At 62.8% G+C, this 56,438-nt stretch carries 53 protein-coding genes and 1 pseudogene (1 of these 54 running past the window's edge); 32 read left to right on the plus strand and 22 right to left on the minus strand.

Features of this window, described 5'->3' with window-relative positions; translation table 11 throughout:
- Positions 1 to 715 (minus strand): M81 family metallopeptidase (locus Q3C01_RS33560; RefSeq protein WP_458149553.1); only part of this gene is annotated, 715 nt, incomplete at its 3' end.
- A gap of 51 nt (positions 716 to 766) precedes the next feature.
- Complete coding sequence (locus tag Q3C01_RS33565; RefSeq protein WP_458149554.1) at positions 767 to 2,107, minus strand: MFS transporter; 1,341 nt, start codon at positions 2,105 to 2,107, stop codon at positions 767 to 769.
- A gap of 102 nt (positions 2,108 to 2,209) precedes the next feature.
- Here Q3C01_RS33565 and Q3C01_RS33570 point away from each other — a divergent pair, with 102 nt between their 5' ends.
- The 4 genes from Q3C01_RS33570 (at position 2,210) to Q3C01_RS33585 (ending at position 6,599) form a co-directional block, all read left to right on the plus strand.
- Positions 2,210 to 3,121 (plus strand): LysR family transcriptional regulator, encoded by a 912-nt coding sequence (locus tag Q3C01_RS33570; RefSeq protein ID WP_458149555.1) that lies wholly within the window; start codon positions 2,210 to 2,212, stop codon positions 3,119 to 3,121.
- Positions 3,122 to 3,159: 38 nt separating this feature from the next.
- Positions 3,160 to 4,416, plus strand: coding sequence for an FAD-dependent oxidoreductase (locus tag Q3C01_RS33575; RefSeq protein WP_458149556.1), 1,257 nt, complete (start codon positions 3,160 to 3,162; stop codon positions 4,414 to 4,416).
- A 183-nt stretch (positions 4,417 to 4,599) separates the two neighbouring features.
- On the plus strand, positions 4,600 to 5,370 hold the full coding sequence (locus Q3C01_RS33580) for an outer membrane protein (protein WP_458149557.1): 771 nt from the start codon (positions 4,600 to 4,602) through the stop codon (positions 5,368 to 5,370).
- A gap of 398 nt (positions 5,371 to 5,768) precedes the next feature.
- A complete protein-coding gene (locus Q3C01_RS33585) occupies positions 5,769 to 6,599 on the plus strand; it encodes an outer membrane protein (RefSeq protein WP_458149558.1) in 831 nt (276 codons plus the stop codon).
- Between the two features lie 72 nt (positions 6,600 to 6,671).
- On the opposite strand, the gene Q3C01_RS33590 is transcribed toward Q3C01_RS33585, so the two are convergent.
- From Q3C01_RS33590 to parE, 6 genes are all read right to left on the minus strand, one after another.
- A complete protein-coding gene (locus tag Q3C01_RS33590; RefSeq protein ID WP_458149559.1) occupies positions 6,672 to 7,442 on the minus strand; it encodes an SDR family NAD(P)-dependent oxidoreductase in 771 nt (256 codons plus the stop codon).
- 30 nt (positions 7,443 to 7,472) lie between these two features.
- Entirely contained in the window at positions 7,473 to 7,658 is a 186-nt protein-coding gene (locus Q3C01_RS33595) for a hypothetical protein (protein WP_449380816.1), read from the minus strand.
- Between the two features lie 333 nt (positions 7,659 to 7,991).
- Positions 7,992 to 8,828: an outer membrane protein gene (locus Q3C01_RS33600; protein WP_458149560.1), complete on the minus strand. Its 837-nt coding sequence runs from the start codon at positions 8,826 to 8,828 to the stop codon at positions 7,992 to 7,994.
- A 486-nt stretch (positions 8,829 to 9,314) separates the two neighbouring features.
- Entirely contained in the window at positions 9,315 to 10,091 is a 777-nt protein-coding gene (locus Q3C01_RS33605) for an outer membrane protein (protein WP_458149561.1), read from the minus strand.
- Positions 10,092 to 10,339: 248 nt separating this feature from the next.
- Positions 10,340 to 11,158, minus strand: coding sequence for an outer membrane protein (locus Q3C01_RS33610; protein WP_458149562.1), 819 nt, complete (start codon positions 11,156 to 11,158; stop codon positions 10,340 to 10,342).
- A gap of 505 nt (positions 11,159 to 11,663) precedes the next feature.
- Complete coding sequence (gene parE, locus Q3C01_RS33615; protein ID WP_458149563.1) at positions 11,664 to 13,709, minus strand: DNA topoisomerase IV subunit B; 2,046 nt, start codon at positions 13,707 to 13,709, stop codon at positions 11,664 to 11,666.
- A 273-nt stretch (positions 13,710 to 13,982) separates the two neighbouring features.
- Between parE and Q3C01_RS33620 the strand changes: the two genes are divergently transcribed.
- The 3 genes from Q3C01_RS33620 to argC all read left to right on the plus strand — a co-directional run bounded on the left by Q3C01_RS33620 (position 13,983) and on the right by argC (position 16,401).
- Positions 13,983 to 14,513, plus strand: a complete 531-nt coding sequence (locus Q3C01_RS33620) for a DedA family protein (RefSeq protein WP_458149564.1) — start codon at positions 13,983 to 13,985, stop codon at positions 14,511 to 14,513.
- A 227-nt stretch (positions 14,514 to 14,740) separates the two neighbouring features.
- Positions 14,741 to 15,421 (plus strand): FMN-binding negative transcriptional regulator, encoded by a 681-nt coding sequence (locus Q3C01_RS33625; protein ID WP_458149565.1) that lies wholly within the window; start codon positions 14,741 to 14,743, stop codon positions 15,419 to 15,421.
- Positions 15,418 to 16,401: an N-acetyl-gamma-glutamyl-phosphate reductase gene (argC, locus tag Q3C01_RS33630; RefSeq protein WP_458149566.1), complete on the plus strand. Its 984-nt coding sequence runs from the start codon at positions 15,418 to 15,420 to the stop codon at positions 16,399 to 16,401. The genes Q3C01_RS33625 and argC overlap by 4 nt, the downstream gene beginning before the upstream one ends.
- 118 nt (positions 16,402 to 16,519) lie before the next feature.
- Here argC and Q3C01_RS33635 read toward each other — a convergent pair whose 3' ends face one another.
- Both Q3C01_RS33635 and Q3C01_RS33640 read right to left on the minus strand, forming a co-directional pair.
- Positions 16,520 to 16,918 carry an MAPEG family protein gene (locus tag Q3C01_RS33635; protein WP_458149567.1) on the minus strand — a complete coding sequence of 133 codons (399 nt, stop codon included), beginning with the start codon at positions 16,916 to 16,918 and terminating at the stop codon, positions 16,520 to 16,522.
- Positions 16,919 to 16,978: 60 nt separating this feature from the next.
- A complete protein-coding gene (locus Q3C01_RS33640) occupies positions 16,979 to 18,802 on the minus strand; it encodes a PHA/PHB synthase family protein (RefSeq protein ID WP_458149568.1) in 1,824 nt (607 codons plus the stop codon).
- A 252-nt stretch (positions 18,803 to 19,054) separates the two neighbouring features.
- Here Q3C01_RS33640 and Q3C01_RS33645 point away from each other — a divergent pair, with 252 nt between their 5' ends.
- The 11 genes from Q3C01_RS33645 to Q3C01_RS33695 all read left to right on the plus strand — a co-directional run bounded on the left by Q3C01_RS33645 (position 19,055) and on the right by Q3C01_RS33695 (position 30,028).
- Positions 19,055 to 19,339 carry a hypothetical protein gene (locus Q3C01_RS33645; protein WP_458149569.1) on the plus strand — a complete coding sequence of 95 codons (285 nt, stop codon included), beginning with the start codon at positions 19,055 to 19,057 and terminating at the stop codon, positions 19,337 to 19,339.
- A gap of 245 nt (positions 19,340 to 19,584) precedes the next feature.
- Positions 19,585 to 20,805, plus strand: a complete 1,221-nt coding sequence (locus Q3C01_RS33650; RefSeq protein ID WP_458149570.1) for an LL-diaminopimelate aminotransferase — start codon at positions 19,585 to 19,587, stop codon at positions 20,803 to 20,805.
- 27 nt (positions 20,806 to 20,832) lie between these two features.
- Positions 20,833 to 22,149: a homoserine dehydrogenase gene (locus tag Q3C01_RS33655; protein ID WP_458149571.1), complete on the plus strand. Its 1,317-nt coding sequence runs from the start codon at positions 20,833 to 20,835 to the stop codon at positions 22,147 to 22,149.
- Positions 22,150 to 22,227: 78 nt separating this feature from the next.
- Positions 22,228 to 23,229 (plus strand): class II fructose-bisphosphatase, encoded by a 1,002-nt coding sequence (gene glpX, locus Q3C01_RS33660; RefSeq protein WP_458149572.1) that lies wholly within the window; start codon positions 22,228 to 22,230, stop codon positions 23,227 to 23,229.
- Positions 23,230 to 23,371: 142 nt separating this feature from the next.
- Positions 23,372 to 24,091 carry a haloacid dehalogenase type II gene (locus tag Q3C01_RS33665; RefSeq protein ID WP_458149573.1) on the plus strand — a complete coding sequence of 240 codons (720 nt, stop codon included), beginning with the start codon at positions 23,372 to 23,374 and terminating at the stop codon, positions 24,089 to 24,091.
- 159 nt (positions 24,092 to 24,250) lie between these two features.
- Positions 24,251 to 24,658, plus strand: coding sequence for an ASCH domain-containing protein (locus tag Q3C01_RS33670; protein WP_458149574.1), 408 nt, complete (start codon positions 24,251 to 24,253; stop codon positions 24,656 to 24,658).
- A 13-nt stretch (positions 24,659 to 24,671) separates the two neighbouring features.
- Positions 24,672 to 24,983 carry a hypothetical protein gene (locus tag Q3C01_RS33675; protein ID WP_458149575.1) on the plus strand — a complete coding sequence of 104 codons (312 nt, stop codon included), beginning with the start codon at positions 24,672 to 24,674 and terminating at the stop codon, positions 24,981 to 24,983.
- A 189-nt stretch (positions 24,984 to 25,172) separates the two neighbouring features.
- Positions 25,173 to 25,550, plus strand: coding sequence for a response regulator (locus tag Q3C01_RS33680; RefSeq protein WP_458149576.1), 378 nt, complete (start codon positions 25,173 to 25,175; stop codon positions 25,548 to 25,550).
- A gap of 31 nt (positions 25,551 to 25,581) precedes the next feature.
- The gene (locus Q3C01_RS33685; protein WP_458149577.1) at positions 25,582 to 26,025 is read left to right on the plus strand and encodes a response regulator; all 444 of its coding nucleotides are present in this window, start codon (positions 25,582 to 25,584) and stop codon (positions 26,023 to 26,025) included.
- A gap of 206 nt (positions 26,026 to 26,231) precedes the next feature.
- On the plus strand, positions 26,232 to 27,224 hold the full coding sequence (locus Q3C01_RS33690; protein ID WP_458149578.1) for an ABC transporter substrate-binding protein: 993 nt from the start codon (positions 26,232 to 26,234) through the stop codon (positions 27,222 to 27,224).
- Between the two features lie 1,070 nt (positions 27,225 to 28,294).
- Positions 28,295 to 30,028 carry an MASE1 domain-containing protein gene (locus tag Q3C01_RS33695; RefSeq protein ID WP_458149579.1) on the plus strand — a complete coding sequence of 578 codons (1,734 nt, stop codon included), beginning with the start codon at positions 28,295 to 28,297 and terminating at the stop codon, positions 30,026 to 30,028.
- Positions 30,029 to 30,411: 383 nt separating this feature from the next.
- Here Q3C01_RS33695 and Q3C01_RS33700 read toward each other — a convergent pair whose 3' ends face one another.
- A complete protein-coding gene (locus Q3C01_RS33700; RefSeq protein WP_458149580.1) occupies positions 30,412 to 33,738 on the minus strand; it encodes an adenylate/guanylate cyclase domain-containing protein in 3,327 nt (1,108 codons plus the stop codon).
- Positions 33,739 to 34,215: 477 nt separating this feature from the next.
- Here Q3C01_RS33700 and Q3C01_RS33705 point away from each other — a divergent pair, with 477 nt between their 5' ends.
- Positions 34,216 to 35,187: an ABC transporter substrate-binding protein gene (locus Q3C01_RS33705; protein ID WP_458149581.1), complete on the plus strand. Its 972-nt coding sequence runs from the start codon at positions 34,216 to 34,218 to the stop codon at positions 35,185 to 35,187.
- A 149-nt stretch (positions 35,188 to 35,336) separates the two neighbouring features.
- Here Q3C01_RS33705 and Q3C01_RS33710 read toward each other — a convergent pair whose 3' ends face one another.
- Positions 35,337 to 35,522, minus strand: a complete 186-nt coding sequence (locus Q3C01_RS33710; protein WP_458149582.1) for a hypothetical protein — start codon at positions 35,520 to 35,522, stop codon at positions 35,337 to 35,339.
- 399 nt (positions 35,523 to 35,921) lie between these two features.
- A complete protein-coding gene (locus Q3C01_RS33715) occupies positions 35,922 to 36,854 on the minus strand; it encodes a LysR family transcriptional regulator (protein ID WP_458149583.1) in 933 nt (310 codons plus the stop codon).
- Between the two features lie 102 nt (positions 36,855 to 36,956).
- Here Q3C01_RS33715 and Q3C01_RS33720 point away from each other — a divergent pair, with 102 nt between their 5' ends.
- The 5 genes from Q3C01_RS33720 to Q3C01_RS33740 all read left to right on the plus strand — a co-directional run bounded on the left by Q3C01_RS33720 (position 36,957) and on the right by Q3C01_RS33740 (position 41,438).
- Positions 36,957 to 37,283 (plus strand): hypothetical protein, encoded by a 327-nt coding sequence (locus Q3C01_RS33720; RefSeq protein WP_458149584.1) that lies wholly within the window; start codon positions 36,957 to 36,959, stop codon positions 37,281 to 37,283.
- A gap of 127 nt (positions 37,284 to 37,410) precedes the next feature.
- On the plus strand, positions 37,411 to 37,884 hold the full coding sequence (locus Q3C01_RS33725) for a hypothetical protein (protein WP_458149585.1): 474 nt from the start codon (positions 37,411 to 37,413) through the stop codon (positions 37,882 to 37,884).
- Between the two features lie 427 nt (positions 37,885 to 38,311).
- On the plus strand, positions 38,312 to 40,261 hold the full coding sequence (locus tag Q3C01_RS33730) for an FUSC family protein (RefSeq protein ID WP_458149586.1): 1,950 nt from the start codon (positions 38,312 to 38,314) through the stop codon (positions 40,259 to 40,261).
- A complete protein-coding gene (locus tag Q3C01_RS33735) occupies positions 40,258 to 40,467 on the plus strand; it encodes a DUF1656 domain-containing protein (RefSeq protein WP_458149587.1) in 210 nt (69 codons plus the stop codon). Before Q3C01_RS33730 ends, Q3C01_RS33735 begins: the two co-directional genes overlap by 4 nt.
- Positions 40,464 to 41,438, plus strand: a complete 975-nt coding sequence (locus Q3C01_RS33740) for an efflux RND transporter periplasmic adaptor subunit (protein ID WP_458149588.1) — start codon at positions 40,464 to 40,466, stop codon at positions 41,436 to 41,438. Before Q3C01_RS33735 ends, Q3C01_RS33740 begins: the two co-directional genes overlap by 4 nt.
- A gap of 199 nt (positions 41,439 to 41,637) precedes the next feature.
- Here Q3C01_RS33740 and Q3C01_RS33745 read toward each other — a convergent pair whose 3' ends face one another.
- Both Q3C01_RS33745 and Q3C01_RS33750 read right to left on the minus strand, forming a co-directional pair.
- Positions 41,638 to 41,997 carry a hypothetical protein gene (locus Q3C01_RS33745; RefSeq protein ID WP_458149589.1) on the minus strand — a complete coding sequence of 120 codons (360 nt, stop codon included), beginning with the start codon at positions 41,995 to 41,997 and terminating at the stop codon, positions 41,638 to 41,640.
- Positions 41,998 to 42,238: 241 nt separating this feature from the next.
- Positions 42,239 to 43,327 (minus strand): methyl-accepting chemotaxis protein, encoded by a 1,089-nt coding sequence (locus tag Q3C01_RS33750; protein WP_458149590.1) that lies wholly within the window; start codon positions 43,325 to 43,327, stop codon positions 42,239 to 42,241.
- A gap of 266 nt (positions 43,328 to 43,593) precedes the next feature.
- On the opposite strand from Q3C01_RS33750, the gene recJ reads away from it, so the two are divergent.
- The gene (gene recJ / locus Q3C01_RS33755) at positions 43,594 to 45,435 is read left to right on the plus strand and encodes a single-stranded-DNA-specific exonuclease RecJ (protein ID WP_458149591.1); all 1,842 of its coding nucleotides are present in this window, start codon (positions 43,594 to 43,596) and stop codon (positions 45,433 to 45,435) included.
- Between the two features lie 32 nt (positions 45,436 to 45,467).
- The gene (locus Q3C01_RS33760; protein ID WP_458149592.1) at positions 45,468 to 46,277 is read left to right on the plus strand and encodes an SDR family NAD(P)-dependent oxidoreductase; all 810 of its coding nucleotides are present in this window, start codon (positions 45,468 to 45,470) and stop codon (positions 46,275 to 46,277) included.
- A gap of 159 nt (positions 46,278 to 46,436) precedes the next feature.
- On the opposite strand, the gene Q3C01_RS33765 is transcribed toward Q3C01_RS33760, so the two are convergent.
- Positions 46,437 to 47,663 carry a lytic murein transglycosylase gene (locus tag Q3C01_RS33765; protein WP_458149593.1) on the minus strand — a complete coding sequence of 409 codons (1,227 nt, stop codon included), beginning with the start codon at positions 47,661 to 47,663 and terminating at the stop codon, positions 46,437 to 46,439.
- 91 nt (positions 47,664 to 47,754) lie between these two features.
- Here Q3C01_RS33765 and Q3C01_RS33770 point away from each other — a divergent pair, with 91 nt between their 5' ends.
- The gene (locus Q3C01_RS33770) at positions 47,755 to 47,922 is read left to right on the plus strand and encodes a hypothetical protein (protein ID WP_458149594.1); all 168 of its coding nucleotides are present in this window, start codon (positions 47,755 to 47,757) and stop codon (positions 47,920 to 47,922) included.
- A 12-nt stretch (positions 47,923 to 47,934) separates the two neighbouring features.
- Here the strand turns inward: Q3C01_RS33770 and Q3C01_RS33775 are convergent, their stop codons facing one another.
- A complete protein-coding gene (locus Q3C01_RS33775) occupies positions 47,935 to 48,402 on the minus strand; it encodes a MarR family winged helix-turn-helix transcriptional regulator (RefSeq protein ID WP_458149603.1) in 468 nt (155 codons plus the stop codon).
- Between Q3C01_RS33775 and Q3C01_RS33780 the strand changes: the two are divergent.
- Both Q3C01_RS33780 and Q3C01_RS33785 read left to right on the plus strand, forming a co-directional pair.
- Positions 48,292 to 48,660: pseudogene (locus Q3C01_RS33780) on the plus strand (carboxymuconolactone decarboxylase family protein); the annotation flags it as partial. The gene Q3C01_RS33775 and the pseudogene Q3C01_RS33780 overlap by 111 nt on opposite strands.
- A 56-nt stretch (positions 48,661 to 48,716) precedes the next feature.
- Positions 48,717 to 49,196 (plus strand): cupin domain-containing protein, encoded by a 480-nt coding sequence (locus Q3C01_RS33785; protein ID WP_458149604.1) that lies wholly within the window; start codon positions 48,717 to 48,719, stop codon positions 49,194 to 49,196.
- Between the two features lie 40 nt (positions 49,197 to 49,236).
- Here the strand turns inward: Q3C01_RS33785 and Q3C01_RS33790 are convergent, their stop codons facing one another.
- From Q3C01_RS33790 to efp, 3 genes are all read right to left on the minus strand, one after another.
- Positions 49,237 to 49,449: a hypothetical protein gene (locus tag Q3C01_RS33790; RefSeq protein ID WP_458149595.1), complete on the minus strand. Its 213-nt coding sequence runs from the start codon at positions 49,447 to 49,449 to the stop codon at positions 49,237 to 49,239.
- 444 nt (positions 49,450 to 49,893) lie between these two features.
- A complete protein-coding gene (locus tag Q3C01_RS33795) occupies positions 49,894 to 51,501 on the minus strand; it encodes a M23 family peptidase (RefSeq protein WP_458149596.1) in 1,608 nt (535 codons plus the stop codon).
- A 53-nt stretch (positions 51,502 to 51,554) separates the two neighbouring features.
- Positions 51,555 to 52,121 carry an elongation factor P gene (gene efp, locus Q3C01_RS33800; protein ID WP_458149597.1) on the minus strand — a complete coding sequence of 189 codons (567 nt, stop codon included), beginning with the start codon at positions 52,119 to 52,121 and terminating at the stop codon, positions 51,555 to 51,557.
- A 162-nt stretch (positions 52,122 to 52,283) separates the two neighbouring features.
- Here efp and epmA point away from each other — a divergent pair, with 162 nt between their 5' ends.
- From epmA to Q3C01_RS33815, 3 genes are read left to right on the plus strand one after another with little or no spacing between them, the layout of a single operon-like run.
- The gene (gene epmA, locus Q3C01_RS33805; protein ID WP_458149598.1) at positions 52,284 to 53,336 is read left to right on the plus strand and encodes an EF-P lysine aminoacylase EpmA; all 1,053 of its coding nucleotides are present in this window, start codon (positions 52,284 to 52,286) and stop codon (positions 53,334 to 53,336) included.
- A complete protein-coding gene (locus Q3C01_RS33810; RefSeq protein ID WP_458149599.1) occupies positions 53,333 to 54,427 on the plus strand; it encodes a lysine-2,3-aminomutase-like protein in 1,095 nt (364 codons plus the stop codon). Before epmA ends, Q3C01_RS33810 begins: the two co-directional genes overlap by 4 nt.
- 46 nt (positions 54,428 to 54,473) lie before the next feature.
- Positions 54,474 to 54,728, plus strand: a complete 255-nt coding sequence (locus Q3C01_RS33815) for a hypothetical protein (RefSeq protein ID WP_458149600.1) — start codon at positions 54,474 to 54,476, stop codon at positions 54,726 to 54,728.
- Between the two features lie 53 nt (positions 54,729 to 54,781).
- On the opposite strand, the gene Q3C01_RS33820 is transcribed toward Q3C01_RS33815, so the two are convergent.
- Entirely contained in the window at positions 54,782 to 55,867 is a 1,086-nt protein-coding gene (locus Q3C01_RS33820; RefSeq protein ID WP_458149601.1) for a 3-deoxy-7-phosphoheptulonate synthase, read from the minus strand.
- Positions 55,868 to 56,101: 234 nt separating this feature from the next.
- A protein-coding gene (locus Q3C01_RS33825) for an HdeD family acid-resistance protein (RefSeq protein ID WP_458149602.1) crosses the window boundary here: on the minus strand, positions 56,102 to 56,438 show its 3' portion. The gene runs 242 nt beyond the window's last position; 337 of the gene's 579 nt are visible here — the last part of the coding sequence; the start codon falls outside the window, past its right edge — the gene reads right to left on this strand; it ends in the stop codon at positions 56,102 to 56,104.

Here is a 56,438-nt window from a genome sequence, read left to right on the forward strand (position 1 = left end):
AGCCGGCCATCAGCGAAATGTCGGTGTAGCGCCCGCTGTCACGTTCGATGCGCTGGCCTTCCTCGATGAGATCCGCCAAGGGGCGCAGCGCAGTCGCGCTGAAGATCGACGGGACGAGCACGCCAGGCTTGGCGATCGCCCATGTTGGCGAAATTTCTCCACGCAGTGTGCGGAGCATGCAGATGGCGGCACGGCGTCCCGTGTCGCCCGTATCCGTGTGCGGCGATTTTCGATAGGCGAACGCCGCGGTCGCGTTTTGCAGCGTGTTTGCATCTATATTGCCATGGTAGTCCAACGCGACGATCAAGGGCTTGTCTTGCCCCAGGGCGGCACGCACCGTGTCGATGATGAAGCGCTCGGGGTCCGGATACGAAGCCGTCCAGCACGCCCCGTGGAGGAAAAGCAGCACGCCGTCCAGGTCGGACAAGACGCGGACGCCCGAAGCCATCTCGTCCGCGTAGCGTCTGACGGCCTCATCGGTGGCCGGACCCACGGCGCCGAGGGCCGTGTGGACGAGCGGAGCCAACGCCACGCTCGCCTGTTCGCAGACCTCGATGAAGCCGCCCATCACGGTGTTTGTGCCTCGGAGCTCTTCGACGATGCGATCCCCGCGCAGGGCCACCTGCTCGAAATCGTCCCAGGTCGAGACGGCGGGCAGGAAACTCACGGACTCAATATGGAATCCGGCGATAGCGATCCGAAATGGCTTGTGCATTCCGTGCCTGGAGTCGGAAGGGATTGGAGGCTCGTGGACCATAACGCTTCCCTAGGCCGAGACGACGTGCCGGGCCATCAGGTGCCGCGGAATCGCAAAGATCAGCGCGGCCGCGGCGAACAGCGCGATCGCCAGCAGCGAGACGCCGGCCGTCATGCTGCCCGTCAGTTGGCTCAGGACGCCGAGGACGGCTGGACCGGCGAAGCCCGCGCTGGCCGCGCCGATATTGACCAGTCCGGCCCCACTGGCCGCAGCCGTTCCTGCAAGCACGCGTGAAGGCAGGCTCCAGAACATGGCCAGCGTGCACTGGATGCCGGAGATGCCTATTGTCAGGCACAAGAGGGAGAGCGCCGGCGCGTCTCGCATTGTCACACTCGCCACCAAGGCGGCGCCGCCAACGATCAGGGGCGCTGCGGTATGCCAGAGCCTCTCTCCGGTCTTCACTGAGTGGATCGAATTGAGCTGCATGGCACAGGCGGCGATCAGGTAGGGCAGTGCGGTCACGACGCCGATCTGGAAGTTCGTCAGCCCGCCGATCGACTTGATCATGCTCGGCATCCAGAAAACGAGGCCGTAATTGCCGACGTTATAGAGAAACGACGTCGCGAACAAAATCCACAGCGTCGGCTCACGCAACGCTGGCCACAAGCTCGTTTGCTTGTCCTTGGATTCCTGAGCGAGTTCTCGCTGCACCAGGGCCTTCTCGTCGTGCGACAACCATACGGCATCGTCCGGCCGCTCGACGATCGCCCTGATCGAGACGAGCCCGAGCAGGATCGCCGGGAGTCCTTCGAGCAGGAACATCCATTGCCAGCCTTTCAGGCCGTAGCCGCCGTGGGTGACGTCCATGATCCATCCGGACAACGGACCGCCGAGGATCACGCCGAGGGGCAGGGCGAGGAAGAGCAAGGACATCACCTTGCTGAGCCTGAATGAGGGAAACCAGACACTGAAGAAGGCGATCACGGCGGGGAAGAAGGCTGCCTCCGTGATTCCGAGCAGGAACCGAAGCACGTAGAAGCTGGCTTCGTCCCGCGTCAGCAAGGTGGCCATGGAGACGAACCCCCATGAGATCATCGACGCTGCGATGCACTTCCTCGGGCCATAGAGCTGAACCAGGTAGCCGGCTGGCACCTGGAGCAGGAGATAGCCGATAAAGAACAGGCCTGCACCGAGGCCATAGGCGGCCTCGCTCAGACGCAAATCGTTGACCATGCCGAGCTTGGCGAAGCCGACGTTCACCCGATCCAGGTAGCCAAAGAAGTAGCAGACGAGGATGAGCGGCATGATGCGAAGCACGATCTTCCGGTAGGTCGCATCCGCCTCGGCCACGTAGGCTGATGGAGTGGTGGCGATCAGCACGGGCGACGCTAGTTGCTGCTGGGTGGGCATCGATGCTACCTGTTCCCTTCGGTCTGGCTAAACCCCAGGATCGTAGAAACCGCCGACTGCGAGGTCCAATGCGGGTTCGCTTGCGACTGATGAGACTTCCGCATGAAAGTCGAGAACGCTGAACTCGAAGCCTTCGTGATCGCGGCAGAGCTGCTGAATTTCCAACGTGCAGCCGAGAAGCTTCATCTGACCCAGCCCGGCCTGTCGCGCCGGATCCAGAAGCTGGAGCAGACGCTGGGTGTCGAACTGTTCAGCCGCACCACCAGGTCGGTGGTCCTCACCGGAGCCGGACGCCACTTCCTTCCGATGGCTCGCCAGCAGATCAACAACCTGAACGGGATGCTCGATTCGATCCGCGAGGTCGCCGAAAGGCGCTTCGGCAAGATTCGGGTGGCCAGCATTCCGACTGTGGTCTGCCAGGCCTTTCCGCCCATGCTGAGGACGTTCACCGAACGGCATCCGAACGTCGGCGTTCAGGTCTTCGACGGTAACCAGGACTTTGTCGTTCGCCAGGTCTTGTCCGGGTTGGCCGAATTCGGGGTCGGCGTGGACCCGGGGCCCGACCCCGATCTGACATTCGCACCGTTGCTGGCGGACCGCTTCGTCCTGGCAGTGCATAAGGACGACGCGCTGGTCGCTCGCCAGGAGATAGCTCTAGAAGAGCTACAGGCGATGCCAAAGGTTCGGCTCATGATTGGCGGACGCGACAGCGGCAACAGGCTCCTGCTGGAGGTCTTGCTCGGAAATGCTGCCCTGAAGCTGCGGTGGTTTTACGAAGTCGAACACGTCTCATGCATCCTTGAACTCCTGGAAGCGGGCATCGGCTGCGCCATCTTGCCGGCAATGGCCCTGCCGGCCCATCCCGGCTCCAATATCCGGGCAGTTCCCATCTCTGTCCCCGAGATCAAGCGGATCGTCGGCATCATTCGCCACCGGTCCTCGAGCATCTCGCCGCTGGCCAATGAGTTCCTAGATCTTGTGATGCGGCATCTTGGTGCCGAGCCCGCGCTATAAACATTGTTGCGGATCGAACCAACGACGAGGACCGGATCATGAACGCTAAATCGCCAGAACCGCCAGCCGCATCTCGTTCCCTGAAAGCTCGCTGCTGCATCGTCGGCGGCGGACCCGCGGGCATGATGCTCGGCTACCTCCTGGGGCGTGCCGGCATCGACGTCGTGGTGCTGGAGAAGCACGCGGATTTCTTCCGCGATTTTCGCGGCGACACCGTGCATCCCTCGACGCTCCAGGTGATGGACGAGCTCGGCCTGATCGACGGCTTCTTGAAGCTGCCGCATCAGCGCCTGCAGACGCTCGACGGCATGTTCGGCGGCACGCCGGTGCGCATCGCCGATCTCCGCCGGCTCGACACCAAATACCCGTTCATCGCGTTCATGCCGCAATGGGACTTTCTGAACTTCTTGCGCGAGAGCGGTCAGCGCTTTCCCTCGCTCAAGGTGATGATGAGCACGGAGGCAACCGATCTGATCCGGCGCGGCGAGGCGATCGCCGGCGTGCGCGCGACGACGCCGGAGGGCCCGATCGACATCGAGGCAGATCTGACCATCGCCTGCGACGGTCGGCATTCGACGGTGCGCCAGCGCGCTGGCCTCGCGGTCGAGGAGATCGGCGCGCCGATGGACGTGTTGTGGTTTCGTGCCGGGCGGCAGCCGAACGAAACCGAGAACGTGTTCGCGCGCGTCGAACCCGGCAAGATGATGATCACCTTCGATCGCGGCGAGTACTGGCAATGCGCCTATGTCATCGCCAAGGGGCAGTATGACGCGGTGAAGGCGAGGGGGCTGCAAGCGCTGCTGGACGACGTCGTCCGCATGGCGCCGATCCTTTCAACCGGAATCTCCGACGTAAAGAGCTGGGACGACGTCAAGCTTCTCACCGTCGCGATCAACCGCCTGAGCCGCTGGACGCGACCGGGCCTGCTCTGCATCGGCGATGCCGCGCATGCGATGTCGCCGGTCGGCGGCGTCGGCGTCAATCTCGCGGTCCAGGATGCGGTTGCGACCGCCAACCTCCTCGCCGACAAGATCCGGAACGGCTGCCCATCCGAAGCCGAACTCGACACCGTGCAGCAGCGCCGTTCGTTTCCCGTGAAGATGACGCAGGCGATGCAGGTCGTCGTACAGAACAACATCATCAGCGGTGCGCTCAAGCCCGGCAATCAACCCGTGAAGGTTCCGCTGATCGTGCGTCTCGTTACGGCGTGGCCGTGGCTCCAGAAAATGCCTGCGCGCTTAGTTGCGCTCGGCGTACGGCCCGAGCATGTGCATTCGCCGGTCGCGCGGGCATGATGTCGTGAACGGTCTGGTAGGGATAACGGCGCATTAAGTGCGCCCATCCGCGTTGCGCATGTGCAACAACGCAATCGGATTCGAAGCGCGCGAAAGCCAATCCTGCCGCTTAACGTCGTTGATTCCAATTTTAGTAAGAACTGTCTGTGAGCGTGCGCCCCATCCAAGGACAAGGGGTTGTACATGCGTTCCAAGTTGATTGCCGCCTTCACCTGCACCAGCGCGCTCGTCGCAGCCGGTAGCGTTTCCGCTGCCGATCTCGCCGCGCGGCCCTACATGAAGGCGCCGGCCTATATCGAGCCGCTGTTCAACTGGACGGGTTTCTATGTCGGCGGCCACATCGGCGGCGCCTGGACCAACGAGCAGTTCACCAACAACGGCACCGGCGCGCCTTTCGGCGATCTGATTCCGGGCGAGGGCTATCGTCAGCGCGGCTCGGGCATCATGGGCGGCGCCCAGATCGGCTATAACTGGCAGGCCAGCAACTGGGTCTTCGGCGCCGAAGGCACGATCTCCGGGCTCGACAACAAGGGCACCGTCGTGAACACCGCATTCGGTGCGGCCGACGACGTCTTCACCTGGCGCGCGAATGTTCTCGCGACGGTCGTCGGCCGCGCCGGCTACGCCGTGCAGAACAACCTCTTCTACATCAAGGGTGGCTACGCCGGCGTGAACAATCGTCTCTCGGTCACCGACACGGTCGGAGTTGCCACGGGTTCGGGCGGCCAGACCCATTGGGCCAATGGCTGGACGGTCGGCGCTGGTTGGGAATACGGCATCACGCGCAACTGGATCGTCGGCCTCGAATACAACTACGCGGCCTTCGTCAGCCAGACCTATCAGCTTGGCGGCATCTCGGGCAATTACACCTTCGACGCCAAGCCGCGTGACCTTCAGTGGGCGGTGGTGCGCGCGAGCTACAAGTTCGACTCGCCGGTCATCGCGCGCTACTGAGACTCAGTCCCTGCAACGAAGCGAAGAGCCCCGGCATCGGCCTGGGCTTTTTTGCTTTTGGCGCAACAGTTAGGGGCGAACTGTTGACCGATCGGAGCTCAACCGGAGGCTGCACCGGTATCGACGCAAGTGAAGCGGACGGCCGGTACCCGCCCTGTCCTGAAAGCTTCAGAGCTCGGCCCTGGTCGGGCTCTTTTGTGGTGCAGCAATATCTTTCCGATCAAACGTCAATCTTACTGACCTACGCGTGGTCAAAAATGTCACTTTTACCCGAATACCGCGCAGAAGCGGCGATGGAACAGTAATTTCGGATCGCTGACTCCGTGTGACGATTGGTAAATAAATCTCACCAAATTGCTTCGATTTATTTCCAGCTATTTCTTTCGGGGGGATTCGGAATGAAAAGGTCTTTGGCTTTCGCGAGCATGTTGGTGCTCGTGCTTGGGGCGAGCGGCAGCGCATCGGCAGCCGATATGGCGGTCAAGGCAGTTCCGCCGCCCGTACCGACGTGCGGTTGGTGCGGTTTTTACATCGGTGGAAACGCCGGCGGAATCTGGACCGACGATCGCGCTTTCTTTGGTGGAGACGCGGTTGCCACGCTGGCTGCCATCGCGCGCGGGCAGCTCCCCGGAGTGCTTTCAACGTCGCAGTCCGGCTTCATCGGTGGTGTGCAGGTTGGCTACAATCAGCAGTCGGGCAATTTTGTTTGGGGTATCGAGGCGGACTGGCAAGGGACCTCTCTCAACCGGACCGTGAGCTTCGCGACGGATCTTTCTCCGGCTTTCTTTCCGACGACCACGACCGCGCAGGAAAAACTGGATTTCTTGGGAACAGTTCGTGGGCGGGTCGGCTTTACAGTGTCGCCGACTGTCTTACTGTACGCAACGGGTGGCTTGGCTTACGGGGATCCGAGCTTGACGACCACCGTCACAACATTTCCTGTCGGCGGTGGCGCGGCCTGTGCGGGATTTTGCGGCGGAGCGACGACGAGCGCTTGGCGAGCCGGATGGACGGCTGGCGTGGGCGGCGAGTGGAAGTTTCTCGGACCCTGGTCGGCGAAGCTGGAATATCTTTACTATGATCTCGGGCGGCTATCTCAACAATATGGCGATAGCGCCGGGCGCTTCCCAACGACGTTCGTGACGGTGAGCGAAAGGTTCACCGGCAACATTGTCCGAGTCGGTATTAACTACGCATTCAGCGCTACGCCGGTCGTCGCCAAGTACTGAGCGCCCGACCGAAATAACAAAGTCGACAAAAAGCGCCAGCCTTGGCTGGGGTTGAGCGCACCGCCTTGCCTCTCACCCCATCACCGAGAAACCGCCATCGACGGGAATCGCGGTGCCTGTGACGAAGTCGGAAGCAGGTGATGCCAGGAACACCGCGATGCCGGCGAAGTCGTCGATGTGGCCCCAGCGGCCCGCGGGCGTGCGCGCGAGCACGCGATCGTGGAGTCCGGTGACCTGCTGTCGCGCGCCGCGCGTGAGGTCGGTGTCGATCCAGCCCGGCAGGATCGCGTTGACCTGGATGTTGTCCGCCGCCCAGGCGTTGGCGCAGGCGCGCGTGAACTGCACGATGCCGCCCTTGCTCGCCGCATAGGCCGGCGCGAAGCTCGCGCCGAAGATCGACATCATCGAGCCGATATTGATCACCTTGCCTCGGCCCGATGCCTTCAGCGCGGGATAGGCCGCCTTCGAGCACACGAAGGCGCTGGTGAGGTTGGTATCGATCACCTTGCTCCATTCCTCGAGCTCGAGCTCGTGCGGCGGCTTGCGGATGCTCATGCCGGCATTGTTGATGAGGATGTCGATGCGGCCGAGTTCTTTTGCGACACGTGCGACCATTGCCTCGACCGCGGCCTTGTCGGTGACATCGGTTGCAACCGCGATCGCCTTGATGCCGCGCTGGCGGAGATCCTCGATCGCCGCTGTCGACTTCGCCTCGTTGCGGCCGACGACGGCGATGTCGGCGCCGGCATCGGCAAGCCCGCGGGCCATGCCGAGCCCGATGCCGCCATTGCCGCCCGTGACGATCGCGACCTTGCCGCGTAGATCAAACCGGCTGGATGTCATGCTGTGATGTCCTTTTCTTGTTTGGTTTTTTTACTGGCTGCTTTCCCAGATCAGGACCAGCCCGAAGCCGGCCATGGCCGCGCCATAGCCGGCCCATTGCAGCTGGTTGACCATGAAGCTCGATCGCGGCCAGGGAAACGTGCCCGTACCCTGTCCGATCCAGATCAGGCCGAGGGCGGTCGCAAACAGGCCTGCGGTCAGCAGAAATCTGCGCATGCTTCCTCCCAATGGTTCTGGTCTGTTGCGGCTTCGACCGGCGCGATGTCTCATGCCGGTCCGCAGCGCGCGGAAACCTGCGAAGACTAGCCGTTGCCCCGGTTCGGATACAATGGCCGAGCAGGCTGGGAGGTCCATCGCGGAGGGCGGCATCGGTCGGATGCAGTGGCCTATCGTGGTGCGCGCGGGCAGGCGATGACCAACGCCGACCGGGCTGTCATCGAGGCCTGGCTGCGGCAGGCCCATCAGTCGTCGAAGGGCAGCGCGCAGCGGCTCCTCAACGAAAAAGCCCCGGACGATGCCGGGGCTTTGACGTCTCAGATCGAGATCGGATCAGTACTTGGCGACGGCCGGGCCAGCCCAGTTGAAGCGGTAGACCAGCTCGGTCGTGGCCTTCTGTTCGTAGACGCGGCTCGTCTGGGTAAAGACCGGTCCGAGGCCGCAACCCGTTGCAACTGTACAGACCGCATTGTTGGTCTTGTTGCCAAAGGACGAGAAACGAACTTCGTTCTTCCAGAACAGGCCCGGAAGCTGGCTCACAGCGTATTCCGTGCCGCCACCGAGGAAATATCCACCCCGGGTCTGGCTTCCCAACGAAATTCCCGTCCCCGCCGGCGTGAGCGAGGAGGTCGTATCAGCATAGTTCGTCGTAGCGAAATGCGCCTGGGTGTAGCCACCGTTGAAGTACGTCAAAAGACCCGGAAGCGCGACGTAACCTATGCGAGCGCCAACAGCCCATGACCAATCGTTCTTGAACGAGCCGGTAAGGTTCGAAGCATCAAGAAGAGCAATCGGTAGAGAGCTGGTGTTGACGTTGTATTGGCCGCTGATGTTCGACCAATCCGTATCCGCAAACGCGCCGATCACCCAGTTCCCCATCGGGCCAGCGAATTGATAGTCGTACCCAAGGCCGACTTTCCCAAGCCACCCCTTGAGGCCTGCGTCTTGACCCGTGCTGATGAGAGCAAAGGGCGCGGCAGTATCGTTTTCCGAGTGCTGATATTGGGCCAAGCCATAACCAAAACCGCCGGAGATCCATAGGCCGGTCCAGTTGGCGACCGGAGACACGGCAACCGGAGCCTTGGTGTAGGGCCTTGCGCCGAGGTCGGCGGCCGAAGCTGAGCCGGTCATTGCGGCCACGGCCGCGAGTGCAATCAGGTATTTCTTCATTCCAATCTCCAAGCCCTTCACGAGCGGCGTCTCGTCCCAAAGGTGCGGCCGGCGTGTTCGGCGCAGGATTAGAAGTAATTTCCGTGCGTCTTACCGTCTTGTTCTCAGGCGAAATTCGATTGGTCTGGAGCGAACTGATGGGGTCATTGCGCGACATGTGTTACCGATAGAGCACTGTTCAGTACCGCTAACGCCAATAACATCAGGCTTTTAACGACACTACGGCGCGCAAAACCGCACGTCTCGCCGTACCCAAAGTACGATGCGTCAGGTTGAATCGATTGGGTTACGAGCTCGCTCAACATCTCCCACAAGCAAGCGGGAGAGGGAGCGCTCCGAGTTCACGGACACGACTTAATTTCACTATGCCCCAGGCATTGGCGACTCGCGATCGATGCGCGCCGGCTCTTGGTCGGTGGAGAAGTGCCCCACAACGAAAAAGCCCCGGACGATGCCGGGGCTTTAACGTCTCAGATTGAGATCAGATCAGTACTTCGCGACGACCGGGCCACCCCAGTTGAAGCGGTAGACCAGCTCGCTGCGCACGCTGTGCTCGCGGAGCTTCTGCGTCTGGCTGAAACCAAGCGAAGCGCCAGTAGTATCGACGAGATCGACATTGGCGCGATCGAATTCCGAATAGCGGTATTCGGTCTTCCAGAACAGGCCGGGCAGGAAGCTCGTCAGAGCGTATTCGTCACCCGTGCCGATGAACCAGCCACTCTTGGTGAAGCCGGGCGTCGTGCCAATGGCGGAGACAGCGCCGAACGGGGTGTAGCTCGTGCCTTTCCAGTGGGCCTGCGTGTAGCCGCCGGAGACATAAGTCAGCAATTGCGGAAGAACGAGGTAGCCAACGCGAGCGCCCACCGCCCACTGCTGATCCTGCTTCTGCTGGCCGGTGAGGGCGTTGGTAAGAAAATTGTGGTCGCCGTGCACGTCCATGAAGTCATAGTCAGCGAAGGCGCCGACCACCCAGTTCGTGCCGGCGAACTGATAGTCACAGCCGCCCTGAACCGTGCCGAACCAGCCTCGCGCACCGCCGGTGACGTTATTGGTAGCCGCAGCTCCCGTGCCAGTGATGTACTCATTGTAATCGTTGTTGGTCATCGCGCCGCCGCCGCCGGCACCGAGGTAGCAGCCGGTCCAGTTGACAGCGGGAGCCACAGCCACCGGAGCCTTGGTGTAGGGCCGCGCGGCCAAATCAGCAGCCGAGGCTGCGCCCGTCATCGCCGCGACCGCCGTGAAGGCCATCACAAACTTCTTCATTTCGAATTCCACCCCTAGCTGCCCGACGCGAGCGCACCGGAAACGATTCAACTGATATGCTGCTTATAGCCGGTTCCATCCAAAATGCTGTTGCCGGGCAGGCACAGTTGCGACAGATATCCTGTCTCATCACGACGAGCCACGGACTGGAGCGTCGCCATGAGGGCGCCAGGGGCGGAGCGATCGCCCCAAAAACGAAAAAGCCCCGGGCGATGCCGGGGCTTTTGAAGTCGATATCGAATTTCAGATCAGTACCTAGGAATGACCTGGCCGCCCCAGTTGAAGCGATAGACCAGCGAGGTCATGACGGTCTGAGTAATGAGCCTGTCACTGCTGAAGAAATTGGTGGACGCGCCAGTCGCGAGAACATTTTCGAAGCGATCGGTCCGGTTATACTCGGAGACGCGATACTCGGTCTTCCAGGTGAGGTTCGGAATCCAACCGCTCTGATACTCGACACCGCCACCAAGGAACCAACCCTGGAGCGTGCGGCCCGGAATCGCGGTACCAAGGAAGGTGTTGTTGATTGGGGTGAAGAAGTTACCAGTGCCAGTCAGATGGGCTTCAGTGTAGCCGCCGGAGAAGTAGGTGAGGGTGTTCGGATTCACGAGCCAGCCGATGCGGCCGCCTACAGCCCACTGACCGTCCACCTTCTCCTGCGCGGAAAAGAAGGGGTTAACGATACTGGGGCGATCACCCCTCATCTCGGACCAATAGTAATCAGCCAAGAAGCCGATCACGAACTGACCCGTGCCGAAGAACCCGCCTCCCCCGCCGAGCCCGAACTGATAGTCGCAGCCGCCGCCACCACCGGCCAGCCAGCCCTTCCCGGACACGTTCACGTTCGCGCCAGCAACAAGGTCCGTACCGGTGACGGGGTCCCTGAAGCGGTTATTCGTTTCGTTGTCGTAGAGGCCGTAACCAACACTGCCGGCGATGTAGCAGCCGGTCCAGTTGGCAACTGGTGCAGGAGGCGGAGGCGGAGGAGCCTTGACGGCCATATCAGCAGCAAATGCCTGTCCCGTGAGCGCCGCTGTCGCGGTCAGAGTCAGCAAAAACTTCTTCATTGTAAAAATCCCCAAGGCTTGGCGGCGCGAACCACAAAATCCATCCGATGCCGCAACTATAGTCGTTTCCAGCCGAAAAGCTGTTGCTGCGCAGACACAATGTCCGAAAAACGATCAGTACTTCTACTGAATAACGGAGCAGATTGTGGCGTGTAGCTTGCTGAATTCTTCTTTTATAATAATGCGTTAACAAGAATTCCGGATTGCACGCGACTAGGCATATCGCGCCGTGCTCGTGGCGTCGGAGATCATGCTCTGGGCGTCGGAGGGTCCTCACTTGCGAACTCGGCCTTGTCCGAAATGAACGCGAAGCGGGCCTCGCCTTGGTGCCCATTAGACCGAATCGGTGGCGGTGTTGCGGTCGTCCGCAAGAGGACCTGCGGGGGCGCAACTCGAGGAATAGTCCTGACCAAGCCTACGCTTCCCCGGGGTGGGTGCATAACGCGAAAAGCCCCGGACAACGCCGGGGCTCTTCTCCTAGATTCAAACTCGAGCTAGCAGCTGGCTAGACGTCCAGCAGGTCCTCGCTGGCGAATTCGGCCTTGTCCGAGATGAAGGCAAACCGTGCCTCGGCCTTGGTGCCCATGAGTCGCTCAACCGAATCGGCTGTGGTGTCGCGATCGTCGGCAAGCAGGACCACCTTGAGCAGCGTCCGCTTGGCCGGATCCATGGTGGTTTCCTTGAGCTGCGCGGGCATCATCTCGCCGAGGCCTTTGAAGCGGTTCACCTCGACCTTGGCGTTGGCGTTGAACTCGCTCTTGAGCAGCACTTCCTTGTGGGCGTCGTCGCGGGCATAGACCGATTTGGAGCCGTGCGTCAGCTTGTAGAGCGGCGGCACCGCCAGGAAGAGGTGGCCCTCGTCGATCAGTCGCGGCATCTGCCGGTAGAAGAAGGTGATCAGCAGCGAGGCGATATGGGCGCCGTCGACGTCGGCGTCGGTCATGATGATGATGCGCTGATAGCGGAGGTCCTCTTCGCGATATTGCGCGAGCGTACCTGAGCCAATCGCCTGCACGAGATCGGCAAGCTGGGCGTTTGCCGTCAGCTTGTCCTTGCCGGCAGAGGCGACGTTGAGGATCTTGCCACGCAGCGGCAGCACGGCCTGGGTCTTGCGATCGCGCGCCTGCTTGGCGCTGCCGCCGGCCGAATCGCCTTCGACGATGAAGAGCTCGGAGCCTTCCGTTCCCGCGTCGGTGCAGTCGGCGAGCTTGCCGGGCAGGCGAAGTTTCTTGCCGGCGGTTTTGCGCGCGGTTTCCTTTTCCTGGCGGCGGCGCAGTCGCTCCTCGGCGCGATCGATCACGAAGTCGAGCAGCCTGTTGGCCTGGTTCGGATTGCCGGAGAGCCAGTGGTCGAACGGATCCTTCATCGCCTGCTCGACGATGCGCTGCGCTTCGGCGGTGGCGAGACGATCCTTGGTCTGGCCCTGGAATTCCGGCTCGCGCACGAACACCGAGAGCATCACGGCCGCGCCCACCATCACGTCTTCCGAGGTGACGGAGGCCGCGCGCTTGCCCTGGCCGACGCGCTCGGCGTGATCCTTCAGGCCGCGCAGCAGCGCGCTGCGCAAGCCGGATTCGTGCGTGCCGCCATCGGGCGTCGGCACGGTGTTGGTGTAGGAGGACAGGAAGCCGTCGGCGTCCGCGGTCCACGCCACAGCCCATTCGCAGGCACCGTGCGCGCCGTTGCGCCCCGACTTGCCGGAGAAGATGTCGGGATGCACCAACGTGTCAGCGTGGATCGCGGCGGCGAGATAATCCTTCAACCCGCCGGGGAAGTGGAACGTCGCTTCCGCCGGCACGTCCTCGACGCCCTTCAAGAGCTCGGGCGCGCAATTCCAGCGAATCTCGACGCCGCCGAACAGATAGGCCTTCGAGCGCGTCATCTTGAACAGGCGCTGCGGCTTGAACACGGCCTTGGCACCGAAGATGTCGGTGTCGGGCTTGAAACGCACGCGCGTGCCGCGCCGGTTGTTGACCTTGCCGAGATCCTCGAGCTTGCCCTTCGGATTGCCACGCTCGAACGTCATGCGATACAGCTTTTGGCTGCGCGCGACCTCGACCTCGAGGCGCGAGGAGAGGGCGTTGACGACGGAGATGCCGACGCCGTGCAGACCGCCCGAGGTCTCGTAGACCTTGGAGTCGAACTTGCCGCCCGAATGCAGCGTGCACATGATGACTTCGAGCGCCGACTTCTTCGGAAACTTCGGATGCGGGTCGATCGGGATGCCGCGGCCGTTGTCGGTGACAGTGAGAAAACCGTCCGCGCTCAGGTCGACCTCGATGAAGGTCGCGTGGCCGGCAAGCGCCTCGTCCATCGAGTTGTCGATGACCTCGGCGAAGAGGTGATGCAGCGCCTTCTCGTCGGTGCCGCCGATATACATGCCGGGACGGCGCCGGACCGGTTCCAGACCTTCCAGCACCTCGATGTCGGCTGCCGTGTAGTCGGCTTCGCCGCCGCTCGCACGCGATGCCGCTTTGGCGGGTGCGCGGGGCTTTGGCTCGTCGCCGCCGAACAGGTCGTCTTTTGCTTTGGTTTTCAATTGCTTGGACATATATCTTGATGCGTTTTGAGGGCCGCTGAGGCGGCGAATCGGTTTGGCCGACTATGCCACGGCTGGCCTGAAAAAGTGACCGTCGGACTGGTCGCAGGTGTCGTTGCGAGCCAATCCCGGCGATTTTACGCCGCCACGGCCCTTTGTTCCCGGCAATTTGACATCGGGGCCTGTGCTGAGCCGGTCTTTGTGACTTGATGTCATGCAACGCGTTGGCTTACCAGTCCTTTTCACGATCCAGGACGCGCGGTGGGGCGGGGAAGGCATTTTGGAATGGAGCAATATGCGCACGCACTGGCCGACTTCGTGCGTGTTCACCAGGTCTGGGCAGCACCGATCGTGTTCCTTCTGGCATTCGGTGAATCGCTCGCCTTTATCTCGCTTCTGATCCCGGCATGGGGCGCGCTGGTTGCGATCGGCGCCCTGATCGGGGTGAGCGGCATCAGCTTCTATCCGGTCTGGATTGCGGGTGCGATCGGCGCAGCCCTCGGCGACTGGGTCTCCTACTGGTTCGGCTTCCGCTACAAGGAGCAGGTCGCGCAGATGTGGCCGTTGTCGCGCTATCCGGAAATCCTGCCGCGCGGTGAAGCGTTCGTGCGGAGCTGGGGCGTGCCGAGCATCTTCATCGGCCGCTTCTTCGGCCCCTTGCGCGCCTCCGTGCCGCTCGCCGCCGGCATTTTCGAAATGCCGTATTGGAGCTTTCAGGCCGCCAATTTCGTCTCGGCGTTGGTCTGGGCGGCGGCGCTGCTGTTGTTCGGTGATGTGATGGCCAAGATCATGGAGTGGATCTGGCGGCTGGTGTGACAGTGTCAAACCTTGACGCCGGAACCACATGGCCTTATAGCCGCGCGCCATGATCAACGCCGCGACCATTCTGTTCGCACGTCGCCGCCGCCGCACCTTAGCGGTTTGGGCGGTCGATCGCGTTTGAGATCATCGTCTTTGCCGCTGGACCCGATCCGCGGCATCCTCTCTCCTGTCAGCGTGATCTGATCCGGCGGCCCCACAAGGAGCCCCAGCAGGAGACCAAGATGTACACACCGCCCTTTTTCAAGCAGGACCGCGCCGCGAGCCTCAAGCTTGCGGACGCGCGCGGCTTCGGCACCTTCTGCGCGTGGGACGGCACCAGGCCGATCGCGTCACAACTGCCCTTCTATGTGAGCTACGCCGCCGACGGCACGCCGCTCGCCGCCTTTCATGTTGCCCGTCACAATCCGCTGGTAAAGCTTGCGGACGGGTCCATGTCGTGGCTGCTCGCGGTCAATGGTCCGGATGCCTATGTATCGCCGGACTGGTACGTCTCGCCGGACCAGGTGCCGACCTGGCTCTACCAGTCGGTGCATCTGACCGGGCCGGTGCGGGTCTTGTCGGACGCGGAGCTCAGCGTTCAGATCGACACGCTCAGCGCCAAGTTCGAGGATTGGCTGCTGCCGAAGAAGCCCTGGACCTCCGTGAAGATGACGGCGGGACGGTTCGAGACGATGAAGAAGGCGATCGTAGGCCTGGTGATGACGGTTGAAGAGGTCGAAGGCAGCTTCAAGCTCAACCAGCACAAATCCGAGGCCGACTTTGCCGCGATTGCAAATGCGCTCGGCGATGGCGATGCCGACGCGAAAGCGATTTCACAGTTGATGCGGCAGACCCGGCCGCAGGCCTTCACTGATCAAGCCTTTGCAGATGACACGAACAAGCTCGAAAGGAGCGCCACATGAGCCTCGCTGAGACCAAACAAGCCCCTGACGTCGCCGCTGCAAACAAAAAGCCGGTCGTCTTCGTCGACGGCGGCTCCGGCACGACCGGCCTCGGCATCAACGAGCGGCTCAAGCTGCAGGGCGACGTCGCGGTGAAGACGATCGCCGACGACAAGCGCAAGGATCCGGCGGCCAAGAAGGCGCTGATGGAGGAGGTCGATCTCGTCATCCTCTGCCTGCCCGATGACGCCGCCAAGGAGACGGTCGCACTGGTCGACAGCATGGGCGCCGCGGCGCCGAAGGTGCTGGACGCCTCGACCGCGTACCGCGTCGCGCCCGACTGGGCCTACGGCTTTCCCGAGCTCACGCCCGATCAGGCCGGCAAGATCAAAGCGGCGAAAAAGGTCTCCAATCCCGGCTGCTATCCGACCGGCGCGATTGCATTGCTGCGGCCCATTGTCGATGCTGGCCTCGTACCGCAGGACTATCCCGTCACCGTCAATGCGGTGAGCGGCTATTCCGGCGGCGGCAAGTCGATGATCGCGAGCTTCGAGGACGGCAGCGCGTCATCCTTCGAGCTCTACGGCCTCGGCTTCGAGCACAAGCATCTGCCGGAGATGCAGCTCTATTCGAACCTGACGCGGCGGCCGATCTTCATCCCATCGGTCAGCAACTACCGGCAGGGCATGCTGGTCTCGGTGCCGCTCCAGCTCGACACGCTGCCGGGCAAGCCCAGTGGCGCCGATCTGCAAGCTGCACTTGCCAAGCGTTACGCCGGCTCGAAATACGTCTCTGCGATGCCGCTTCAGAACGAGGCGGCGAAGAGCGGCAAGCTCGAGCCGGAGGCGCTCAACGAGACCAACATGCTCGAGCTCTACGTCTTCGCCAGCGACAAGTACCACCAGGCAGTGCTGGTCGCCCGGCTCGACAATCTCGGCAAGGGCGCCTCGGGTGCCGCCGTCCAGAACATGCGGCTGATGCTGGGCCTGCCGGAGGAGTAAGCACAGCGCTTCCCAACTCGTCATGGCCGGGCTTGTCCCGGCCATCCACGCGCCGCTGTGATTGAGGATGGACGTGGATGCCCGGGACAAGCCCGGGCATGACGGCGGTTAGCGTGGCTTAGAGCACCTGGAAGATCGCCAGCGCCAGCACGGCCTGCGCGAGGAAGCCGACGGTGAAGGCGAGGGTGCGGAACACCGGCAATCCCAGCGAATAGACGATCAGATGCGCGACGCGGGCCCAGAAATAGACGGCGCAGGCCAGCACGGTCCATTTGCTCGAATAGTCCATCGCATTGAGGATCAGCACCAGCGGCGCGAAGATCACGAGGTTCTCGACCGCATTGTCATGCGCGAACATCAGCCGGTTCGCCCATTCGGCGTGGGGCTTGTCCCCGCGCGAGGGATTGGCCATCGTGCCCGAGAGGCCGCGGACCTGGCAGCGGTTGATGATGTAGGGGATCCAGAGGATGCCGGTCAGGATCACCGTCAAGGTCAGCCAGAACAATTCGCGCGTCATAATCCGATCCCCGCTTTATTCACTGAAGACGGAGCTTATACAAAAGCGCGAGAGATTCCGCTATGCGCGAACGCGGACGTAACTGCCGGGTGCGTCCTCGATCGGCGGCACCGCCGCGCTGCCGACGGCGCGCGCCGGGACCTCCTCGGGGTCGAGCCCGCCCAGCCATTCGCGCCAGTCCGGCCACCACGAGCCCTTGTGCTCCTCTGCGCCCTTCATCCACTGCGCGACGTTGACGTCCTTGATGTTGTCGTTGGTCCAGTACTGGTACTTGTTCGAAGCAGGCGGGTTAACGACGCCGGCGATGTGGCCCGAGCCCGACAGCACATATTTCACCGGACCGCCGAAGAACTGCGAGCCGTAGAGCACGGATTCGGCCGGCGCGATGTGGTCCTCGCGGGTGGCGAGGTTGTAGACGGGCACCTTGACCTTGGAGAGGTCGAGCAGCGTGTTGTCGAGCACCATGCTGCCGGTCGACAGCCGGTTCTCCAGGTAACAATTGCGCAAGTAATAGGAATGATTCGCCGCCGTCATGCGGGTTGCGTCCGAGTTCCAGTGCAAGAGGTCGAACGCGCTCGGCTGCTGGCCCTTCAGATAGTTGCTGACGACATAGGACCAGATCAGGTCGTTGGAACGCAGCATGTTGAAGGCCATCGCCATCTTGGAGCCTTCGAGCACGCCGGCGGTCTTCATGTCGTGCTCGAGCGCCGCGATCTGGTCCTCGTCGACGAAAACGAGCAGATCGCCGGCATGGGTGAAGTCGACCTGCGCAGCGAAGAACGTCGCCGAAGCGACGCGCTGGCGGCGCTTCTCGGCAAGCCAGGCCAGCGTGGTCGCGAGCATCGTGCCGCCGACGCAATAGCCGGCGGTGTGCACCTTCATCTCGCCGGTCGCCCGCTCGATCACGTCCATCGCCGTGAGCGGGCCTTCCTTCATGTAATCTTCCCAGCTCTTGTCGCCGAGCCGCTTGTCCGGATTGACCCAGGAGATCACGAACACCGTGATGCCCTGATCGACGCACCATTTGACGTAGGATTTTTCGGGCTTGAGATCGAGAATGTAGAATTTGTTGATCCAGGGCGGCACGATCAGGAGCGGCGTGCGCAGCACCTTCTCGGTGGTCGGCTCATACTGGATGAGCTGCATCATCTCGTTCTGGTAGATCACCTTGCCGGGCGTCGTCGCCATGTTGACGCCGAGCTCGAGATTGTCCGGATTGGACTGGCGGATCTTCAGCATGCCCTTGCCGGCTGCGATGTCCTCGGCCAGCATCTGCAGGCCCTTCGCCAGATTGTCGCCGGAGCTTGCGACCGTCTGGCGCAGCACCTCCGGATTGGTCAGCACGAAATTCGACGGCGATAGCGCGTTGGTTACCTGCTGCATGTAAAACTCCGCCTTGCGGCGGGTGTGAGGATCGAGCCCTTGCGCGTCGTTCACCAGCTCATGCGCGTGCTTGGTGGTGAGCAGATAGAGCTGCATCACGAAATCGAAGAACTGGTTCGATTTCCATTCCGGGTCGGCGAAGCGCTTGTCGCGCGGCGCGGGCGCGATCGCGGGCAGCGTGTCCTCGCCGGCCATGCGGCGGGCCGCCGAGCCCCAGAGGTCGAGATAGTCCTTGGCGAGCCGCGTCTGGAGCTCCGAGGAGCGAGTATTGTCCGACAGCCAGTATTCGGCGACCGCGGTGAAGGTCTTGACCATCTCGGTCAGTTCGGGCGGTGGCCGGTCCTGGACCTCACCAGTTTCGCGCGGCTTCAGGTAGGCGGCGAGCGCTTTGCCTCCGCTTTCCATGGCCCGCGCGACGTTCATCGCGAAGGCCTCCGCATCGAACGTCTTGTCGGAGGTGTTCGTCCCGGATTTGGGCGTGTCGGTCGTGACGGTACTCATGACGAGAACAGTAACGATTCATTGCGCGTTCGTCACCGCGAAGCTCGCACCATCTGGGGTTAATCACGCCGCGAACATGTGCTGCACTGCGACATAGTTCTTGGTTCTGTCACAATCAGGGTTCATCACGGCGCCAGGGGCCTTGGATGTGGTCGGCTCAATACCATTGAGGGCAGCAATGGTTTGAGCTGAGGCAGGCTGTTGGGGTAAGCTCCATCGGCCGTGCTGTTGGGACGAGTAGGGGATTCCCAAGTGTTGGCGTTGTGGGACCGACAAACGAGACGGCTTGCGCCGTGTGCGCTGCTCATCATTGCATTCACGCTCGGCGGCTGCTCAAGCCAGATCGCTGATTTGACACCGGCTGACACGCAGCCGCATCCGAAAGAAGCGGGCGGCTATCTGCCCGTGCATGATCTGCCGCCGGCGCGCGACGAGGCGGTGATCCCGCCGGATCAGCGCGCCAAGATCGAAGCCGAACTGGCCGCGGCGCGCGACCGGCAGGTGACGGCGGCGGCCAAGGATGCGAACGGGAAGTAATTCCGAGCCGGCTAAACCTGAGCTGGGTAACCTCGCGCCAACGTAATCGCTGGCGCGCCCGTCTCTCCGTGCTAAAAGACCTCATTCAGCCGAAAGTCAGGGTGAGGGAGTTCAGTCCCTGCCTTAGGGATCTTGCTCTAAGCATTTGATTTGGAGCGATTTTCAGGCGGGGTCCGGCATCCTCTCGATTGTCGTGTCGAGGCCGCCCGATTCTGCCCTGGCCGGTTGCTCGGAGCCTGGAACCCATGGAAGAATTTTACCGTATCCGCCGTCTGCCGCCTTACGTGTTCGAGCAGGTCAACCGGGCCAAGGCGGCCGCGCGGAACGCCGGCGCCGACATCATCGACCTCGGCATGGGCAATCCTGACCTGCCGGCCCCGCCGCACGTGCTGGAGAAGCTCAAGGAGACACTCGGCAAGCCGCGCACCGACCGCTACTCGGCCTCGCGCGGCATCCCCGGCCTGCGCAAGGCGCAGGCGGGCTATTACGCCCGTCGCTTCGGTGTGAAACTCAATCCAGACACGCAAGTCGTCGCGACGCTCGGCTCGAAGGAGGGCTTCGCCAACGTAGCGCAGGCGATCACCGCGCCGGGCGACGTCATCCTCTGTCCCAATCCGAGCTATCCGATTCACGCCTTCGGCTTTTTGATGGCGGGCGGCGTCATCCGCTCGGTGCCGTCGGAGCCGACGCCGCAGTTCTTCGAAGCGGTCGAGCGGGCGATCGTGCATTCGATCCCGAAGCCACTCGCGCTCGTCGTCTGCTATCCCTCGAACCCGACGGCCTACGTCGCGAGCCTCGACTTCTACAAGGACCTCGTCGCCTTCGCGAAGAAGCATGAGATCCTGATCCTGTCCGATCTCGCTTATGCCGAGGTCTATTTCGACGAGAGCAATCCGCCGCCCTCTGTGCTCGAGGTACCCGGCGCGATGGATGTCACCGTCGAGTTCACCTCGATGTCGAAGACCTATTCGATGGCCGGCTGGCGCATGGGCTTTGCGGTCGGCAATGAGCGCGTCATCGCAGCTCTCGCCCGCGTGAAGTCCTATCTCGATTATGGTGCGTTCACGCCGGTCCAGGTCGCCGCGACCGCGGCGCTGAACGGCCCGGACGATTGCATCAAGGAGATGCGCGACACCTATCGCAAGCGCCGCGACGCGCTGGTGGAGTCGTTCGGCCGCGCCGGCTGGGAGATCCCGCCGCCGGACGCGTCGATGTTCGCATGGGCGCCGCTGCCGGAAGCCTTCCGCAGCGTCGGCAGCATGGAGTTCGCGACCCTGATGGTCGAGAAGTCCGGCGTGGTGGTGTCGCCAGGCGTCGGCTTCGGCGAGCATGGTGAAGGATATGTCCGCATCGCCATGGTGGAAAACGAGCAACGGATCAGGCAGGCCGCGCGCGGCGTGCGCCGCTTCCTTGAAAGCGGCATCGAAACGTTGCACAACGTCGTTCCGCTCGCCAATCGGCGTTAGTTCCTTCCGGCAGGTTTTCGAAGCATTATGGTCGCACCCCTGAATGTGGGTATCGCGGGGCTCGGCACTGTGGGCGCCGAAGTTGTCCGCTTGATTGAAACCCAGGCCCGCGTGCTCGCGGGCCGCAGCGGCCGCGGCATTCGCGTCGTCGCCGTTACTGCACGCTCAAAGGCGAAGAAGCGCGATCTCGATCTGCGCGACGTCGAATGGGTCAAGGACCCGATCGCCCTCGCCACCCATTCCGGCATCGACTGCTTCGTCGAACTGATGGGCGGCTCGGGCGATCCGGCCCGTGCTGCGGTCGAGGCCGCGCTGAACGCCGGCAAGTCCGTCGTCACCGCCAACAAGGCGCTGCTCGCCAAGCACGGCATCAAGCTGGCGAAAGCCGCCGAAAAGCACGGCGGTGCGCTGAATTTCGAGGCAGCCGTCGGCGCCGCGATCCCCGTCATCAAAACGTTACGTGAAGGTCTTGCCGGAACCGGCATCAACCGCGTCTACGGGATCCTCAACGGCACCTGCAATTACATCCTGACACGGATGGAGCAGGAAGGCCTGTCGTTCGCCGAATGTCTGAAGGATGCACAGCGGCTCGGCTATGCCGAGGCCAATCCGTCCTTCGACGTCGACGGCCACGACACCGCGCAGAAGCTCGCTATCCTGGCGAGCCTCGCCTTCGGCACGAAAGTTGCTCAAAGCGCGGTGTATGTCGAAGGCATCTCCTCGATCGCTCCCGAAGATCTTCGCGCGGCCGCCGATCTCGGTTACCGCGTCAAGCTGCTCGGCGTTGCCGTGCGCACTGCCAAGGGCATCGAGCAGCGCGTGCATCCGACCATGGTTCCAAAGTCGTCCTCGATCGCACAGGTGATGGGCGTCACCAATGCGGTCACGATCGATGGCGAAGGCATTCCGCCGATCACGCTGGTCGGCCCCGGCGCGGGCGGGGCTGCGACGGCCTCTGCGGTCGTGGCCGATATCGCCGATGTGGCACGCGGGATCCGCGCCAACCCGTTCGGCCGCCCGGTCGCGCAACTGCAGGATACCAGCAAGGCGCCGATGGAGCGGCACGAGGGCGGCTACTACATCCGCCTCTTGGCGCGCGATTTTCCGGGCACTGCGGCCGCGATCGCCACGAGGCTCGCCGAGCAGAAGATTTCGATCGAATCCATCGTGCAGCGTCACCCCAATGGCGGCCCTGCGCAGACCGGAGGCAAGGCCGTCCCCGTGCCCGTCATCCTGATCACCTATGCGACCCACGAGGACGCCGTCCGCCGCGCGCTTGCCGCCGTTCAGCACGACAAGGTGATTAGCGGACGTCCGCAGGTGATCCGGATCGAGAAGAACTGACACGGTTCGAACCGAACCGTGATGTTGCGAATTGACGCGGCGGATATCCGCTGAGAACCGTTCTGAAGGAGTGAGCCAATGTCGACCCATATTGAAGTCCCCCCGCACGCCTTGCTCGAGCGCATTCTCACGCTGGAGATCGTGCGGGTGACGGAGCGGGCGGCGGTATCGTCGGCGCGGTTGCGCGGGCACGGCAACGAAAAGCAGGCCGACCAGGCCGCGGTCGACGCCATGCGGCGCGAGCTCAACAAGCTGCCGATCGAGGGCACCATCGTGATCGGCGAGGGCGAGCGTGACGAGGCGCCGATGCTCTATATCGGCGAGCAAGTCGGGATGAAGGCCGGCCCCCAGGTCGATATCGCGGTCGACCCGCTCGAGGGCACCACGCTGTGTGCCAAGAACATGCCGGGTTCGATTGCCACCATGGCGATGGCCGATGGCGGCACGCTCTTGCACGCGCCCGACGTCTACATGCAGAAGCTCGCGATCGGGCCCGGCTACGACAAGGGCGTGGTCGAACTCGATGCCTCGCCGGCCGATAACGTCCGTCGTCTCGCCAAGGCCAAGGGCGTCAAGCCGGAAGGCATCACCGTCCTCGTGCTCGATCGTCCGCGCCATGCCGACATCATCCAGGGCGTGCGCTCGACGGGCGCTGCCGTGCGCCTCATCACCGACGGCGACGTTGCCGGCGTGATCCACTGCGCCGATCCCGACAACACCGGCGTCGACATGTATCTCGGCACCGGCGGCGCGCCGGAAGGCGTGCTGGCCGCCGTGGCGCTGCGCTGCATCGGCGGGCAGATGCAGTGCCGCCTGATCCTCGACTCCGACGAGAAGCGCGAGCGCGCCGCCAAGATGGGCGTCAACGATCCCAAGATGATCTACGGCATCGAGGACATGGCGCGCGGCGATTGCCTGTTCGCCGCTACCGGCGTTACCACCGGTTCGCTGCTTTCGGGCGTCAAATTCCGCAAGGACGGTGTGATCGAGACCGAGACCGTCGTGATGCGCTCGGTCACCGGCACCGTGCGCTACATCAAGGCCGAGCACCGGCAGCTGGAGAAGTTCTACCTGGGCTGACGCGAGGCGTCATTCCGGGGCGACGGGACCGCGCATAGCGCGGCCCGGAGAACCCGGAATCTTGCGCCACAACTTCTGGATTCCGGGTTCGCGACTTCGTCGCGCCCCGGAATGACAACAAGAACAATCAGAGGAAGCGCACATGTCCGATCTCTCCGCCGTCAAAGCGCTCGTCTTCGACGTATTCGGCACCGTCGTCGATTGGCGCACAAGCCTGATTACCGACTTCATGTGGTGGGGCAAGGGCCGCGGCATCACCGCCGACTGGACCGCGCTGGTCGACGGCTGGCGCGGCCTGTATGTCGGCGCGATGGACGAGGTGCGCAAGCACCCCGAGCGCGGCTACGTCATCCTCGACGATTTGCATCGCCGCTCGCTGGAGAAGCTGGTCGCTCAGTTAGCGATCCAGGGGCTCACGGAAGCCGATCTCGATTACCTCACCAAGGGTTGGCATCGTCTGCATCCCTGGCCCGACAGCGTCGCCGGCCTCACGCGGCTGAAGACCAAATTCGTGATCTCGCCGCTCTCCAACGGCAACGTCGCGCTGCTCACCAACATGGCGAAGTTCGCGGGCCTGCCTTGGGACCTCGTCATGTCGGCCGAGCTGTTCGAGCACTACAAGCCCGATCCCGAGACCTATCTCGGCGCCGCGCGGCTCCTCGGCTTGAAGCCTGGGGAGGTGATGATGGTCGCCGCCCACAATTACGACCTGAAGGCCGCACAGAGCCACGGCTTGAAGACCGCTTTCGTCGCGCGCCCGACCGAATATGGCCCGCATCAGAAGATCGATTTCGAAGCCACCGGCAATTGGGACATCGTCGCGAAGGATTTTGGCGGGATCGCCGATCGGCTGGGGTGTTAATGCACGATCCGGAAAAGTGTGAAGCGGTTTTCCGGAAAGATCATGCGCAAACAACAACCTAAAGCGCGATGACGATTCATCCTCATCTCATCGCGCTTTAGGGCAGGGCGCTTACAGACTCTGGTGGCGCCTTTACCGTGAGCGATAAGCCAGTAGACCATGAGCAAGGCGATCCCAGAACGGTATCGGCACCTCCGGAGGTTCGCCTTCGGCGATAGTCTCGCGCTCGCCGATGAATTGCTCGACCTGGTCATCAAGGGCATCAAGACAGCAACCTGCAGCACGGAAGACGAGCCGAACACCTCGACGCCCGGTGAGCGCTGGATCGTGCTCGACGGACGTGGTGAGCCGCGCTGTGTCATCGAGACCACCGAGGTCACGTATCGGCGTTTCCATGAAGTCGACGCCGCCTTTGCCTACGATGAAGGGGAAGGCGATCGAAGTCTGGCCTATTGGGGTGGTGCCCATCGCAGCTATTTCGGCCGGCTCGGACGGTTCAGCGAGGACATGATGCTGATGTGCGAGCGCTTTCGCCTGGTCGAGGTCTTCGACGATTCCGAACATTAGCTGGCGGTTGCCTGTGACCGAACGCGTCCGCTCAGGGGCCGATTTCGGAGCCGCCGGCAACTTGGACTTCGTCACCGCCGGTTTGGTTGGCCTCACCGACAGGGTGCCGTCACGCCAGCGGAGGAACGTCGGAAGTCGGCTCTGGTTGCCGATCATGTCAGCCGTGACAAACCTTCTTGCTCGAAGGCAACTGCTGCTCAGGCAGCTCGAGAGTGGTTTGTCGGAAGTTTCACGCCAGGATGTCGAGCGTCAGCTTGAGCAAATCGATACGGCGCTGGAGTTGCTGGAGTGGTTGGCCAAAAGCAGAGATCACAACAAATCATGACATCGACGGAGGCCGCCATGCGGTTGATCCACGGCGTGGCAGACGCTGCCCTTAACCCAGTTAAAAGCGACTCGACCATTCTATGGTTATTGCACGAGGGAGTTGCCGATGCGCCTCGGAACCTTCGTCGTCGGATCGATTTAGCTCATGCGAACCCAGTGAGGCAGGTGAGACGTGAACGCAGGCGGGATGCTGGAACCAGCCGCAGACAACTCTATGAATCGCCCGGTGCTTGTGGTGGACGACGATGTCCTGGTCCGCTCAATGATCGCGGATGTCCTGCGGGGCGCGGAGTTGGCCGTCATCGAGTGCGGCGATGCGGACGAGGCCCTGGAAGTCCTGCGATCGGGGATAGTCGTGGCGCTTTTGCTGAGCGACGTCCGGATGCCGGGTTCGATGGACGGCGTTGGTTTGGCGAAAGCCGTTAGAACCACGCATCCTCATCTCAAGATCGTCCTTACGTCTTCGGAACGACCTCCGGAAGATGCTCTCTGCGATGAATTCTTCGCCAAGCCATGGGATGTCGGCCGTGTGATCACAGGGGTCAAGTCGCTGCTGAACGGCTAGGAACACTCCAGCGCGGCGCCGGTTAGCCCGAATGGACGTACGACCGGATACAAAGGCGCGGACCATCCTGCTCGCCGAAGACGACGTGCTGATGCGCATGCCACTCGCCGAGTTCCTGCGTGGATGTGGCTATCGCGTACTGGAAGCCAAATCGGCGGATGAAGCGATTTTGCTCCTCGAGGATGATACGTTCACTCCCGAAGTCGTTGTGAGCAATGTAGAGCTGGCCGGTGATGGCTTCGGTATCGCGAAGTGGATACGAAACAACGCGCCCGACCTTACGCTGATCCTGACCGGTACGCCCAAACGCGCAGCCGATGTGGCAGGGTCGCTCTGCGAGAATGGGCCGCTGCCTCCGCCCTACGATTCGCAGATATTGCATCGCCGACTGTTGCGCTTGATTGCAAGCCGGAAGTCTACCGGAGGGCTAGGAAAGCGCAACGCGCTTCAAGCGGGGATGAAGGCACGAGGCTGAATTTCTGCGCCAATGACGCGCGATGATCGCCTGCTTTCGCCGAGCTGCCCGACGTCGGACGGCTTCTTCCGACTCCAGGGCCGCCATGCAGAAACCGTCGAGAATGACCCGTCTGCGACATCAGTGCGAATATTTGCTGTGATGCACATTACACTTGGAACTTGAAGCATATGCTAGATCGTGTCGCTCGGCCTGAAGGGCTACGAATGAGACGGCGCAAGTTCCTTGCACTTTCAGTAGGCGCGGCCGCTGGCTGGCCGTTGGCTTCGTGCACGCAGCAGGCGACGGGCATGCGTCGTGTTGCATTCCTCCATCCATACTTCGAGAACGATAACGAAGTGAAGACCCGCGTCATTGCGTTTCAGCAGGGGCTCGAGGCGCTCGGATGGATCGAGAATCGAAATATTCGAACCGAGCATCGATATACCGGTGGAGATCTGGGCCGAATCCGAGCCTACGCGACGGAGTTGGTGCATTCGGAGCCGGACCTCATCGTCGGAAGCGGGACGCCAATCACCGCAGCATTGAAAGAGGCGACCAGCACCATTCCGATCGTATTCAACCTCGTCAACGATCCGGTCGGACAGGGTTTCGTGGCCAGCCTGTCGCGGCCGGGCGGCAACATCACCGGCTTCACCTTCATCGATTTCCTATTGATCGGGAAATGGATGGAGATGATCAAGGAAATTGCTCCCGGGGTCAGACATGTAGCGCTCATCTTCAATCCCGACACGACGCCTTTTTATCCGGCATTCCTGCGCGAACTCGAAGCGGCCCGCACCTCGCTCGCGCTCGAGCTCTCCGCATCTCCTGTGCGCGACGAGGCGGAGGTCGAGGCAGCCATCACGGCGCTCGCACGCGAGCCTGGCGGCGCTCTGATCGTGGCGCCGGACGCATTCGTCAACAATCATCGTCGGGCGGTCATTGCGTTGACGGAACAACGGCGACTTCCCGCGATATACGGCTTCCGGCAGTTCGCCGCGGAAGGGGCACTGATCTCCTATGGACCGAATACTGCCGACATAGTCCGACGCTCAGCCGGGTATGTCGATCGTGTCCTCAAAGGTGAAAGACCGGGTGACCTTCCGGTGCAGGCGCCGACGAAATACGAGCTGGTCATCAATCTCAAAACTGCGAAAGCGCTTGGCATTGCACCAGCTCCTGAGCTGCTGGCTCGCGCCGCCGGGGTAATCCAATAGAACGTCCTTGCTGCGGTGCGGGGGTTGTGACCCATATCGGAGTAAGAGGCCGCTAACCCTGCGCGTTGCCGAAGGCCAGCCCGTCCTCACAAGGCCGCGCCGCTCGCGAGCATTCTCGTCGGGAGTTAGTGCTTCCGTAACGGCCGAGCACGACAATAAACCTTTCATTGAAAGGTTCTGCCATGGCCGTAGAGGAGAAGGTAAAAATAAGGTGCCCGGCCTGTACGCGTGTATTCCGGGAGAAGGCCAGCCGAGTTCGGGATGGTCTTCAAATTAACTGCCACAACTGCAACAAGCTCATAACACTATCCAAGGAGACTGAAGATCCTTTCCTTCGGCGAGCATTGAAGACTGCGCGGGAAATGCGAGCCGCAGAACAGGACCAGAGAGCCGCCGAAATCTACAAGGGCACGGCTTCCGCACCGCCGCGCGAAATGCCTTAACGGGCGCGCGGCCCGACGTCGAAGCCGCGGCCTGCTTCTGGCCCTTCGCGACAGTTTGCGCGATGAATTGACATATCCGAAGTTGGAGACACACCGGAATCCACCGGCTCGGGGGGCAAACCGGTGCTTTTCGGCCCCTCGTGCTCGGGATAGCACGCACGGGATCATCTTGGACTACTACCAGTTGAGCCGGGCAATGACCGCGACGGTCGCGTAACCTGCATGGTGCGATGCTAAATGTGTGATCACGTCGACCACCCCGATATTGCCTCCACCTTCGCTCTTTGAGCCGGACTTCATAATTTCGCCACCGATACAGACATCACAATGCCCAAGTTCGCTCGGAGGCCGTGATCCTGGTCTCCGGTTGGGCCAAGCTCCTGCACGGCAGGTTGGGCGACCCAGCTCCGATTTGTTCTTTGAATACAAACTTGGGACCAGACGGCCTGTCAGCGCCGCCGCAGCTGTCTTGCTTCGGGCAGCGCGAGCACGCGAGTTCTGCGCCAAACGGAACCCAGGCGGGGGAAGGAGGACGGGGTGCAGCAGAACCTATCGGGACGGGTTCAGCGCGAACTGTCGGCCGAAATCGACCTGAGCCGGTGGGCCGGCTCGGTCGGGCTCGCAGTCTTGGTCGGTATCGTCTATTTCCTGGCGGCGCGCCTCAGCCTTGCGATGCTCACCAAACCTGAGGGTGTTGCCGTTTTCTGGCCTGCCGCAGGTGTCTCCGCCGGCGTGCTTATCGCACTCGGGCCGCGAACGCGATGGCCTGTCGTGATCGGTACCATGACTGCAACCATCGTCGCGAATCTCCTGGGTGACCGGAATTTCTGGGGCGCGGTTCTCTTCGGCGTGTGCAATGCAGGGGAAGCCGCGCTCGCAGCATGGCTCATCGGGCGCTTCTTCGGTCCGGACTTCAGATTGGACAAGGTGCGCAACGTGGTGGGGCTGCTGGCGGCAGCAATTGCGGGAACCACAGTCTCCGGGATCGGCGGGGCGATCGTCTTCAAGTTGTTTCACAGCACGACGGCGCCGCTGCTGACGACCTGGTATCAGTGGTTCGCATCGGACGCGTTGGGAATCATCACGGTTGCCCCGCTGCTGATAGAGCTTGCTCCAGCCGCGCGCAACCGGCCTCCGCTGAGCGAGCTCGTCGAAGGAATCGCGGCGGTCGCAGCGCTGGCTCTGGCGAGTGCACTTGCCATCTTTCTCCGATCGGAGCTGTTGGCGAATGTTGGGCCGGTCGCGGTGCTATTTACGCCGCTGCTGTGGCTTGCCGCCCGTTGCCGGCCGGTCTTTGCTGCGGCAGCGGCGTTCATCATCAGCCTTTCCATCGTTTGGACGACCACCTTCGGCATTGGCTATTTCGGCAATCGCGACCTCACGATGAATGAGCGCGTTCTGGCGGCACAGATCAGCATCTTACTTGTGACGATCGGCGCATCGGTCGTTGCTGCGCTGTTTGCCGAAATTCGGGACAAGAGGAAGCTGGCCGAGGCTGCTCTGCATGCCAGCGAAGCGCAACGCTATCTCATCGAGACGGAGAGGCTGGCCGCACTCGGCCGTCTCGTAGCGGGGGTTGCACATGAGCTCAACAGCCCAATCGGCATCAGCCTGACGGTGGCCTCGACGCTGGATCGCCGTTGCGCCCACTTCGCCGACCAGATTGTTTCCGGGCCGCTGCGCCGTTCGCGGCTGGCCGAATTCACTGACGGTTGTCGCGACGCCGCAAATCAGCTCGTCGCGAATCTCCAGCGCGCGGGAGAGCTGGTTCAATCATTCAAGCAAGTCGCCGCCGATCGCAGCCAAGCTGATCGGCGTTTGTTCGACCTCAAGCTTGCGACCGAGCAGATCGTTGCGAGTATACGGCCAGGCCTGCCGAAGTACCGGGACTCGCTTTCGGTGGCCATACCCTCCGACATCATCCTGGACAGTTACCCGGGCGCCTACGGGCAAGTGCTGACCAACCTCATCTTCAATGCTGTCACTCACGGCTTCGCCGATGGGCTTGGTGGATGCATGCTGATCGAGGCGCATCACCTCGGCCCGGACCAGATTGAGATCACTTTCTCGGATGACGGAGGCGGCATTCCGGAGGAGGTCCAGCGTCACGTTTTTGATCCATTCTTCACCACCAGACGGGCGCAGGGCTGCACCGGGCTCGGCCTTTACATCGTCCATAACCTTGTGACGGATCAGCTTGGCGGCAAGGTCACGCTCGTCTCTGCGCCAGGAAAAGGTACGACCATTCGTATGACGCTTCCTCTGCTTGCGCCCGGAGCAAGCAGAGCCGTCCAGACTCCGCAAACCATGGTCAATGTCGTTGCCGTCGGGCATGGTGCAGCAGAAGACACAGCGCAGTAAGTCTGCACCTGCCCAAGCCAAGTCTAGCCTTATGAGGGCAATCAGGCCCGTAGGGCAACGCCTGCCAGCACAATTGCGAAAGAGCCGAAAGAGGTAAATTCTTCACGCATGGTCGGCGGGACATTCTTTTCGAGCGAGAATTCGGTGCCGGCCATGCGAACATCTACGCAAAATATGCAGCTGAGCTTGCGGACGCATGTGTCAACGGCCTTTGACGGTACCGTCCGCGTCATGTCGATCGTAATCGCTCAAGCCGACGATGTGATCGAATGATGTCGGCTGTTGGCCCACAGTGGTCATGACGCTTCATGAGATCATAGACCAGAGCCCAGCGTTGGAGTGCCGGCAAGGCACCTATCCCGCGACGAAAGACATGAACGGGCTCAGGCCAGCTGTTCGAGCAGCGCCCTGGCGTTCCTCAAGACCGGCGTGTCGAAGCCTTCGGTGAATGAGCGATACCGCAGCACGAGGAGATCGTGAGCTTCCGTGCATTTGCCTTGGTCACGCCACAGGCAAGCGAGGCTGGTCGCAGCACGCAGCCCCAACGTCTTCGCGCGCTGGCGCTCCGCCACAGCGAGCGCTCGATGATAATTTTGCTCTGCCGCGGCCTGGTCGCCTCGCGCATTCATCATGTCGCCTCGAAGTCGATGCAACTCGGCCTCGCCGGACCGCTCTTGGGTCATCTCGATCAGTTGCGCAGCCTCGACGAGGCATTTCTGTTCCTCCTGAAGATGCCCGACCTTGGCGTGAGCTTCGGCGAGAAAGCAAAGCACGCGCGGCGTGTGCACGACAGCTCCAGCATCACGAAGCACCGAGAGCCCCTTCGCGAGCAAGGCGAGACCGTCCTGCGCCTGTCCAACTGCTGTCAATGAGCGACCATGTTGGAGGAGTCCGAGGCCCAACCAGAGCGGAAAACCGTGTTCGTTCGAGAGAGCCACCAGTTCCTGAGCGTGCCGCCGCGCGTCATGCGACAAGCCGGCGGCCCCTTCCACCGTACATACCTTGCTCAACACAAAGGCCACCGTGAACGGATGGTCGAGCGAACGGGCTTCTGACAACGCCTCGTCCACGCACGCGCGTCCCTGATCCAAGTAACCAAGAAGCGCCAACGTCGAGGCCAAGTGACCTCGGCTCGCGGCGTGCGGATCGGCCACCGCTATGGCGGCGCAAATCGCGCGAGCGGCCGGATCTCTCAAGCCGTTACACAGCTCGAGAAGGCCGCGCGCTGTCATAAACTCGCCGCGAAAGTAGCAACTGGCGCCGTGGATATAGTGACCCAGCAGCAGAGTGGCTTGATCTTTTCTCGTCTCGCCCAATTTCTCCAACTGCTCGGCAAGGGACACCGCCAGCTCGTGCTCGGCCCGAACCATATGGAAACCCCATTGGGAATAGAGCAGCGGAGCGAGACGATCCGGTCGGTCGAGCCGCTCAGCGAGCGCCCGCGCCCTGACGAGGGTATCGGCCACCGCCGGCGCCGAATATCCCCTGGCTGCCATCAGGGCCCGCCCCAAGGCAATCTGCAGGTCGAGCTCGTGCTGCACCGGCCGCGACTCCTCGGGTATGTTCGCAAGCAATTCGAGACCCTTCTGCAACTGCGCCACCGCTTCCGTCATCGCCGATCGCGCGACCGCCTGCTGGCCCGCCTTGAGCCGGTAGCCGACCGCCTTCTCGTTGAAACCGGCCTCGGTACAATGGTGGGCCATGAGTTGGGGCTGAGCAGCTACGATTTCAGGGAACTGACTCTCTAGCGTCGTCGCAACGCGAGCCTGGATCTGCTGGCGTCGACCGCGCAACATGGTGCTATAGGCTGCGTCCTGCACCAGCGCGTGCTTAAACGTGTACTCTGCATCAGGCGGGGTCCCCCGCTGGAACACCAGTTCGGCGCTTACAAGCTGCGCCAAGGCCCCGTCCACCTGTTGCTGCGGCATGGCCGCGACGGCGCTGATCAGCTCATGCGAGAACGACCGCCCAAGGGCAGCTCCGATCTGCGCCATCTCGCGCACGGGCGCCAAGCGATCGAGCCGTGCCAGGAGCGAGGCATGGAGCGAGGTAGGAATGGCAAGCCTCGGCACGGGCCCCGTCGCATCAAAGCGGTCACCGGCGTCGGCCAGCATGCCGCTCTCGATCACCGCCTTGGTCAATTCCTCGATGAACAGCGGTATGCCATCGGTCCGATCGATGATCCCTTCGGCGATCTCCTGGGGCAACGTCTTGCCGCCGGTCACCCGCATGATCATCTCGGCGCGCTGTCGATGCGGCAGCCGACTGAGACTGATCATTGTCACGTGCGAGCGCCCGATCCAGGCTGGAGCGAACTCTGGCCGGAAAGTGATGATCAGCAAGACCCGGAGGGTGGCCACGCGATCGACGATGCGGTCCAACAGGTCGAGCGAGGTAGGGTCGATCCAGTGCACATCCTCGAACACCATCAGCACGGGCCGGCGCATCGCCAGCCCCTCGAGCTGGGCCAGGAGGACCCCAAGCGTCTTCTCCTTGCGCTTCTGAGGGGTGAGGCCGAGAGGTGGATAGCTATTGCCGATCGGCACAGACAGCAGGTCCGCGATCAGCGGGACAGCCTCGCTGAGGTCGACGTTTGCCTCCGCGAGCAACTCTTCGAGCTTGTCCAACCGTTGCCGGTCCGTATCGTCGCGCCGGAATCCCGCCGCCCGCTCGAGTTGTGAGATGGTCGGAAAAAGCGCGCTGTCCTGATGGTGCGGCGAGCAGAAACGGCGCAAACGGATATGTGGATCATCGCTCAGCCGCTCCAGCGCGGTCTCTGCGAGGCGCGATTTGCCGATGCCCGGCTCACCCGATATCAGCACGACCGAGCCATCGCGGCGTTTTATCTGCTGCCAGCGGCGCATCAGTAGCTCGATCTCTTCATCGCGGCCGAGCAGTGGCGTTCTGGCTACCCGCAAGGCCTCGAACCGGCTATCGACCGCATTCGCACCGATGACTCGCCAGACCGGCACCGGGTCGCTGAAGCCTGTGATGGACACGCTTCCAAGAGCGAGATATTCGAAGAGTCCACCGACGAGGCGGCGGGTGCTGCCGTCGATGACCATCGTATCCGGCTCGGCCAACGCCTGCAGCCGCGAGGCCAGATTGGGGGTCTCACCAACCACCCCATGTTCCTGCGATGCGCCATCCCCGATGAGATCACCGACGATCACCAAGCCGGTGGCAATGCCAACTCGCACTCGCAATCTTGCCGACGGGCCGACATCGAGTCCTGCCACGGCCGCAACCAATGCTAGTCCGGCGCATACCGCTCGCTCGGCATCGTCTTCATCGGCCCGCGGATAGCCGAAATATGCGAGCACGCCGTCGCCCATGTATCTGGCAACGAACCCGCCAGATTTCTCTATTTGCTCGGCACAGCAGCGGTGGTACTTGCCAATGATTTCCCGCAAGTCCTCAGCGTCGAGCCTGGTCGAGAGCGCTGTCGAGCCAACAAGATCAGCGAACATCACTGTGAGTTGACGCCTCTCGGCCGCGGTCCAAGGAGTACGCACGAGTCTCGGTCCGGTCTCAGCGAACTCCGCAATCGCGCGCAACATCTTCTTGCGATGGCCGAGCGAGACGCCGATCTTTTCGAGGTCATAGTCGGTCAGATCGCGCAGAACGCTCGGATCAATGTCGTTTTCGGCAAAGCGCTGCGCGTATTGCCCCAGACCAAGGATGTTGAGCCAGTCCGCAATCTGCTGCATTGGCTCCCTCGACTGTCTGATTGACGGCCAGCCGGATTTTGGACTACGGCAAAGTAACGTTATCCCGATCCTTTCCGCAAAGCATACTTTAGTTCGCGGCGTTCGGCGGCCGAAGGCCTCGATCTTTGCCAAAATGGTGCAACAGTACAGGCGCTCGCTACCAAGCCGCGAGTGGCACGATGAGAGCAACTCGATTGCCGTATGCGCCCGATTTCGGCGGCAGGGAGCGTTGCGGCTTCCAATTGAGGCTGGTTCATATGCAGGCGACAACAAACTGTACGGCGTCTGTTGTTGGCCCCAAGCCGAACAGCGCTTAAGCCGTTGCGATGTCGCCGGTCGGCGGTAAACCGGGCGCTGGGGTCGCTTGCCGCGAATGCCGCTTATGACCCGAAGCGATCCTTCGAGGCACCTCACATCCCCACGGTAAAGTGCTAAGCTCTATTTTCCCTCAGGCGTGACCCTTGCAGGGAGGGATGCATGCGACGGCGGGAGTTCATCGCAGGCACTGCGGCACTGCTCGTTTCACCACGGCGTTCACTCGCGCAGGGGACGCCTCGCCGGGTCGGCTATCTTGATAGCGCGCCCCTGTACTTGCCAAATTTCAAGGTGTGGCAGGACAGCATGCGCGATCATGGCTGGATCGAAGGGAAGAACCTGATCATTGATTATCGATCCGCCGAGAATCATGCCGAGCGCCTGGCGCCGCTAGCGAACGAGCTTGTCGCCCTCAAGCCCGATGTGCTCTTTGGCGGGGGCACGCAAGTAGCTTTAGCCCTGAAATCGGCAACGGCTACCATTCCGATTGTAACCACGGCTGCCGATCCCGTGGGGTTCGGCCTCGTTCAAAGCCTATCGCATCCAGGCGGCAACGTAACGGGTCCTGCGTCCTTCGTCCCGGGACAGATCGTTGCCAAAACGATAGAAGAACTGCGGCAAATGGTTCCTACTGCCTCGAAAATTGCGATCTTGGTCAATCCGGACAACCCAATTCACAGGTTGCAGGTAGCCGAGGAGATACCCCAAGTTGCCCAGAAACTAGGCGTCGCTCTGCCGATTGTGGAGGCGACCACGGCCGAGGAACTTGACATCGCCTTTGCCTCGGCCGCAGCCCAGCAGCCCGATGGCATAGTTGTCTTGAGCGATCCTTTGATGATTAACAACGTCACACGAGTTACCGCGCTGGCGGCGAAGCATCGTCTGCCCGCGATTTACCTATCCCGACTATTCGCCACCAATGGCGGATTGGTTTCATACGGCCCCGATTTAGCCGATTTACTCCGCCGTGCAGGCGACTACGTCGATAAGATCCTCAAAGGCACCAAGCCTTCCGATCTGCCGGTCGAGCAGCCGACCAAGTACGAACTGGTGATCAACCTCAAGACTGCAAAGGCGCTTGGCCTCACCGTACCGCCCTCGTTCCTCGCCCTTGCAGACGACGTGATCGAATGAAGATGCAGTTTGCTGCGGCGCATGAGTCCGAAAACGGCCCATCGCGATATTTGCTGCGGTTGCCCGAAGGCGGTCGGTATCGGAGCAGAGCGGACATCGCGGAACGATCTATGGGGACGTGTCCTGGTGGCCGCGTGTACGCAAGCAGCTCAGCGACGATGGCCGATTGCGAGGCCGAGCTTCAATGCCTTTTGGCGTAGCGAGCCTTCCGTTCGCTTCATCTGCTTTGCTATCTTCGCAACAGGTGTCTTTGCCTTTGAGTGGGCGCGAAGTTGCTTGACGTCGGCTGCGGTGTATTCGCGGCGAACCATGCTTTTCTTGGCTTTCTTGGCCATTACGACTTCCTGTTTTTGGGTTGGGTGCTTCCTAGCACGAAGAGCCAAATTGACAATGCGTTTTCGGCCATGTCACGCGCGATGAGCGTAGCGTCATTTTGTACGCGCCATCAGCTAGGTTGGTAGATCGTTTGCCAAGCGGCGATGGAAGCGAACACACGGGCCGCTGCTATGTATCCGACGAGTTTCAGTGGATGTTTGTCGCCGTTCTTCGGCACCCACTGCGACTTTGATACGACCCAAGACGAGTGCGGAAGTCGTCTTTCGACGAATTCAAACTTTAACGGTGTGTACTCTGTCACGGCGCGTATGAGGTCCGCAGCGGAGTCTTCGAAGAGACGGTGAAGACTGCTAAAGAATGGACTCTGTTCGGCGCTGCGCTATCGGCAACACGTTCGCTCACAGTTCGGCCGCGAGCTGGGCCACCAGTTCGCGCAACCACGCGTGAGCCGGATCGTGATCGTAGGACGCATGCCACAGCAATGACACCGTGACGTCTCCCAATTCTACCGGAGGCGGGCTCAGGCTAAGCCCGAGTTCGGCGGCGAACAGGCGAGCCAGTCGCGCGCCCATGGTGACGATGACGGGTGCGCGCGCCACCAGGGTTGGGACCGCGAGGAAACGCGGCGTGGTCAGGGCCACGGAGCGGCGCAAGCCGAGCTTTTCCAGCGCCTCGTCCACGATACCGTGCACGCTGCGCCCTGGCCGGAGACTGGTCAGCACATGTGGAAGCCGCACGTAGTCCTCAAGTGAGATCGGCGGCGTGATGCCTGTCTTCTGGGCATTGAACATGCACAGAAAGGTCTCGGTGTACAGCTTGCGCCGCTTGTGGTGGAATTGCCCCTGCTGGAACGCGTCGTAACCGATGGCGAGGTCCATCTCATCGGCATCGAGGTCATCAAATAGACGGGACGCGTCGAAATTGTAAAGCCGGAGGTGAATGCCGGGTGCGACCTCGCGCATGCGCGCGAGCAGGGCGGGCATGATCAGGATTTCCAGACTGTCCGGCAGGCCGAACCTGAACGTTCGTACCGCTGTCGCCGGATCGAACACCTGGTCGCGCGCCACCAGCGCCTCGACCTGCGCCAGCATAGTCTGCACTGGCTCCAGCAACGTCACCGCGCGGGGCGTGAGGCGCATGCCGTCGGCCCCGCGTGTGAGAAGTTCGTCACCGAATAGTTCCCGCAGGCGCGCGAGGTTGTGACTCATCGCGGACTGGCCGATGCCGACACGGGCCGCAGCCCGCGTGACGCTCCGATCGGTAAGAAGCGCACCGAGATGAACGAGCAAATTCAAGTCGATACGACCAAGATTGATGGTATCGATACCCATTATCGATCCTATCTGTTTGATCGATGATCATAGCCTGACCATCTCCTGCGGCAAGGGAGCTGACGGGCGACCAGCCCGCCTCCCAAACCAACGGAGGGTCCTATGTCGATCCGCAACCTGCTTCTCGCAGCAACCTTCATTCTAGTCTCAGTGGGAGCCGCGCAGGCCAACGGCCTTCGTCCGATCCAGGGGCAGAGCATCAATCTCGGGGACGTCTCTGGCGTCGCCTACTACACCGTCGAGCCTGACGGATTCCGCGTCGTCACGACGCTCGCGCAGGGTGAAGCAGGGACGCCGATCCGCTTCGTCTCTCTGCTGACGCCCGGCCAACGCGTCGTTCTCTCGACGGCGCAGCAGCCAGGCGCGATCGAGATCAGCAGGGACGGCGACAGCCTGTCCGTTCGCAAGGCAAAGGCGATCTCCAACTGAGTCCCGCAGTCGGCGCCTTTGTCTGGGCGCCGACGCGCAGTTGAGACCCGGAAGGTATCGCCGCGCGTGACTTCAGTGAAGCGATCAGTCTGACGACGAACTCCATCAAGCGAATTCAGGTGCTGCCATGTCCACGATCCGCCTCTATCGAAACACCACCTTGACGCCCGAGCAATATGTCGCCGCGCTCACCGACTTCGGACCAGGTCGTTCCAAGTTGTTTGGCAATAGCACCGACGAATATCTGAAGGTGCGCCGTTTCAGTCCACCGGAGGCCGACGTGACGGAAGGCTCGCGCGGCATCTGGGAGCACCTGCATTATGACTGGTCCGACCCTGATCACGTCATCCTGACGACGATCGACTCGAACGTGTGGGGAGGCGCCTCGGGCCACACGTACACCTTCACGCGCCGGCCAAACGGTACGACGGATATCGACGTGGTCATCGTCCGCGAGGGCAAGAACTTCAAAGGCTGGATACTCGGCCTTGTGCTCGGGACCATCGGCCGAAGCGTTCTCGAAACGGCGTTCGAAAACTCTGTCAAAGCAATCGAGGCCCGGAATGCAGCCGCGCCTCGTCGCGGGCGGATTGCCGCCTAACGCGAGGGCCGCCCCCGGGGCCCGGTTCAAAACTCCGAGGTATATTGCACCGAGATCAATGTCCTCATTGTACCGATCCAATAATCGGAGCATATTGCGCGCGCAGAGCAAAGTGCACCGGACGTGTTCAACGACAACGGAGCGACCAAAATGAACCTGAGTTATCTCGATGTGTTTCTGGCATTCCTCGGACTGACCTTTGGATTGCCCTCAGCACTGCCCCACTTGTTTTTCCAAAGCAAAAACGCGCCACGCAGAAAGATCTCATAGAGAAAATTAGCGGTGTGCAGTTGCGCGCCCCGCCACGTCGGCCCAACTTAGCCATGCACCAATCTTCATCATTCCTGGCCCGGCATTCTGCCCTCGTCTTTGCAATGAGGACGTTCGCAGCGGCGATGCTGGCGTTCTCGATCGCGCTGTATCTGGGATGCCGCGTCCTTATTGGGCGATGGCCTCCGCCTTCATCACGTCCAATCAGCTGACCGGAGCGGCGTGGTCAAAGGCGGTCTACCGCATGCTGGGGACGCTGATTGGCGCGGCCGGCACGATCGTGCTGGTCCCCAACCTCGTGAACGCACCCGAGCTCCTCAGCCTCGCCATCTCGTTATGGGTCGGTGTTTTTCTATATCTCGCGCTGCTCGACGGCACGCCGCGCAGCTACGTTTTCATGCTCTCGGGCTACACCGTGGCGCTTCTCGGTTTTCCCGTGCTGTCGTCGCCCGAGCTCACCTTCGACATCGTATCCGCCCGCGTTCAGGAAATCATGCTCGGCATTTTCTGTGCGAGCGTTGTTGCTATGCTTGTGCTGCCGCGGAGCGTCGCCGCTGCGATCGTCGCACAGGCGGACGCCTGGCTCGCCGGGGTACGTCAGCTCGGCGTGGACGCCCTGACCGGCAGTGGCAGCGACCAGTCGCGCAATGACGATCGCGTACGGCTTGCCGCTGCGGCTTCCGAGATCGATCAGCTTTGCCGACATCTCGGCTATGAGACCGTCACATCCGCGAACACCGCGCACGGTCTCCAGCGCCTGCGGCAGCACATGCTGGCACTGGTTCCGCTGCTTGCATCGATCGAGGACCAGAGGATCGCGCTCGGCGCTCACCCGTTGTCCGCGGAGCACGTTGCCGAGATCAGTACAAGAACCGCGCGCTGGCTCGCCGATGGCGGCAAGAATGGTCAGGAAGCCGACGGCTTGCGTGTCGCCCTCGGCGAAATGCAGCCGCAACTCGGCATGGATGTCGCATGGAGCGAGATCGTCATCGCCGGCTTTGTCACCCGGATTCGTCATCTCGTCGACATCGTGCAGGATTGCAACGCCTTGCGCGAGGCGATCGCCGATGGCCGCGACACGGAGACGCTTCGGCTTGCCTTCACGCCCGACGCGGTCGGCCCCGGCGAGCTCCATCGCGACCATGGGCTTGCGCTCTGGACTGCAGCGGGAACGGCGCTGTCGATTCTGGCTTGCTGCGCGTTCTGGATCGCAACCGGCTGGACTGACGGCGCATCCGCGCCGGTGTTTGCTGCCGTCGTCGGCTCCTTGTTCGCAGGTGTGGATGATCCGCTTCCGGCATTTCGGAAGCTCTATCCGGTGTTCCTCGCCGTCATTGCGGTGAACGGAATCTACACCTTTGGCGTGTTGCCGCGGATCACGACGCTCGAGATGGTGATCGTGGCACTGATGCCGACATTCGTATTGTTCGCCTGGATATCCGCGCGACCCGCAACCGCTCGCATAGGCACCCTGTTCATCGTCTTCACATCGGTTCAATTGGCGCTGGAGTCGTCCTACGCCGGCGATTTCGCCAGCTACGCCAACTCCAGCGTGGCGCTGATGGTCGGCGTTGCGCTGACCGGCGTCGTCTCCAGCATCGTTCGTATGTTCGGCTCCGAGTGGATTGCCAACCGCCTGCTCCGGAGCAACTGGACGACGCTGGCCGCGGTGGCCGAGGGCAGGGGACATCAGGATCGCACCGCCATTGCCAGCCTGATGCAGCATCGACTGGCTCTGCTTGCCTTGCGCATGGCCACGGTCTCTGCTGAGGCCAGGAGCGACGCTGCCAATCTCCGCCAGCTGCGAACCGCCCTGAATGTGCTTCATCTGCGCAAGATGAGCCTTGGCCTTGCACGGCCGGCAATGGCCGTGATCCACGAGCTGCTCGCCCTTCTCGGTTCAGCTTGCCGGGCCCACACCGAGGGACGCCTTCCGGTCGAGCTTCTCGGGCGGCTCGACAACACCATCGCATTGACTGTCCAGGAGCCGGCGAGCGAGAGCCGCAATGAGGCGCTTTATAGCCTCGCCGGAATGCGCGCCGGCCTGTTCCCCGGAGCCGTGCCTTACCTACCGCATGACCCGCATCAAGGGAGAGTTGCCGCATGAGATACGAACTTGATTTGTTCGGCGTGATCGTCCCAAGCCTGCTGCTGTGGTGCGTCGTCGGCTACGTGCTCGCGCGCATCGTGAGCAAGGTCATGACGCGGGCCGGACTCTATCGCTTCGTCTGGCACGGCGCACTATTCGAGTTTTCGCTCTACGTCTGTCTGGTTGCTGGTCTCGTCTTCATTTCCAAGGATGTTGTGTCATGAAAGCCGCTCTGAATCTGTTGCGTCGCTTCTCGCTTACCGCGATCATGGCTCTGGTCGCCCTTTGGGCCGGCTACAAGCTGTGGGACTACTATCTGCAAGAGCCCTGGACGCGCGATGGTCACGTCCGCGCCGATGTGGTCCCGGTTGCTCCTGATGTCTCGGGCTTCGTCACCGACGTGCTCGTCAGGGACAATCAGCAGGTCCAGCGGGGGGCGGTGCTGTTCCGGATTGACCGCGCGCGGTACGACATCGCGCTGAAGCAGGCCGAGGCGGTGCTGCTCGGCAAGCGCGCCACGCTCGAGGAGGCTAACGCCGACCTCAAGCGCTACAGCGCGCTGACGCTCGACGAGACGGTCTCCAAGCAGAGGATCGATCAGGTCGTCGCGACCCAGGGCTCAGCCCAGGCCGCCTATGACGAGGCGGTCGCGGATCTCAGTCTCGCCAAGCTCAACCTCGAGCGCAGCGAGGTGCGCGCCTCCGTCAATGGCGTCGTCACCAACGTGGAGCTGCGGCCAGGGACCTATGTCACCTCCGGCAAGGGCGTGATGGCGTTGCTCGATTCCGACACGCTGCGCGTCGAGGGCTATTTCGAGGAGACCAAGCTACCGCGTATTCATCGTGGTGATGCCGTCAACGTTCGGCTGCTGGGCAGCGACCACTTGCTGCGCGGAAGAGTAGATGGCATTGCGGCCGGTATTGAAGACCGCGACCGCAGCGAAGGCGCAACCTTGCTTGCCAACGTCAATCCGACATTCAACTGGGTCCGGCTGGCCCAGCGTGTCCCGGTCAGGATCGCGCTCGACCGCGCGGAGCGAAGCGAACTCGTGGCCGGGGCGACGGCAACCGTCGAGGTGCTGGGATCCGCGCTGGCAGGCGAACCTGACGGCAATCAGGCGCCAGGCCGCACTCCGCAGCGGCTTGCCTGCCGGGCGGTGCACGTGGCGATGGGCTCCTCATCATGGTGTGATTGACGCCGAGGCCGCGAGAGGCCCCTTCCGGAATGGTCCGTAGCCAAGGTTGCACCAAGATCAATGCTGCTATTGTACCGAGGCATAGTTCGGAGCAGCATCGCGGCGTCAACTTGCTTACGGCGCCACCTTTGGAATGGAGTTTCCGGTTATATTGCGTGAGAGCAGAACGAGCTATTTCAACGGGCCGACGACCGCGCCGTCAGCCGCAATTCCAGATCGGTCCGATCGGTGTCCGCGTCCAGCACGGGCCAAAGCTGCCGTTGTTGTAGCGGCCGTCATAAAAACCCGGCCGGCCGAAATAGTGCCAATTGCCGTCAAATCCGTAATAGCTGGGGACCGGGTCAATGTACCATGGCCGTCGGCTATTGCGCGCCATGCGCCGCGCGGCGGCTTTCTGGGCATAGAGTGGAAGGCTATTGCTCGGCGGCTGATGATAGCCCGGCAGGAAGCCGTAGCCATGCCAGACTGGCGCCGGCCGCTTGTGACTTGGCGCAGCTGGCGCGACGACCGGCAGGAGTGACAGAACGATGGCAATCGACAGACACACGAGGCGCGACATCAGCAGACCATAGGCAGTCGGTTACGGGGAGGCGATTCAAATTGGAGTGCAAAGCTCTTCGTAGCCCAACCCGAGCCGCGCCATGACCGACTATTGCCCCTGATTTGCCCGACGTGTCAACGGTTTTTCCGAAATGCGCGGACCTCGGCCGTTAACCCCGGCTACTTTGCATGGGGTTGTTTTCGCCGTTTTTGCTTTAGGGCTACGAACCGGCCCGTCCTCGCGCCGTTTTGGACCCGCCTCAAGCCCCGCAGATGATCACGCCGTACCAGCCCAAGCCTCGGTAGGTCTCGTAGCCGGGCGTGGCGTGGAAGGCGACGAGCGCGCCGGTGCGGTCGTGATAGAAGCCCGAGCGCTGGCCGTTCATCGAGAGCGAGACGCGCTCCGACAAGATGCCCTGACCGTCGGACGCGGCGATGACGCGCAAGTTCGAGTCGACCAGCAGAACGCGCGCCTTGTCGCCGTCGCCGACGCGCACGCCCTGCACGATGGCGCGAGCCTGCGACTCCCAGTCGAAATGGATGGCGAGCACGCCGATCGGCGCGCCGTTGGCCGCGCCGCCTGCGCGCACGCTCGCGCAATAGGTCGCAACCTGCGCATTGCCGAGCAGCGCCTGGTTCTCGACATCGCCTGCGACGTAATCATCGCCGGAACGCAAGGTGCGCGCCTCACGAAACCATTTTGTGTTGGCGACGTTCTGGCCAACCACGCGAAAGCGGTCGGCGCGGCCGTTGGCGATGACGTTGCCGTCGAGGTCGCAGAGCCAGAGATCGAGATAGACGGTGTAGGCGCCGAGGATGACGCCGAGGCGCTGCGAGGCGTGCGAAACTGTCGCCGCGCTCGGCGAGGCGGCGCAGTCGACTACAGCGGAGTCGGTCGCCCACCAGCGTACGTCGCAGGTGCGTTCATAGAGGTTGCGGTCGATCAGTTCGATGGCATTGAGCGACAGATCCACCATGCGCTCGCCGCGCGAGCGCTGGCTCATTCGCTCGATCGAGGAGACGAGATCGCCGGTGCGTTTTGTCAGCTGCGTCTCGAGCTCGCGTGCGATGGTCTCGACCTGCTGGCCGACGCCGCGCACCTCCTGCGCCACGACCGCGAAGCCCGCGCCTTGCGCGCCGGCGCGAGAGCTCTCGATCAGCGCATTCAGCGCCAGCATCTTCATCTGGTTGGTGATCTGCTGGATCGACCTGGTCTTGTCGACCGCGATCTGGTTGACCTCAGCCGTCAGCCGGTTGATCAGCGCGGAGATGTCGGAATTGTCGTCTGCGGCTTCAGGATTGGTTCCGGTGGAACGCGACTTGGTCTTCAGGGCCGGCGCAGCAGACATCGAGGGGATTTCCTTGCAATGAAGTCTGACCTGCAATGACCCGGGACCAGAAATACAGATCGAATACGGGCCTTTTTCGAAGATTCCGCCTAACGCACACTTAATTTGCTGCCTGCGCGGCTGCTCAAATGATAGTCAGATTGCGAACGGATTCGGCAATCCACCGCTTTGTTCGGCCCGGACATTGCAAATGCCTCTACTTTCCCGGCGGAATCCAGGCGCCCGAGGCCACGGGCATGATCTGCACCCATCGAAGCCCCCGAATCATGATGCCTCCCGCCACTGCCTTGCCCGTCGAGTTGCCCCAGGCGTTCCTTGGCGTCGCACGCTCGCTCACCGACAAGCTCTGGCGTGACCGGCTGGACGCGCGCGGAGCGGCGAGGGCGCTCGCCATCGTCCAGCGCCACCAACTGCCGGAGCTTTTGGCGCGGGTGCTGGCTGGGCGCGACGTCGACATCGATGCGGTCAGCGACTTCCTCGATCCGACCATCCGCAAACTGCTGCCGGACCCGTTCACGGTGACGGAGATGGAAGCCGCCGCCAAGCGCATCGCGGAGGCAGCGGTGCGGGGCGAGAAGGTCGCAATCTTCGGCGACTACGACGTCGACGGCGCGACTTCGGCCGCGCTGCTCGCCTGGCATCTGCGCCATTGCGGGCTCGATCCGCTTATCCACATTCCCGACCGGATTTTCGAAGGCTATGGCCCCAACGTCGAGGCGGTTCGCGGGCTGGCGGCGAAGGGGGCCACGCTGCTCGTCACCGTCGATTGCGGCACCACCAGCATTGAACCACTCGCGGAAGCGAAACGGCTCGGCATGTCCGTTGTCGTGATCGATCATCATCAGGCCGGCACGGAGTTGCCGGAGGTTGATGCGCTGGTCAATCCGAACCGGCTCGACGATCTCTCCGGCCTTGGCCACCTCGCGGCCGTTGGCCTCGTGCTGGTGAGCCTCGTTGCCATCAATCGCGAGCTGCGCCAGCGTGGCTTCTGGACGTCCGAGATGCCCGAGCCCGATCTCTTGGGCATGCTGCATCACGTCGCGCTCGGCACGGTGGCCGATGTGGCGCCGCTCATTGGCCTCAACCGCGCCTTCGTCGCCAAGGGGTTGATCGCGATGCGGCGGCGCGACCATGTCGGCCATACCGCGCTGATGGACATCGCGCGGCTCAACGGCCCGCCGGAGGCCTGGCATCTCGGCTTCATGCTGGGGCCGCGCATCAATGCTGGCGGCCGCATCGGCCGCGCCGATCTCGGCGTGCGGCTGCTGCTCGAAGGCGACAGCGTCGAGGCCGCGCGGATCGCGGCTGAGCTCGACCGCCTCAACAGCGAGCGCCGCATCATCGAGCAGGCTGCGGAAGCCGAGGCCGAAGCCGAGGCGCTGGCCTCGATCGGGCTCGAGGACAAGCTGGGCGTGATCGTCACGGCCTCCGAAGGCTGGCATCCCGGCGTGGTCGGCCTCGTCGCCTCCCGCCTGAAGGAAAAGTTTTCGCGGCCCGCGTTTGCCATCGCGCTCGAGCCCGGCGGGATCGGCACCGGCTCGGGCCGCTCGATCGCCGGCGTCGATCTGGGCAAGGCGGTACGGCAGGCGGTTGCCGGCGGCATCTTGCTGAAGGGCGGCGGGCACGCAATGGCCGCCGGCGTCACGCTGCGCAAGGAAAAGCTGGCCGAATTCCGCGCCTATCTCGAAAGCGCGCTCGCGCACGACGTTGCCGAAGCGCGCCACGTCAACGAGCTCTTCATCGACGGCGCGGTGTCTGCGCGCGCGGTGACGCCGGAGCTCGCCAACACGCTCAATCGCGCCGGGCCCTTCGGTAGCGGCAATTCGGAGCCGATGCTGGCGTTGCCGGCGCATCAGCTCGTCTATGCCGACGAGGTCGGACAGGCGCATTTGCGGCTGCGTTTCAAGTCGGGCGATGGCGCGGTCGTCAACGGCATCGCGTTCCGCTCGATCGGCCAGAAGCTCGGCAATGCGCTTCTCGCCAATCGCGGCCAGCAACTGCATGTCGCGGGCGCGCTGTCACTCGACCGCTACCAGGGTGCCGAGCGCGTGCAACTTCGCGTCATCGACGTCGCATTGCCTGACCAGGGGCCGCAAACCATCCGATAAACGTAAACCAACAACAAAAAAAGGGAGCGCAAATGACAGGACAGGTAGAGGGAAAGGTCGCGCTGGTGACCGGCGGCGCATCGGGCATCGGCGAAGCCGTCGCCGAATTGCTGGCGAAAGAGGGCGCAACCGTCATCGCAACCGACGTCGATGATCTCCGTGGCCCCGAGGTGGTGGCGCGGATCACCAAAGCCGGCGGCAAGGCGATCTTCCTGGAGCAAGACGTCACCAGCGAGGAGCGCTGGGTGGAGATCGCAGCCGAGATCGCAGAACGCCATGGCCGGCTCGACGTGCTGGTCGCCAACGCCGGCATCGGCATCGCCGTGCCCTCGATCGTCGATATGACGCTCGCCGACTGGCGCAAGCAGAATGCGGTCAACCTCGACGGCGTGTTTCTCTCGGTCAAGCACTGCCTGCCGTTGATGCGCAAAGTTGGCGGCGGCTCGATCATCATGATGTCCTCGCTCGCGGGTCTGCGCGGTGCGCCGGGGCTGTCGGCCTATTCGGCCACCAAGGGCGGCGTGCGGCTGTTCGCAAAATCGATCGCGATGGAATGTGCCGGCGCCGGTGACGGAATCCGCGTCAACTCCGTGCATCCCGGCATCATCGACACGCCGATCTGGGGCAAGATCCCGACGGGTGCTGCCGGCAACCAGGGCAACGCGCCGATCGATCCCGAGGAGCGCGCGAAGCTGGCAACTCCACTCGGCCGCGCCGGGCAGGCTGCGGAGATCGCCAGCGGAGTGCTCTATCTCGCCTCCGACGCCTCGCACTACGTCACCGGCACGGAGCTTGTCATCGACGGCGGCATGAACGCCGGAAGTGCGCCGCGGCGGGCGTGAGGCGCTTCCGTGAAGTAACAGGCGGCAGCCAAAGTCTCACCCCTCATTCCGGGGCATCGCGAAGCGGTGAGCCGAAATCCATAACCACCATCGTGACTATAGATTCCGGGCTCGCGCTTACGCGCGCCCCGGAATGACGAGTGTTGTTGGGGCGCAGACCTACCCACCCTGCCGCAGCTTCGCCAGCACCTTCAGCCCGCCATAACCGTCCGCGGGCGTGATGCCGGCCCTTTGCTGAAAATCCTTGATCGCTTTCATCGTGTCGTTGCCGACGCGGCCGTCGGTGCCGCCGGTGTCGAAGCCGGCTTTCGTCAAACGTGTCTGCATCTCCTGCACCTCGGCGAGCGTCAGCGCGCGCTCGGAGCCGGGAAAAGGCTGTATGAAGGGCGGCGCGCCGAGGCAGCGGTCGCCGAGATGGCAGATCGCCAGCGCATAGTTCATCGATGGATTGTAGCTCTTCACCGAGTAGAAGTTCGGTCCCAAGAGGAAGGTCGGCCCGCCCGCGACCGGCGTCCATATCTGCGCCGAACCATTGATTTGCGGTAACGGCTGGCCGTCGGCGCGCGTCACGCCGGCAGCTTGCCAGGCCGCATACGTTCGACCGCCGCTCATGTTGCCGGGCGCACGTACCTCATAACCCCAATGCTCGCCTCGGTGCCACTTGCCGCGGTTGACGAGATATTTTGCCGTCGAGCCCAGCGCATCGTCGGGCTTGCCGAATGGCGAGACCTTGCCGTCGCCGTCATAATCGATGCCGACATTGAGCCAGACTTCCGGCATCCACTGCGAATGCCCCATCGCGCCGGCCCAGGAGCCTTGCATCTCTTCCGGCGTGCTCCAGCCCTTGTCGACGATGCGTAGCGCGTTGATCAGCTCGGTTTCCCAATAGGCCTTTCGACGCGGCTCGTTCCAAGCGAGCGCGGCAAGCGAGGGAAATACCGGCTTCATGTGGTTCTGCTGCACCAGCGGATCGCCATAGGCGGATTCCACGCCCCACAGTGCGAGCAAGGTGCCGCGCTCGACGCCGAAATCGCGCTCGATGCGCGCGAACAGCGCGTCGTTGTCCTTCAGCGCGATCTTACCGTTGATGATGCGCCAGTCGGAGACGCGGCGGTTGATGTACTGCCAGACCTGCTCGTTGAACTCCGGCTGGTTGCGGATCTCCTTGAACACGCTCATGTCCGGCTCGACGCGCGCCATCGCGCGCTGCCAGGTGGTGGCCGAAATGCCCTTGGTCATCGCACGTGCACGAAAACTCTCGCGCCATTCCCCGAAGCCGGGCGGGGTGGCCGAGAGGGCAGGCGAGGCAATGAGGGTGGCTGCGCCGAGCAGGGATTGCAGCGCGGTGCGGCGGGTCGGATGGGGTGAGGAATCAGGCGGGTTCATGCGGACAGTTTAGCTGGAAGCAGGCGCTCTCGTTGGTGAAACCTGAAGCGGGAGGCACGACTTTCGGCCCATCGGTTTACGGAACTTTCGCATGTCATCCCGCAAAATGGCGGCCATGCAGGAGCTGTTCGACCTCATCCGCGCCAACCCCTGGCCCTTTGCCGCCGGGTTGATCGTCGTCATCGTGGCAATTCTGGCGGAACATTACGGACGTGGCGGCGATGGCACCGAATTCCCTGACATTTCCTGGGACGATTAGGCCGGGTCCTTCCTAGCCCTCCTGCAACTCCGTTGCGATCCGCGCCAGCCAGCGCCGGACGGTGGTCTCCGCCTTCGCGTCGAGTCCTGCGGCCAAACGCTGCTCAAGGGCGAGGACACGCTCCCGGCACGTCTTCAGAAGTATCTTGCCGCGCGCCGTCAGCGTCCATTGCAGGATGCGGCCGTGCACGGGATGTGGCGTCTTGCCGATCGCGCCGTCGCGCTCGAGATTGCCGATGATCACGCCGACGGTCTGCGGCGTCAAAAATGTCAGGCGGGCGACCTCCGCGCCAGAGAGGCCGGGATATGCCTTCAGCATGGTCAGTACCGCAAATTGCGGCGGCGTGACGCCGAGATCGGCGAGGCGCCGCTTCTCGAGTTGATCAAGCTGCGCGCCTCCCAGATCAATGGCTGCGCCTTCTGTGTGCAGCATCACATCCTGCTGTCCGAGCGGCTCGACATGCCCGCCGACAAGCTCAATCTGGTTGCGGTGTGGCGCGAGGCGCCGATATTCTCGGCGCGCGAACGGGCCGCGCTCGCCTGGACCGAGGCGCTGACCTTGTTGCCGGAGGGGGTCAGCGACGACGTCTATGCCGAGGCGAGCCGCGAATTCTCCGAAAAGGAACTGATGTACCTGACCTCGGCGGTCGCCTCGATCAACGTCTGGAACCGCTTTGGGATCGCCTATCGCTGGACGCCGCCGCAGCGGCCGTCCGTGGCGCACGCCAAGGCGTCATGACTCTTTCGCTCTCGGGAGGACACAGGATGTCGTCAACAATACCAGCCATCTCCGCCATGCCCTGGCAGTTTCAATCACGCCCGCTGTCACTCGCAATCGTCGCGGGTCTCGCCTGTGCGCTGGCCCTTGGAAAGGCGCTGCCGGTGACCATGGACACCGTCTCCGGCACGCTGGCGCCGCTCTGCGCCAACGCAGCGGAAGGATCGCCGCTCGACAAGGTCGAGCCGATCGGCTCCTACGCCCTGCCGAACGTACCGGGCAAGCGCGTCACCATCGTGCGCGTGACTTACGGCCCGGGCGGCTTCTCGCGGCCGCACCGGCACGCGGGCTCCGTCACCGCCTATATCACCAAGGGCGAGATCCGCTCCCAACTCGGCGGTGGCCCGGTCGAAACCTTCACGGTCGGGCAGTCCTTCTTCGAACCGCCGGGCTCGACGCATCTGGTGTCGGCGAATGCGAGCAACACGGAGCCGGCGGAACTGATCGCCGTGTTCGTGGCGGATGAAGGAGCCCAGCTGACGACGTTCATAAACTAGCGCGGTCAGGCTGGACGATGGCGCCGGAAGGCTTGCCGCGTTATTTCGACGTCTTTCCGGCGCCCGACACCATCGACTTCCAGTCGATCGCGGAGGCATGATCGGAATGGAGCATGCGCTCGAAATTGCGTTTGGCTTGGCCCATGTCGTGATCGATGGAGGCATCCTTCAGCATGGCGGCGGCCTCGCGGTGGGCGCAAAGGAGAAACACGGCGCTTGCGAGCACAGCCAATTTCGATGGTTTGTTGTGCATGGTCGGCACTATCCGTTCGGTGCAAGAGTGCGCGCGCGGCGCATGGCAGAATAGGGGCTGATGGCGCGGTCCGAAACCACGGACAGGGTCAGAAGATCGTGAACCAAGGCAGTTCTGGATTTAACCAGCGTGCCTTGACCTCCTTCGCCGCCGGCGGGATATCGCGTCACGGATGCCGTAGCCTGCGGCCATTCCCGCGCTGAAAATGCTGACGATGATGAAGATTGCGAACATCTCAACTCAAAAGCATTTTGCGTGCCATCGACGTTCCCTTGATCAGGAGGCTCAACGAGCGGCGCGCGCTATGCGAATGATGCCGAAACTTGGGCCAACGCTGGCTGGGATGGTGCAGGAATCGTGCGGGCTATTGATGCTGGTTCCGTCGCGCTCGCAGCGACGGTGCCGAGGCCGAGCAGACGCCGTCTGTGGGCGGCCGCGCTCGCCTCAATTCTCTTCGCTGCTTGAGCCTTCGCGCTGGTCCGGCTTGACCGTATCTTCGGGCAGCGCGTGCGCAAGCGGCTGTGGCGCGCCGGCAACCTCCGGGCCGATCTCGTGGCCGCGGCCGCGGATCAGGCGCTCATAGGCGGAGATGAGGGTGACGTAGGGATTGACCCAGATCCAGCCGTCGCGGGTGAACACCTGGACGTCGAAATGCAGGTGAAGAGAGGTGCCGCCAGGATGGTCGAGATAGTTGGAGATCACGCCGATCTTCTCGCCCTCGCTGACGGTGTGGCCGTTGACGAGACCGTCGACGTTCATCGCGGACGGGTTCATGTGCATGTAGCGGAAGCGGATGTGCTCGGTGCGGCTATTGACCTGGAGCGTCGCCGCCTGGTCCTTCGGCCCGCGGATCACGGTCGCATCGCGCACGGCGACGACGCTCTGCTGCTTGGGGTCGCAGCGTTCGCCGGCGTCAGTATTCGCCGGGCAATCTGCGGCGCGGATGTCCTCGCCCTGGTGGCCATAGCCGCCCGGGCACTGCCAAACCTGGAAGCTGCGGGACTCGCAAAAATTATCGCGCCAGGGATAGGTGGTCGACCCATCCGCCTTGTCGCGCTTGCCGTAGGATTGCGAGCGGACGTAGGCCGGCGCCTTCGCGAGTGGAAAGCGAATCTGCGCATAGGCCATGACGTCGGGATGGCCCGCCTGCTTGCGGTAGCCGGTGTTGGGAATGATGTCGCCGCTCGGCCGGTAGCCGAAATCCGCCGCCCGCCCCAAGGGCCGATCGACCATTTCGGAGGCGATGTCCGTCAGCGGACGGATGCGCTGCCCACCCGCCACATGCAGCGCTTTCAGGAAACGCTCGGCAACCGGATAAGCCTCTTTGCACGCGAGGCGCCGCGGTTTTGCGACGCTGTCGAGGCACTGGATCGACACGACATAGGCCGCGCCGAAGCGGCTGAAGGCGTAGCGGACGAAGCCTTCGCGAATAAAGCGGCGCAGATCGGGATATTGGCCGGACAGCGACTTGACCGGCTCGCCCTTGCCACCGGCGGGATCGGCAAGATCGTAGATCAGCGCGGAGCCGGTGATCTGGATCTCCACCGGCTTTGCGAACACCCGCTGCGGCAGGCCGTCGCCGGCACCCGGCTCAAGCGAGAAAACCGCGTCGTAGCCCGAAGGGCCAGCATCGAACAGGTCGGCCGGGCTGAAGTCGGACTGGTAGCGGGCAAGCGCAAGGTTCGCCGCTGCGCCGCTGCGCTGAGCATCGAGATAGGCGGCGGCATCGAAGGGCAGGAGCACCGGAACGGAGCTGCGCGCGATACCTGGGAAGAATTGCGAGGAAACCCCGTTGAGCTGCACCAGCGCCGGCTGCGCGCGGGGATCGAAGCGGCCAACCGAACGGCGCTGTGTGAACACGAAGTCGCCGGCGATTGCCGGATGCGCGTTGATTTCGCTGCGGAGCTGGTCGAGCGCTACGCGCCAGTCGACGCGCAGGGCTGTAAGCGAGGGGGTGCGGAATTCGTCCGCGGACAGCGGCGCAGAGCCGGCGACCAGAAGCGTAAGCGACTGCAAAAGGGACGAGACGAAGCGGAACCTGTGCCTGCCCACTGTTGTCTCGTCCCCCGGCGCCCTTGCCTGTTCCGACCGCTCGGTCGCTTTGCCTAGTCCTTGGCGCGCTCGGCGTAAGAACCGTCTTCCGTCATCACCACGACGCGGGTGCCAACCGAGATGTGGGGCGGCACAGTGGTGCGGACGCCGTTGGAGAGCACTGCAGGCTTATAGGAAGAGGAGGCCGTCTGGCCCTTGGTCACGGGCTCGGTCTCGACCACTTCCAGCGTCACGCGCTGCGGCAGCGCGATCGACACCGGGTTGGCGTCGTGCATGGACAGCTTGACCGTCATGCTCTCCTGGAGATAGGCGGCCGAGTTGCCGATGATGTCCTTGGAAACCTGGACCTGGTCATAGGTTTCCGGGTTCATGAAGTGGTAACCGTCACCATCCTCGTAGAGGAAGGTGTAGTTGCGCTCCTCGATCGTGACCTTCTCGACCTGGTCGGTGGTCTTGTACCGCTCGGAGATCTTTACCCCGTCGCTGATTCGGCGCATTTCGATCTGGCTGACCGGGGTGCCCTTGCCGGGATGGATGTTCTCCGCGGTCACGACGACGTAGAGCTTGCCGTCTTGCTCGATCACGTTGCCTTTGCGAATAGAACTGGCGATGACTCTCAAAGCTGTATTTCCTGCTTGCTTAGCCCGGCACCGGCCAGGGCATGGTCAAATTGATGGGGGACTGGGGGCCTTGACTCGGACCTCGGCGCCCGTTTCGGGCCGCAACATACTGATTTTGCCGTTGGATGCCAGCGTTTTGCTGTCCCCCGGGATGGTCCGGTAATGGTTGGGGACAAGCTCACCAGCCCGTTCTGGGCCCCCAACCGGCACATCGACCGGCGACCGTTCCTCCAGGCAAGGGGGGCGATCACGGCCGCCGTCCGGGCCTTCTTCGCCGAGCAGGGCTTTGTCGAGGTCGAAACATCGGTTTTGCAGGTCTCGCCGGGCAATGAGACCCATTTGCACGCGCCCCGGACCGGGATCATGCGCCCCGACGGCAGCCGGGTGACGCGGTATTTACGGACTTCGCCGGAATTCGCCTGCAAGAAGCTGCTCGCGGCCGGGGAGTCCCGGATTTTCGAGCTGGCGCGGGTGTTTCGCGACCGGGAGCGGGGCGATCTGCATCTGCCCGAGTTCACCATGCTGGAATGGTACCGTGCAGGCGCTCCCTATGACGCCATCATGGCCGACTGCATCGTGGTGATCGCAACTGCCGCGCGGGCGACTGGGATCGGCCAGTTCTCGTTCCGGGGCCGGACCGCCGACCCCTTTGCGGAGCCTGAGCTGCTGACGGTTGCCTATGCTTTCGAGCAGTTTGCAGGGATCGATCTGCTGTCGACCATTTCGCGCGACGAGGGCGACCGCGATGCGCTCGCCGCTGCCGCCGGGACGAAGGTGCGGGTGACGGAGGACGACACCTGGTCGGACATCTTCAGCAAGGTGCTGGTCGAGCACGTCGAGCCGCATCTGGGACAGGGGCGTTTGACCATTCTGTTCGAATACCCATCTTTCGAGGCGGCGCTAGCGCGTGCGAAGGCGGACGATCCGCGGGTGGCCGAACGGTTCGAGGTCTATGCCTGCGGGGTGGAGCTTGCCAACGGCTTTGGGGAATTGACCGATGCCGTGGAGCAGCGCCGGCGCTTTCAACTGTCGATGGCGGAGAAGCAGCGGCGCTATGGCGAGGCCTATCCGTTGGATGAGGATTTTCTCGCCGCCGTGGGCCAAATGCCGGAAGCGAGTGGCGTGGCGCTCGGCTTCGACCGGCTGGTGATGCTGGCGAGCGGTGCATTGCGGATTGATCAGGTGGTATGGACGCCGCCTCAAGGTGAGACATGACGAAGACCAATCTCGCACGAACCTTGCGCGAGCCGGCCGAGCTCGTAGAGCTGGGCCTCGCGCCGGCGTCCGAGCTCGCCGCGCTAGAGCGCGTCGCCTCGCGTTATGCGGTCGCGATCACGCCCGAACTCGCCGGTCTCATCGACAGCTCCGATTCGGATGATCCCATCGCCCGGCAATTCGTTCCGAATGCTGCGGAACTCGAGGTGCGGCCGGGTGAAGATGCCGACCCGATCGGCGATCACGCCTGGTCGCCGGTCGCCGGCATCGTGCATCGTTATCCCGATCGGGTGCTGTTCAAGCTCGTGCATGTCTGCGCGGTCTATTGCCGCTTCTGCTTCCGCCGGGAGATGGTCGGCCCGGGCAAGGAGAACGCGCTGTCGGAGAGCGCCTATAGCGCAGCGATCGCATATATCCGCGCACACAGCGAGATCTGGGAGGTGATCCTCACCGGCGGCGATCCCCTGATGCTGTCGCCGCGGCGGTTGGGCGAGATCATGGCTGATCTCGGCGGGATCGATCACGTCAAGGTCATCCGCCTGCACACCCGCGTACCGGTGGCCGATCCCGACCGCGTCAGCGAGGAGATGGTTGCCGCATTGAGGGTGAGAGGTGCCACGACCTGGGTCGCGCTGCACGCGAACCACGCCCGCGAGCTTACGGACAAGGCGCGTTCCGTCTGCGCCCGCCTCGTTGATGCCGGCATTCCCATGGTCAGCCAGTCCGTGTTGCTGCGCGGCGTCAACGACAACGTCGCCGCTCTGTCGGATTTGATGCGTGCTTTCGTGGAATGCCGGATCAAGCCCTACTACCTGCATCACGGCGATCTCGCACCGGGCACGTCGCATCTGCGCACCACGCTCGCGGAGGGGCAGGAATTAATGCGCACACTGCGCGGCCGGGTGTCGGGACTGTGCCAGCCGGAGTACGTGCTCGATCTTCCCGGCGGCGCCGGTAAATCGCCGGTTGGCCCGAATTACGTGTTGGCGACGCAAAATACCGCACCCACCAAAGGTGATGCGGCGTCGGAAACGCGCTATCGTATCGTTGACTATTGCGGCGACGTTCATCTCTATCCGCCTGAGAGCTGAGCGGACAAGACGAGGGTGCGCCGGCTTTTCGGAGTGGAGGAGCAGAATGAGAAAAATTGTCGTGGCACTGTCGCTGCTGGCCTTGTTCGGCGGCACGGCCATCGCGCAGACCGGGAGCAAGGGATCATCATCGGGACAGTCGGCTACGTCCGGCTCGGTGCCAGAGGCGCCCATTGGGCACCGTCAGCCGCGCGCGTCCGATGTGCCCAATGAAAAGAATATCAGTGATCCCAATGATCCCCTGAGTAAGGAAAACCAGGCGCTCGACAAGAAGATCAAGAGCATCTGCCGCGGCTGCTAGCCGCGTAGCGTGCGGGCAGGGCGCGACAGCTCGCCCCGCCCGCAAGGGCCCGCCTAGGCAGAGCGCTCGTGAATGCCCGCGCGCTGTGCGTTCCGCCGGATCTCGACCGCGTCGGCGAGCTGCCCGAGCACCGTCGCCGTCGTCGTCCAGTCGATGCAGCCATCGGTGATGCTCTGGCCGTAAGTGAGCGGCTTGCCCGGCACCACATCCTGGCGGCCGGCGACGAGGTTGCTCTCGATCATCACGCCCATGATGCGGCTCTCGCCGCCGGCGATCTGGCCGGCGATGTCAGCGGTGACGATCGGCTGGTTCTCCGGCTTCTTGCTCGAATTGGCGTGGCTCGAATCCACCATCAGGCGCGGCCCGACGCCGGACTTGGCGAGCTCGTTGCAGGCCGCCGCCACGCTCGCGGCGTCGTAGTTCGGCTTGCTCCCGCCACGCAGGATGATGTGGCAGTCCTCGTTGCCCGCGGTCGATGCGATCGCCGAGCGGCCGCGCTTGGTCACCGCCATGAAATGGTGCGGATGGGCGGCCGACTTCACCGCGTCCGCAGCGATGCGCACGTTGCCGTCGGTCCCATTCTTGAAGCCGACCGGGCAGGACAGCCCCGACGCCAGCTCGCGATGGATCTGGCTTTCAGTCGTGCGCGCGCCGATCGCGGCCCAGGACACGAGATCGGCAATATATTGCGGCGTCGTCATGTCGAGAAACTCGGCGCCGGCGGGCAAGCCGAGATTGTTGACGGCCGACAGCACGTTGCGCGCAAGCCGCAGGCCCTTGTTGATGTCGAAGCTGCCATCGAGGTCGGGGTCGTTGATCAGACCCTTCCAGCCGACGGTGGTGCGCGGCTTCTCGAAATAAACCCGCATCACGATCTCGAGCTGGTCGGCCAGATCCTCACGCAGGTGTGCGAGCTTCTCGGCGTAGTCGATCGCGGCCTCGGGATCGTGCACGGAGCAGGGGCCGACGACGACCAGAAGGCGATCGTCCTGGCCGCCCAGGATGGCGTGGATCGCGTTGCGCGCCGCCATCACCACGCGGGTTGCCGTGAGCGTGCGCGGGATCTCCCGCATCACCTCTTCCGGCGTGCTCAGCTCTTTCAATTCGCGGATACGAAGATCGTCGGTCGTGCTCAGCACGGCGGGCTCCTGTTGTGAGAGAACCTGCCGGCCAATAAAAAAGCCGCCAGGTCTGGCGGCTGTTCGGATGTCTTGCTGCAATGTGTCAGATTGAGCGCGATCCTCCCGCCGCCAGCGAGCTGTCGTAGCTAAAGTACCAAAAATAGCTGGTGGCGAAGGTGATCATGGCGGGCTCTATAGCGCAGCATTTGGGGCTTGTCACCCCCCCAACAAGGGGGTGAGCCACCGCGCCGATCATGTGTTGCTGTTGCGCGCCGCAAGCGAGATGCCGATCAGCGTGGCGCCGCCGAACAGGAGGTTAATCCCGACGAGGATACCGATCGCCCATTCCGCCGAGCTCGGCAGGCCCGTGATGACCAGGAAAGAGATCACGATGTCGACGAGCCCGGAGATCACGAGCCACGACCAGCGGCCGGTCAGCTCGCGGCGATGCTCCAGCGCGTACATGATGGTGGCGACGCCCTCGGCGAGGAAATAGGCGCCGAGTACGATCGTCAGCGTCAGCACGGCCTGCATCGGCCGCGCCAAAAGGACCATGCCGGCGAGCACGGCGAGCGCCGCGGAGATCAGC

Source organism: Bradyrhizobium sp. UFLA05-109, assembly GCF_054185165.1.

Bases quoted from the DNA above. Each gene is read 5' to 3' on its own strand.
- Q3C01_RS33770 (WP_458149594.1), top strand. From the start codon at position 47,755: ATGTCATCCCGCAAAATGGCGGCCATGCAGGAGCTGTTCGACCTCATC.
- Q3C01_RS33665 (WP_458149573.1), top strand. From the start codon at position 23,372: ATGTCCGATCTCTCCGCCGTCAAAGCGCTCGTCTTCGACGTATTCGGC.
- Q3C01_RS33605 (WP_458149561.1), bottom strand. From the start codon at position 10,091: ATGAAGAAGTTTGTGATGGCCTTCACGGCGGTCGCGGCGATGACGGGC.
- Q3C01_RS33785 (WP_458149604.1), top strand. From the start codon at position 48,717: ATGCCCTGGCAGTTTCAATCACGCCCGCTGTCACTCGCAATCGTCGCG.
- Q3C01_RS33710 (WP_458149582.1), bottom strand. From the start codon at position 35,522: ATGGCCAAGAAAGCCAAGAAAAGCATGGTTCGCCGCGAATACACCGCA.
- Q3C01_RS33600 (WP_458149560.1), bottom strand. From the start codon at position 8,828: ATGAAGAAATACCTGATTGCACTCGCGGCCGTGGCCGCAATGACCGGC.
- Q3C01_RS33810 (WP_458149599.1), top strand. From the start codon at position 53,333: ATGACGAAGACCAATCTCGCACGAACCTTGCGCGAGCCGGCCGAGCTC.
- Q3C01_RS33640 (WP_458149568.1), bottom strand. From the start codon at position 18,802: ATGAGTACCGTCACGACCGACACGCCCAAATCCGGGACGAACACCTCC.
- Q3C01_RS33625 (WP_458149565.1), top strand. From the start codon at position 14,741: ATGTACACACCGCCCTTTTTCAAGCAGGACCGCGCCGCGAGCCTCAAG.
- epmA (WP_458149598.1), top strand. From the start codon at position 52,284: ATGGTTGGGGACAAGCTCACCAGCCCGTTCTGGGCCCCCAACCGGCAC.
- Q3C01_RS33760 (WP_458149592.1), top strand. From the start codon at position 45,468: ATGACAGGACAGGTAGAGGGAAAGGTCGCGCTGGTGACCGGCGGCGCA.
- Q3C01_RS33565 (WP_458149554.1), bottom strand. From the start codon at position 2,107: ATGCCCACCCAGCAGCAACTAGCGTCGCCCGTGCTGATCGCCACCACT.
- Q3C01_RS33595 (WP_449380816.1), bottom strand. From the start codon at position 7,658: ATGCGCAGATTTCTGCTGACCGCAGGCCTGTTTGCGACCGCCCTCGGC.
- Q3C01_RS33685 (WP_458149577.1), top strand. From the start codon at position 25,582: ATGGACGTACGACCGGATACAAAGGCGCGGACCATCCTGCTCGCCGAA.
- Q3C01_RS33690 (WP_458149578.1), top strand. From the start codon at position 26,232: ATGAGACGGCGCAAGTTCCTTGCACTTTCAGTAGGCGCGGCCGCTGGC.
- Q3C01_RS33650 (WP_458149570.1), top strand. From the start codon at position 19,585: ATGGAAGAATTTTACCGTATCCGCCGTCTGCCGCCTTACGTGTTCGAG.
- Q3C01_RS33790 (WP_458149595.1), bottom strand. From the start codon at position 49,449: ATGCACAACAAACCATCGAAATTGGCTGTGCTCGCAAGCGCCGTGTTT.
- parE (WP_458149563.1), bottom strand. From the start codon at position 13,709: ATGTCCAAGCAATTGAAAACCAAAGCAAAAGACGACCTGTTCGGCGGC.
- argC (WP_458149566.1), top strand. From the start codon at position 15,418: ATGAGCCTCGCTGAGACCAAACAAGCCCCTGACGTCGCCGCTGCAAAC.
- Q3C01_RS33575 (WP_458149556.1), top strand. From the start codon at position 3,160: ATGAACGCTAAATCGCCAGAACCGCCAGCCGCATCTCGTTCCCTGAAA.
- Q3C01_RS33635 (WP_458149567.1), bottom strand. From the start codon at position 16,918: ATGACGCGCGAATTGTTCTGGCTGACCTTGACGGTGATCCTGACCGGC.
- Q3C01_RS33680 (WP_458149576.1), top strand. From the start codon at position 25,173: ATGCTGGAACCAGCCGCAGACAACTCTATGAATCGCCCGGTGCTTGTG.
- Q3C01_RS33655 (WP_458149571.1), top strand. From the start codon at position 20,833: ATGGTCGCACCCCTGAATGTGGGTATCGCGGGGCTCGGCACTGTGGGC.
- Q3C01_RS33740 (WP_458149588.1), top strand. From the start codon at position 40,464: ATGAAAGCCGCTCTGAATCTGTTGCGTCGCTTCTCGCTTACCGCGATC.
- Q3C01_RS33815 (WP_458149600.1), top strand. From the start codon at position 54,474: ATGAGAAAAATTGTCGTGGCACTGTCGCTGCTGGCCTTGTTCGGCGGC.
- Q3C01_RS33745 (WP_458149589.1), bottom strand. From the start codon at position 41,997: ATGTCGCGCCTCGTGTGTCTGTCGATTGCCATCGTTCTGTCACTCCTG.
- Q3C01_RS33750 (WP_458149590.1), bottom strand. From the start codon at position 43,327: ATGTCTGCTGCGCCGGCCCTGAAGACCAAGTCGCGTTCCACCGGAACC.
- Q3C01_RS33735 (WP_458149587.1), top strand. From the start codon at position 40,258: ATGAGATACGAACTTGATTTGTTCGGCGTGATCGTCCCAAGCCTGCTG.
- Q3C01_RS33590 (WP_458149559.1), bottom strand. From the start codon at position 7,442: ATGACATCCAGCCGGTTTGATCTACGCGGCAAGGTCGCGATCGTCACG.
- Q3C01_RS33720 (WP_458149584.1), top strand. From the start codon at position 36,957: ATGTCGATCCGCAACCTGCTTCTCGCAGCAACCTTCATTCTAGTCTCA.
- Q3C01_RS33570 (WP_458149555.1), top strand. From the start codon at position 2,210: ATGAAAGTCGAGAACGCTGAACTCGAAGCCTTCGTGATCGCGGCAGAG.
- recJ (WP_458149591.1), top strand. From the start codon at position 43,594: ATGATGCCTCCCGCCACTGCCTTGCCCGTCGAGTTGCCCCAGGCGTTC.
- Q3C01_RS33585 (WP_458149558.1), top strand. From the start codon at position 5,769: ATGAAAAGGTCTTTGGCTTTCGCGAGCATGTTGGTGCTCGTGCTTGGG.
- glpX (WP_458149572.1), top strand. From the start codon at position 22,228: ATGTCGACCCATATTGAAGTCCCCCCGCACGCCTTGCTCGAGCGCATT.
- Q3C01_RS33620 (WP_458149564.1), top strand. From the start codon at position 13,983: ATGGAGCAATATGCGCACGCACTGGCCGACTTCGTGCGTGTTCACCAG.
- Q3C01_RS33580 (WP_458149557.1), top strand. From the start codon at position 4,600: ATGCGTTCCAAGTTGATTGCCGCCTTCACCTGCACCAGCGCGCTCGTC.
- Q3C01_RS33700 (WP_458149580.1), bottom strand. From the start codon at position 33,738: ATGCAGCAGATTGCGGACTGGCTCAACATCCTTGGTCTGGGGCAATAC.
- Q3C01_RS33730 (WP_458149586.1), top strand. From the start codon at position 38,312: ATGCCGCGTCCTTATTGGGCGATGGCCTCCGCCTTCATCACGTCCAAT.
- Q3C01_RS33765 (WP_458149593.1), bottom strand. From the start codon at position 47,663: ATGAACCCGCCTGATTCCTCACCCCATCCGACCCGCCGCACCGCGCTG.
- Q3C01_RS33670 (WP_458149574.1), top strand. From the start codon at position 24,251: ATGAGCAAGGCGATCCCAGAACGGTATCGGCACCTCCGGAGGTTCGCC.
- Q3C01_RS33725 (WP_458149585.1), top strand. From the start codon at position 37,411: ATGTCCACGATCCGCCTCTATCGAAACACCACCTTGACGCCCGAGCAA.
- Q3C01_RS33610 (WP_458149562.1), bottom strand. From the start codon at position 11,158: ATGAAGAAGTTTTTGCTGACTCTGACCGCGACAGCGGCGCTCACGGGA.
- Q3C01_RS33705 (WP_458149581.1), top strand. From the start codon at position 34,216: ATGCGACGGCGGGAGTTCATCGCAGGCACTGCGGCACTGCTCGTTTCA.
- Q3C01_RS33715 (WP_458149583.1), bottom strand. From the start codon at position 36,854: ATGGGTATCGATACCATCAATCTTGGTCGTATCGACTTGAATTTGCTC.